Raw genomic sequence first — 57,143 nt, 5'->3', positions numbered from 1 at the left:
CCACAGGTGCCTGGCGCGCGCCTTGCCCTTGTGGAAGAGGGTGAAGCCGTAGCGGTCGGCGGTGCGGCGAAGGACCAGGGCGGGCCACTTCTCGCCGGTGGTGAAGTTGTCGGCGGCCGCCGTCAGCAGCTCCTCGCCGGCGGCGAGGGTCGCGCGTCTGCCGGGGGAGGGGTCGGGGACCAGCTCGACGTAACTCATCGAAGACCGTGCGGGCGCGATACGGAGCGAGACACCGCACATCAGCGCGGCCTCGGCGACCTCATGGGGCGGCGCGGCGGCTATCGCGAGCGAGCGCGGCGCGGGGACGGAGCCGGGAGCGGCCGCCGGAGCCGCGGGCTGCGGCGGGCGTCCGAAGAACGGCGTCTGGGACGCGACCTGCATCCGTACGCCCAGCCGGAACTCCAGGAACTCCTTGCGGCTCTCGCCGACGTACGCCCAGGGGAACCGGCGCGCGTGCACGCCGATCGCCCGGAAGACGTCGAGTGCCTCGGTCCAGCGCTCGGCGAGGATCAGCATCAGCGCCAGGTGATTGCGGAAGCCGGCGGCCTCGGGGTCGCCCGGCGCGTACCAGCCCGAGAGCTCCAGCGCGCGGGCGGCGGCCGCATCGATCCGGTCGCGGCCGATCGGACCGTCCGCGGTGGAGTCGTCGGACACCACCTCGTACTCGATGGCGGCGAGCAGCGGCAGCGCGTGCAGTTTCGACCCTGGCAGCGCGTTCTCGGCGGCCCGCTCGGCGAAGTCGAACATCTCCTCGTGCGAGCCGTACCACTTGGCGCACAGATACTGCAGCGCGGTCGCATGGCAGCCGTAGTGGTGCGGGGCGCGGGCGACGGCCTCCGCCCAGTACGCGTCGAACACATCGCGCGGGGCCTGACTGCCCAGCGCGTGGGTCAGCGCGACGCGCCACGGGACCGGATCGGCCGGGTTGAGATCAGCGGCGCGGCTGATCACCGGAGCGGCGTCGTCGAGCAGCGTGAAGAAGGCCTGGAACTGGTCCTGCGACACATCCTTGGCGCGGGCCCCGGTACGGATCTCCCACGCCCGGTCGATGCAGAGGTCCGCCTTGACCAGTACGGCGTCGGGGTCCTCGGGCGACTCGGCGAGCCAGGCGTCCAGCCAGCCCGGGTTGCGCAGGGCGGCGCCGGCCAGCTCGGCGACGTACTCGCTGCGGCGTTCCCACTCCGCGCCGAGCCGGGTCGCCGCGAGCAGCTCACGGGCCGGCCGGTGGTCGCCCGCGGCGGCCGCGGCGAGAGCGGCACGCATCGGTTCGGTGGGTGCGTCGACGCTCACGGCCTCGTCCGGCGGCAGATCCGTGCCCACGGACGAGCCGTGGCGGAGCATACGAGGCAGGGTGATCAGGGAACGAAAGGACACGAGCGCTCATTGAACAGCGAGGAGCCCCCTCGTACCAGGGGCTGACGCCAGGGGTTCACATGACCTGACGCCAGGCGTTCATGAGAGTGCGGACCCCGGTTTGACCCCTTGCGCGGGCCCCCGTAACCTTGACCCTCGGTGTGTTTCCATGCACGCCCACCCCTGAGCAACTCCCTCCCGATGGTTTCTGCCGGTCGGGAGAGGCCGCTCATCCTTCCGGATCGTCGCAGGCTTCGGCCTGTGCGAGCGGCTGGCTTCAGGGGATCCGTTCCGAGCGAGAGTGAGATCCGCGTGTACGCCATCGTGCGCAGCGGTGGTCGTCAGCACAAGGTTGCTGTTGACGACATCGTTGAGGTTGACAAGATTCCCACTGCCAAGGTTGGCGACACGGTCGAGCTCTCGACCCTGCTCGTTGTCGACGGCGACGCTGTGACCAGCGACCCGTGGGTGCTGGCCGGTATCAAGGTCACGGCCGAGGTCGTGGACCACCACAAGGGCGCGAAGATCGACATCCTTCGCTACAAGAACAAGACCGGCTACCGCCGTCGCCAGGGTCACCGCCAGCAGTACACGGCGATCAAGGTCACCGGTATCCCCGCGGCTGCGAAGTAAGGGACTGAGGAGACATGGCACACAAGAAGGGCGCATCGTCCACTCGGAACGGGCGCGATTCCAATGCTCAGCGGCTCGGCGTGAAGCGCTTCGGCGGTCAGGTCGTTCTCGCCGGTGAAATCCTGGTCCGCCAGCGCGGCACCCACTTCCACCCGGGTACGGGCGTCGGTCGCGGTGGCGACGACACCCTGTTCGCGCTGAACCCCGGTGCGGTGCAGTTCGGCACCCACCGTGGCCGCAAGGTCGTGAACATCGTTCCGGTCGCCGAGTAATTTCGGTCACTGCAGAACGGTCTTCTTTGCGAGGGCGGACCTCGCTTCCCGTATCGGGAAGCGGGTCCGCCTTTCGCTTGTTACTAGATAGACATTCCGTACATAACTGGAGGCACACCCATGACCACCTTCGTGGACCGCGTCGAGCTGCATGCCGCCGCGGGTAACGGAGGCCACGGCTGCGCCTCCGTTCACCGGGAGAAGTTCAAGCCGCTGGGCGGCCCCGACGGCGGCAACGGCGGCCGTGGCGGTGACGTCATCCTGGTCGTCGACCAGTCGGTGACCACGCTGCTCGAATACCACCACAGCCCGCACCGCAAGGCCACCAACGGCCAGCCCGGCGCCGGCGACAACCGCTCCGGCAAGGACGGCCAGGACCTGGTCCTGCCCGTACCCGACGGCACCGTCGTCCTCGACAAGGAGGGCAACGTCCTCGCCGACCTCGTCGGTCAGGGCACCACCTTCATCGCCGGCCAGGGCGGCCGCGGCGGCCTGGGCAACGCGGCGCTGGCCTCCGCCCGCCGCAAGGCACCCGGCTTCGCGCTCCTCGGCGAGCCGGGCGAGTCCCGTGACGTCGTCATGGAGCTCAAGACCGTCGCCGATGTGGCGCTGGTCGGCTACCCGAGCGCGGGCAAGTCGTCGCTGATCTCGGTACTCAGTGCGGCCAAGCCGAAGATCGCGGACTACCCGTTCACGACGCTCGTACCGAACCTGGGTGTCGTCACGGCGGGCTCGACCGTGTACACCATCGCCGACGTCCCCGGCCTGATCCCGGGCGCCAGCCAGGGCAAGGGGCTGGGCCTGGAGTTCCTGCGCCATGTCGAGCGCTGCTCGGTGCTCGTGCATGTGCTGGACACCGCGACGCTCGAGTCCGACCGGGACCCGGTCTCCGACCTCGATGTGATCGAGGCGGAGCTGCGGCAGTACGGCGGTCTCGACGACCGGCCGCGCCTCGTCGTCCTCAACAAGATCGACATCCCGGACGGCCAGGACCTGGCCGAGATGATCCGCCCGGAGCTCGAGGACCGTGGCTACCAGGTCTTCGAGGTGTCGGCGATCGCTCGTACGGGCCTGAAGGAGCTGTCCTTCGCCCTCGCCGGCATCATCGCGGAGGCGCGTGCGGCCAAGCCCACGGAGGAGGCGACGAGGATCGTCATCCGCCCGAAGGCCGTCGACGACGCGGGCTTCACGGTCAACCAGGAGGAGGACGGCATCTTCCGCGTGCGCGGCGAGAAGCCGGAGCGCTGGGTGCGCCAGACCGACTTCAACAACGACGAGGCCGTCGGCTACCTCGCGGACCGTCTCAGCCGCCTCGGTGTCGAGGACCAGCTGATGAAGGCCGGTGCCAGGGCCGGCGACGGCGTGGCCATCGGTCCCGAGGAGAACGCGGTCGTCTTCGACTGGGAGCCGACGATGATGGCGGGCGCGGAGATGCTCGGCCGCCGTGGCGAGGATCACCGTCTCGAGGCCCCGCGTCCGGCGGCTCAGCGCCGGCGGGACCGCGACGCGGAGCGGGACGACGTGCAGAAGGAGTACGACGAGTTCGACCCGTTCTAGGCCGTGTCCGACCCTGTCCGCGCGGGGTCGTCCTCAACCGCCGGACGGGCGTGAAAAACAAGCTCGTCCGGCGGCTGACGACACCCTGAGGCGTCCGATTCGTTCTTGTACCTGAGGCGACACAACCCCATACCCGCAATGACCGTCTTGTACGCGGGGGTGGGGCTGTCGCCCCGGCACACTGAACGGAGCGTCGATGAAGATTTCCTTCCTCATCCACACGATTTACGGCATCGGCGGGACCATCCGCACCACGCTGAACCTTGCGGAAGAGCTCGCCGACCGGCATGAGGTGGAAATCGTCTCCGTCTTCCGGCACCGGGACATCCCGATCTTCGCCATCGACTCGCGCATCAACGTCGTACCTCTCGTGGACACCCGGCCGGCCTCCCCGGGCAACGAGAAGAAGCATCCGCTCCACCTGGAGCCCGCCGGGCTCTTCCCCCGGTCCGAGGCCCGCTACAAGGAGTACAGCAGGCTCACCGACGAGCGGGTGCGGGCCCACTACTCCCGCTCGGACGCGGATGTGGTCATCGGGACCCGGCCGGGACTGGTCGCGTACGCCGCGCAGTTCGGCCCGGAAGGCGCGGTGCTCATCGGGCAGGAGCACATGACGCACAACCACCACAAGCCCGAGCTGCGCGCCGAGATGTACGGCCACCTCACCAGGCTCGACGCCTTTGTGACGGTGTCCGAGGGGGACGCCGCCTCCTACCGCGAGCAGATGCCGCTGCCCGGCACCCGGGTGCTCGCCATTCCCAACAGCGTGCCCGAGCCGATGGTCGCGCCTTCCGACACCTCGGGCACGACCGTGGTGGCCGCGGGGCGGCTGGCTTCGGAGAAGCAGTACCAGGTGCTCATCGAGGCGTTCGGCAAGGTGGTTGCCGTCCGGCCGGAATGGACACTGCGGATCTGCGGCTGGGGCAATCAGAAGGACCGGCTCCGCAGACGCATCGACGAGCTGGGCCTGTACAACAGCGTCCATCTCATGGGCCCCCGCTCGCCCATCGAACCGGAGTGGGTCAAGGGCGCGATCGCCGTCTCTACCTCCCGGCACGAGTCGTTCGGCATGACGCTCGTCGAGGCCATGCGCTGCGGTCTGCCGGTGGTCAGCACCGACTGCGACTACGGGCCCCGGGAGATCATCGAGGACGGCGTGGACGGACTGCTGGTCCCCGTCGGCGATGCCGATGCCGTGGCCGACGCCCTGCTGAAGCTCATCGACGACGAGGAACTGCGCCGGCGGATGGGTGCGGCCGCGCAGCGCAACGCCCGTCGGTTCGCCCCGGGTCCGGTCGCCAAGCTGTACGAGGAGCTCTTCGCGGAGCTCGGTGCGGCCACGGCGTCGAGCGGGAGCGGCGAGCACCTCGCCCCGGCGGCGGGGGAGGGCGAGGAGTTCACGCCCGTGGCGGACTGCGCGGTCGCCGAGGACGGCGGGCTGACCGTCACCCTGATCCCCCGGGGCGGCCGGCGTCTCGGCAAGGGTGTCGAACTGCAACTCGTGTGCAACCACCCCGATGCCGCCGTCGAGGCGCGACGATTCGCGTTCGACGCGGAGGGGCGGGCGACCGTGCCCGTCGGCGCGGACCTCCCCGAAGGTGCCTGGACCTGCCAGGCCGAGCTGCCGGACGGCGAGCGGGTCGCGCTGGCGACCCGCGCCGTCGACCAGCGCGGATCGATGCACGTCGCGTCGCGTACGCCCGCGGACGGGCCGGTCCGCAACCTCGTCCCGTATACGAAGCAGGGAGTGCTGGCTCTGCGGTCCTGGGCCAGGCCGGTCCACGCCGAGGTCGGTGAGATCCGTCTCGCCCGGCAGAGGATCACGGTCTCGGGGCGGCTGTCCGCCCCGGGCACCCCGGCCGGCGACCCGGTCCTGCTGCTGCGCCGCCGCGGCAGTGCCCCCGCAGAACTGACGTTCCCGGGCGACCGCGAGGGAAGCGACGGCTTCCGGGTCACCGTCCCGTGCGCGGCTCCCGCGAACCGTCAGGCCGAGCCGCACGACGTCTGGGACCTGTGGCTGCGGTACGCGCCCGACGCCGAGCCGGTCAGGCTCGCCCGGGTGCTCGACGACGTCTGGGAGAAGGGCTCCCTCTTCCCCTATCCCGGCACTGACCTGCGCAAGAAGCGACCCTTGGCGAGGCTGCGCGCGGTGGCCCGCAGACTCGGCGGGAAGCCGCAGGAACGGGTCACGGTCAAGGTCTTCTACAGCGCCGCCAACGAACTCGTACTGAACGTTGTCGACAAGCCGATCAAGTAACTGTACGCGCCCTTGACAACTGTGGTTTCAGTCACTCGGCGGAGGGGCTGGGACACCGATGTATCCCATGCCTACGGGGTGAACGCCCGGCTTCGCGGAGGTGTGGGGTGGTTGAAGTCCGCCTTGCGAGACGGTCACGGAGAGTGCGACCATCAGCCCCGTCCCCCACTTGTCGCAAGGTAGGTCGCCTGTGTCTGTGCCGCACGAAGCCAAGCCCCGCACCACAGCAGTCGTGCTCGCCGGTGGTACCGGTCAGAGAGTGGGCCTGGCGATCCCGAAGCAGCTGCTGAAGATCGCCGGCAAGGCCGTCATCGAGCACACGCTGTCGATTTTCGAGCAGGCCGAGTCGGTCGACGACGTCATAGTGCTGATGGCGCCGGGGTTTGTGCCCGACGTGGAGAAGATTATCGCCAAGGCCGGGCTGACCAAGGTCAGCAAGGTGATCGAGGGCGGCGCAACCCGCAACGAGACCACCGAGCGCGCCATCGAGGCCCTCGGTGAGGGGCTCGCGGAGGGCGAGGACCGCAATGTCCTCTTCCATGACGCGGTCCGTCCGCTTCTGTCGCAGCGTGTGATCAAGGACTGTGTCGACGCCCTCGACCGCTACCAGGCCGTCGATGTCGCCATCCCCTCCGCCGACACGATCATCGTGACCCGCACCCACGGCGATGACGGCGAGTTCATCACCGACGTCCCGGACCGCTCCCGGCTGCGCCGCGGCCAGACCCCGCAGGCCTTCAAGCTCTCCACGATCCGCAGGGCGTACGAGATCGCGGCCGGCGACCCGAACTTCCAGGCCACCGACGACTGTTCGGTCGTCCTGAAGTACCTGCCCGACGTGCCGATCTATGTCGTCGCGGGCGACGAGTACAACATGAAGGTGACCCAGCCCGTCGACGTCTTCATCGCCGACAAGCTCTTCCAGCTGGCCTCCAGCGCTTCGCCGCAGCAGGCCGACGAGGCCGCCTACCGCGAGCTGCTGGCCGGCAGGACGCTGGTCGTCTTCGGTGGTTCGTACGGCATCGGCGCGGACATCGCCGCGCTGGCCGAGCAGTACGGCGCCCATGTGTACGCGCTGGGCCGCTCCACCACCGGCACCCACGTCGAGAATCCGGAGCATGTGGACGACGCGCTCTCCGCGGCGTACTCCGCGACCGGCCGCATCGACTACGTCATCAACACGGCGGGCGTGCTGCGCATCGGCAAGCTGGCCGAGACCGACAACACCACCATCCAGGAGGCGTTGAACGTCAATTACCTGGCGCCTGTACAGATTGCCCGTGCGTCGTACAAGTATCTGGCGGAGACCAAGGGGCAGCTGCTCCTCTACACGTCCTCCAGTTACACCCGTGGCCGCGCCGAATACAGCCTTTACTCGTCCACCAAGGCGGCCATGGTGAATCTCACCCAGGCCCTCTCGGACGAATGGGCGGGCGAGGGAATTCGAGTGAATTGCGTCAATCCGGAGCGCACGGCCACCCCGATGCGGACGAAGGCGTTCGGTGCGGAGCCGGAGGGTTCGCTGCTCTCCTCCGAGGCCGTGGCCAGGACCTCTCTGGATGTGCTGCTGTCCGATCTGACCGGTCATGTCATTGATGTGCGACAGCAGGATCCGACTCGCGAGGCGAGCGAGGCATCAGGCTTCGAGCAGGCGCTCGCCTCGGTTCTTGACGTCCAGGAAGATGTGTAATAATCCACCGTTAAAGTATTTTTCGGGCCCGAATTCGTGAAGCCCCACCTTCACAATTCCCGCCAAAACGTGAATCAACCGGCACCCCTTGGAGCAGGTTCTTCGTGATTTCGACCGCCATTCGTCTGGCACGCGTCGGCAGCCCCTCAGAGCTGACCGCGGCAGCCCTGATGGGACTCGGCTATCCGTGCGTCATGCTCGCCGCGCTGATCCCGAACATCTGGTTCTTCGCGGCTGCCGGTGCCGTGACCTACGTGGCGGACTGGTATCTGCACCAGAAGGGCAGCTACCTGATCAACCGCCTCAACAAGGTCCGGGTCGGCCTGCCGATCCGCTTCCTGCTGCGGCAGCTGCTGCTGGTCCTGCTGCTCGCCCGCGAGAACCTGGCGGAGACCCCGCTGTTCTACGCCGCGGTCGCCGGATTCCTGGTCTTCTACGGTCTCCAGGCGCCGCAGGGAGCCCTGGCGACCCTGATCCGGCTGCGCCGCACCATGCCGGTCGTCACACGCAACGTCGACCTCCACGCCGTACGCATCCCGGACGCCCCGCCGAACGTGCTGCTGCGCCGCTCCGGCGAGAAGATGCTCCACCTCGACATCCCGGCGATGGCCGGTGTGGTGATCGCCGCCGGGAGCGGCAAGGACGTCATCGGATACGCGGGCGTCGCCGCCACCCTCGCCCTCGGGCTGATCTACACGGCCGTCCTCGTGCCGTATCTGCGCCGCAAGCGCCGGGTGCCGGGTGCGCCCACCGTGCTCAAGGCCGTGAGCACCTGGCTGCGTGAGTACCGGCCGACCGTCGTCCTGTACTTCTCCGGCTCCGACGAGTCGGCGTACCAGGTCAACATGTGGCTCGAGACGATGGAGCAGGCCGAAGGCCGGCCGCTGATCATCATGCGTGAGCGCAGCCTGGTTCCGAAGCTCGCCGTGACCGACGTGCCGGTGATCTGTGTGCCCGGCGGCACGCATCTGATAAACCTCGACCTGTCCATGGTCCGGGTCACGCTGTACGCGGCCAACGTCGGCAAGAACGTCCACATGCTGCGCGTCCCGACCATGAAGCACGTCTTCATCGGCCACGGCGACAGCGACAAGCTCGCCAGCGTCAACCCCTTCTCCAAGGTGTACGACGAGGTATGGACCGCGGGCCGGGCCGGCCGGGACCGCTACGCGCTCGCCGACGTCGGCGTACGCGACGACGACATCGTCGAGGTCGGCCGCCCCCAGCTGGCCCCGATCAAGAGCTGGACCGGCGCTCCGAAGAATCCCATCCCGACCATCCTGTACGCCCCCACCTGGGAGGGCTGGGACGACAGTCCCGGCAACACCTCCCTGCTGCTGGCCGGCGAGAACATCGTCCGGCGGCTGCTGGAGGCCGAGAAGCCGGTCCGCGTCATCTACAAGCCGCACCCCTTCACCGGCATCCGCAACAAAAAGGCCAAGGCCGTCCACGAGCGGATCACCGCGATGGTGCGCGCCGCGGCCGCCGAGCGTGCCCTCGACCAGCGCTGGGCGAAGGAAGCCGCCGCCGAGCAGTCCGGACAGGCCGCCGCGCAGGCCGAGCTGACCCGTATCGAGGCCAGGCTGAACGTGCTGACCGCGCCGGGCCGCGCGGGCGGGGACGAGTCGGAGGAGTCACGGATCTCGCTCGCGGATCCGGAGCGCCTTGCCGAGATGAAGAAGCTGCGGGCCGAGTGGAACGACGCGTACTGGCGTTCCTTCGGCTGGTGGGAGCACAAGGTCGTGACGGGGGCCGAGCCGAAGCTGTACGACTGCTTCAACGAGGCCGACGGCATGGTCTCCGACATCTCCAGCGTGGTCTCGGACTTCATCGCGAGCGGCAAGCCGTATGCCGTCACCGACTCCGCCGAGCTGGGCGTCGAGGAGTTCAACCGGCAGAACACCGCCGTACGGGCCGCGGTCATCCTCTCCAACAGTGCGGAGGAGCTCGGCGAGCTGCTGGACGCGGTGGCCGATCCGGCCGCCGACCGGCTGGCGGATGCCCGGCGCGAGCTGAAGACGTATCTGCTCGGCCCCGACAAGCCCACCTCGATAGATCGGTTCAACTCGGCGGTACGAGCGCTCACGGCCAAGTCCGAGGCCCGCAACGCCGGTGTGGAGCAGCGCATCGGTGGGCAGTTCGTGGGCGAGCTCGACCGTGAGTCCGACTCCGGTGCCGAGTCCAATGGCGCAGAGGCGCCGGTGGCTCGCTGACGCGCTCGAGCAAACCTCCCACGGCCCGGACCGCCGCCCCTCGCGGGCGGGTGTCCGGGCCGTGTCGCATCCGACATGCGGGCGACACGCGCCGCCGTGTCGCATCCGACACGTGGGCGACACACGCGCCGGGCATCATGGCCCGACCTTCCGCCGTGTACGACTACCGAGGTGTCCATGTGCGATGTCAGCGTGATCATCGGGGCCTATGAGGCCCTGCCCTATCTGGTGCGCTGTCTGGAGTCGGTCGAGGCCCAGACGATCGGTGCGGACCGGATCGAGCTGATCGCCGTTGACGACGGTTCCTCCGACGGCACCGGCGAGTACCTGGAGGAGTTCGCGGTCCGCAGCAAGGTCCCGACGCGCGTGGTGCGGCAGACGAACTCCGGTGGTCCCGGCGGCCCGCGCAACGTGGGTCTCTCGCTGGCCCGCGGGCGCTATGTGTTCTTCCTCGACGCGGACGACTACCTCGGTGAGGAGGCGCTGGAGCGGCTGGTCTCGATGGCCGACCGAGCCGGCACGGATGTGGTGCTCGGCAGGATCGAAGGCGTCAACCGCAACGCCGCCAAGTCGATGTGGGAGCGCAGTGCCGAGCGCGCCGACATCTACGCGTCCAACGTCAAGTTCACGCTGAGCGCGCAGAAGCTCTTCCGCCGCGAGCTGCTCGTACGGCTGGGCATGCGCTTCGACGAGACCATGCGCACCGGCGAGGACGCTCTGTTCACCATGGAGGCGTATCTGCGGGGCAACGGCGTCTCCGTGGTCGCCGACTACACCTGCTACTACCTGGTCGGCCGGGACGACGGCAAACACGTGACCAAGAGCGGGAGTTACACGCTGCGCTTCCACTCCGCGCGGGTGCTGATGGAGCTGATCGCCACGTACGAACCGCCGGGGGCGCGGCGGGACCAGCTGATGGTCAGGCCGTTCGTGGTGACGCTGCTGCCGCAGTTCGGCCCCGTCGTGCTGCGGCAGAACGAGCAGATCCTGCTCCACAAGATGGAGCTGGCCGCCCCGTTGATGGAGGCGTACTGGACACCGGGAGTGGCGCGGCGGCTGGGCGAGAGGGACCGGCGGCGGCTCACGTGCGTCGCCTCGGCGCGGCCGGATCTGCTGAAGGAGGCGCTCCTCGCGCCCGAGACGCCGCGGAAGGTGTCCTTCGCCCGGCGAGTGGCGCGGCGGCTGCGCAGGGAGATGAGGAAGAGAGAGCCGTGGCAGGCTGTCCAGCGCGTGAAATGACCGAGCACGCACTGCACGCACTGACATAGATTCGACTGTGTGACAGAGGCAAGACAGCAGGTAACCCAGGCCCGCAGGATCGTCGTCAAGGTCGGCTCGTCCTCCCTGACCACGGCCGCCGGCGGACTCGACGCCGACCGCGTCGACGCACTCGTCGATGTGCTCGCCAAGGTCCGCAGCGGCGGCGAGAAGGAGATAGTGCTGGTCTCCTCCGGCGCCATCGCAGCCGGCCTCGCACCACTGGGCCTGGCCCGCCGCCCCAAGGACCTGGCCCGCCAGCAGGCCGCCGCCAGCGTCGGCCAGGGGCTGCTCGTCGCCCGCTACACCGCGTCGTTCGCGCGCTACGGCGTACGCGTCGGCCAGGTCCTCCTCACCACCGACGACACCAGCCGCCGCGCCCACTACCGCAACGCCTACCGGACCCTGGACCAGCTGCTCGACATGGGTGCCGTCCCGGTCGTCAACGAGAACGACACCGTGGCGACGGACGAGATCCGCTTCGGCGACAACGACCGTCTCGCCGCCCTCGTCGCCCATCTCGTACGGGCCGATCTGCTGGTCCTCCTCTCGGACGTCGACGGGCTCTACGACGGGGACCCGGCCAAGCCCGGCACCTCACGGATCGAGGAGGTACACGGCCCGGCCGACATCGCACACGTCCAGATCGGCAGCGCCGGCAAGGCCGGCGTCGGCACCGGCGGGATGGTCACCAAGGTCGAGGCCGCCAGGATCGCGGCGGCCGCGGGCGTCCCCGTCGTCCTCACCTCCGCCGTCCGCGCCGCCGACGCCCTCGCGGGCCGCGCCACCGGCACGTACTTCCACAGCACCGGCCGCCGCTCCGCCGACCGGCTGCTCTGGCTCGCCCATGCCTCGACGCCGCAGGGCGCGCTGACCCTGGACGACGGTGCGGTACGGGCCGTGGTGCACGGCAAGAAGTCGCTCCTGGCGGCCGGGATCGCCGCGGTCGAGGGCGAGTTCAGCGCGGGCGATCCGGTCGAACTGCGGGACACCGAGGGCCGGGCCGTGGCCCGCGGCCTGGTCAACTTCGACGCCAAGGAGATCCCGCAGCTGCTCGGCCGTTCCACCCGTGACCTGGCCCGGGAGCTCGGCCCGGCGTACGAGCGGGAAGTCGTACACAGAGACGATCTGGTGGTCCTGCGCTCCTGAAACGGCTGAAAGTCCAGTCTTCGGGCAGAGAGCTTCGGCAAAACCGCCCCACGTTCCGTCCGGGACTGGTCAACTTTGTTGCGGGGGGATGGCGGGGTACAGAAAGCCACCACATGCAACAGGAGGCCGCCGGTGAGACGAGCGCGCCCCGGGGATGTGCCCCGAGGGAGTGGGGGCATCGCCCACGCCCGTAGGGCCTTGGGCGAGGAACGAGCCCTGACCAGCGTCGGGGCGGGCCCCGACTTCGGCGACGCCGAAGGGAGCCAGGAGACCGGAGAGAGCGGCACACACGCCGAAGAACGTGTGCTGTCCAAGCTGTGGCACATCACCCTGAGCGTCTCCGGCGCCGAAGCCCCGCTGAGAGAGGTCCGGCGCGGTCTGGAACAGCTCGCGCACGACCATCCCTTCCTGCTCACCAGCCGGTACGCCAACGACCACGCGGAGATCCGCTACTGGGAAGAGGCGCGGGACCTGCACGACGCCGCGGCGGTGGCGCTGCGGCTGTGGGGCGAGCACCGCTCGAGCGCCAAGCTGCCGCCGTGGGAGATCGTGGGCCTGGAGGTCATCGACCGCCAGACGTACCACCAGCGCAGAGCGGAGGGCTACGGCCCGCTGCCTGCCGCACCGGCGGGCGTACACCCCTTCTGAGGCTTCCGTCTCGCAGTTCGGGATACGCGAGGACGCCCGCAGGGAGCCCCCTCAAAGCGCAGTACTCTGCGGGCATGACCTCGCTTTCGCCGTACGACAACCTCTCCCCGGTCGCCCAGGCCGCCTACCGGGCCCGTGCCGCCTCCGCCGACCTCGCGCCGCTGCCGCGCTCGGCCAAGGACGACGCCCTGCTGGCGATCGCGGACGCGCTCGAGGTCCGTACGAGCGAGATCGTCGCGGCCAACGCGCAGGACATCGCGCGCGCCCGGGAGGCCGGCACCAGCGAGTCGATCATCGACCGGCTCACCCTGACCCCGGAGCGGGTGCGCGCCATCGCCGCCGACGTACGGGACGTGGCCGCGCTGCCCGACCCCGTCGGCGAGGTCGTGCGCGGCTCCACCCTCCCCAACGGCATCGACCTGCGCCAGGTGCGCGTCCCCCTCGGCGTCGTCGGGATCATCTACGAGGCCCGCCCGAACGTCACCGTGGACGCCGCCGCGCTCTGCCTGAAGTCGGGCAACGCCGTGCTGCTGCGCGGCTCCTCCTCCGCGTACTCCTCCAACTCCGCGCTGGTGAAGGTCCTGCGGGACGCGGTCGGAGGCTCCGGACTGCCGGCCGACGCCGTGCAGCTGGTGCCCGGTGAAAGCCGGGAATCCGTACGGGAGTTGATGCGGGCGCGCGGCCTGGTGGACGTACTGATCCCGCGCGGCGGCGCCGCCCTGATCCGCACCGTCGTCGAGGAGTCCATCGTCCCGGTCATCGAGACCGGCACCGGCAACTGCCATGTGTACGTGGACGCCGAGACCGACCTCGACATGGCCGTCGACATCCTGATCAACTCCAAGGCGCAGAGGCCGAGCGTCTGCAACGCCGCCGAGACACTGCTCGTCCACCAGGACATCGCAGCCGCCTTCCTGCCGCGAGCCCTGGACGCGCTGGCCGAGGCCGGGGTGACCGTGCACGGCGACGAGCGGGTGCTCGAGTACGCCGAGGGGACCAAGGCGACCGTCGTGGCGGCCACGCCCGAGGACTGGGAGACGGAGTACCTCTCGTACGACATCGCCGCCGCCGTCGTCCACTCGCTGGACGCGGCCGTCGCCCACATCCGGCTCTGGTCCTCCGGGCACACCGAGGCGATCGTGACCACCTCGCAGGCCGCGGCCCGCCGCTTCACCCAGTTGGTCGACTCGACGACGGTCACCGTGAACGCGTCCACGCGTTTCACGGACGGTGGCCAGTTCGGATTCGGCGCCGAGATCGGAATTTCCACGCAGAAGCTGCACGCGCGGGGGCCGATGGGCCTGCCGGAGCTGACCTCGACGAAGTACATCGTGACAGGAGACGGTCACATTCGGTAGTCGCTGCCCCTGTGGTGCACGTGGGCCGGGGGCGTGGTGGGTTGCGGGGTTTCACGCGGGTGGAGGTCACCCGGGCGGGGATAGTTCGGACTCTCACTGCCCAAACCGATCGCCCAGGTCTACTCTGAAGGCGTGCCGGACGACGTGGGGGGCAGGCCGTTCCCGGACGGCTGGGAGCCCGACGACGACCGCGGGGGCGCGGACGAGGACTTCGCCTCCGTGGTGTTCGACGAGGACTTCGTACGAGCCGCCGAGATCCATGAACCGACCGCCGTCGAGCGGCTGCTGGCCGCCGCACAGGCACGCGCCGAGGCCGAGGCCACCCGCGCCAGATCCGGCGGCGGACCGGGCGACGACGAGCCCTACGACGACGGCTACGGCCCCGGCGGCTACGGCCGCGAGCGGGCGTACGACGACGACAACGAGGCCGCGCACCCCAACGACGCGTACACCGGACCGTACGGCCGGCACGGCGGCGCTCTGCGTCCCTACCGCGGCAGCGCCCGCTGGCACCGCCCGGTGGCCTGGATCCTGGCCCTGCTGATGGGCATCGGGATGGTCGCCCTCGCCTTCACGGCCGTGTACCGGGGAGCCGCGGGCAACCGCCAGGACCGGGTTCCGCCGCCGGCGACGACCGGCGTCGACTCGACGCCCACCAATGGCTCGGCCACGGACCGGGTCGGCGGGCCCTCGGCTTCGGCGGAGTACTCGGCGCCGCCCGTCTCCGCCGATCCGCGTATGCCCTGAGCAGCCACGCATTACTCCCTGTGCCCACTCTGAACGGCCGAGTGGGAACTCGGGGGAGTTTGTGGAGCGCCAGCGCGTTTACCTTCGCTCTGCCGGACCTACCCTGAAAGTATGGCTGGGCGCGGAGACCCGCCTGAGGGGACACCCGAGGGACTCCCCGGCGGTGGTGAGGACGAGTACCGGTCCGTCGTCTTCGACGAATCGTTCGTACGGGCTGCGCGGCTGCAGGAATTCTCCGCGCAGGAGCGGATGGGCGACCATGCGCGGGCTGTGCGCAGCCTCCCCGTCTGGGGTCGCAGAAGCGGCTCGAAGCAGGTTCTCCTCCTCGTCCTGCTGGTCGCGATGGCCTTCGGGATGGCGATCTATCTGGGCGTCCGGCACCCGTACCCGGCACCGCAGTTCAAGCAGGCGGAGCCGCTGCACATCACCATGATCCCGCTGGCGCCCCAGGGCCCGGTCCCGGGCGGCGCCCCCACCGAGCTCTACGCACACAGCCCCGCAGCGGAGTTCCGCATCGGGGCCTCGGGCATCACGCTGCCCGGCGCCCGGCGCACCGAGAACTTCTCCGAGGACCAGGTGATGACCGCGCTGACCACCGCCAAGGACTACCTCGTGGAGTCCTCGCTCGACCCCGATGTGCTCACAGGAGGCGCGGTGCGGCCGGTGCGGATGCTGCTCGACCCGGATCAGCTGGAGCAGTTCGACCGGAGCATCGCCTCTCCGGCCGGCGACGGCCGCCATGCCGCCACCGGCTGGCTGGTGCGCTTCGACCCGTCGAAGGTCGCGCTGGCCGACCCCAAGATCCGGGTGCAGGGCACCCTGCACGTCGCCGAGGCGGGGCCCGACGCCCTGGAGGTGACGTCGGACCACACCTTCGCCTACGCGCTGCGGCCCGTCGGTGTGAGCGGCCCGCAGGCGAGTGAGGCCTCGCTGTTCACCGTCCGCCGCGAGCTGCACTTCCGCTTCGACCGGGACGACCTGCGCCAGCACCGGGCCGAACTGCTGGTGAGCTATGTCCAGGCCGGCCCGCAGTCCTGCTCGGCGGACGCCTCGGGCGCCCTGCGCCCGCTGCTCGCCGGCCAGCGGGCGAGCGCGGACGGCCCGGCGGGCACTGACCCGTACGCGAGGGGTCGGGCCACCGCGGCGCTGTGCGGGGCGCTGGCGCCCGGCGCTCAGCCCTTGCCCTGACCGCTGTCGTCGTCACTCGCAGGGCCGCTGCCGTTCCCGTGGCCGTTGCTGCCGTTCGTGCCGCTGCCCCCGTCGGAACTCCCGCCGCTGCTGGAACTCCCGCCGCTTCCGCTGCCGGCTGCGCCCGTGAACTTGTCCCGCAGTTTGCCGCTCAGGTCACCCGCGCCGCCGGCTATGTCACCGACCAGCTTCATCAAGGGGTCCTTGCTGGTACGGACCGTGTCGGCATAGTGCGAGGCGGACTCGCGGAAGGAGTCGGACACCGAGGTGTCCTTGTCCTCCGTGCGCCGCGGGTAGTGCCCGTCCATGATCCGCTGGTAGTCGCGGGTCGCGGCCCACTTCTTCAGCTCGGCAGCGCGGACCGTGGTGAACGGGTGCGAGCGGGGGAGCACATTCAGAATCTTCAGCACGGAGTCGCGCAGATCGCCGCCGGCCTCGTACTCCTCGGCCTGCTTCAGGAACGCGTCGACGTTCATCTCGTGCAGGTGGTTGCCACCGGCGATCTTCATCAGACCGCGCATCGACGCCTGCAGGTCCTGGCCGACCAGCAGCCCCGCCCGGTCCGCCGAGAGCTCCGACTTGCGGAACCACTCGCGAAGCGCGGTGACGATCGCCATGATCGCGACGTTGCCGAGGGGGATCCAGGCGATCTTCAGCGCCAGGCTGGTGAGGAAGAGCAGGACCGTGCGGTAGACGGAGTGGCCGGAGAGAGCATGGCCCACTTCGTGCCCGACGACCGCCCGCATCTCCTCCTCATCGAGCAGCTCCACCAGCCCGGTCGTGAGCACGATGAGCGGCTCGTCCAGGCCGATACACATGGCGTTGGGCCGCGGGTCCTGCGTGACGTACATGGCCGGGACCTTCTCCAGGTCCAGGATGTAACAGGCGTCCCTCAGCATGGTGTTCAGATGCGCGAACTGGGCGTCGCTCACGCGCACCGAGTCGGAGAGGAAGAGCAGCCGCAGGCTGCGCTCGGGCAGCAGCCCGCTCAGTGCCTTGAAGACGGTGTCGAAGCCGCTGAGCTTGCGCAGGGCGACCAGCGCGGAGCGGTCCGCGGGATGTTCGTACGCCCGTGATGAGATGCCCGGGAAGCGCTTGCGCTGCCTGCTCGGAACGTTCTCGTGATTGCTTTCGGTCATCATGCCCCCTGTTGGCGCGAGTCCGTGCTCGTCCCCCTGACGGACCCCAGCGTAGGTGCTGGGGCTACGGTGCGGCGGGGGCTGTGGATAACTGAGGAGTAGACCCGACATGCCGGATTCCGCCGCACTGCTCGCCGCCGCATCCGAGCAACAGGACCGGGCAATACGCTGCGCATCCTGCTGATCGTCTCGATCGTCGGAGCGGCATTGCTCGCCTGGTTCCTGCTGCGCGGCTACCGCGAAAACGGCGGCGACGACAACCACAACGACTGAGTCGGCGTGAGCGTGCCCGGACGGCCCGCATACGATGTGCGCGAAGTCTCTTCGCTCCGATTCCCGAGCTCCGGTCCCGGACTCCCGATCGATAGGTCCCGCTGAAGATGAGCATCGCCAGCACCGCCGCCAACCTGGTCACTCTCGCCGAGGGCGCCGAGCACGGTGGCAACCACGAAAGCCTCAGCCCCTACCTCACGGGCGGCGGCGCCCTCTTCGCGCTGCTCCTGCTGCTGTGGATCACCACTCGATTCAACCGCGACCGCTGATTCGGGGCCGTGACATCGTGCCAGTAGGCTCTGCACGCATGGGAGAGCAGGAAGTGCCTACCGGTTCCGGTTCGGGCAAGCGCCGAATCGGCGTGATGGGCGGGACGTTCGACCCGATCCACCACGGACACCTGGTGGCCGCCAGCGAGGTGGCCGCCCTGTTCCACCTGGACGAGGTGGTGTTCGTACCGACCGGGCAGCCGTGGCAGAAGAGCCAGAAGGCGGTGTCTCCGGCCGAGGACCGCTATCTGATGACGGTCATCGCCACGGCGTCCAACCCGCAGTTCTCGGTGAGCCGCATCGACATCGACCGCGGCGGGGCGACTTACACGATCGATACGCTGCGGGACTTGCGCTCCCTCAACGACGACGCGGATCTTTTCTTCATCACGGGAGCCGACGCGCTCTCCCAGATCCTCGGCTGGCGGGACGCCGAAGAGCTGTTCGCGCTCGCCCACTTCATCGGTGTGACCCGGCCGGGTCACGACCTGACGGACGACGGGCTGCCAGAGGGCGGGGTCTCCCTGGTGGAGGTTCCGGCGCTGGCCATCTCGTCGACCGACTGCCGGGCCAGGGTCGCGAGCGGCGATCCGGTCTGGTACCTGGTGCCGGACGGTGTGGTGCGCTACATCGACAAGCGCCAGTTGTACCGCGGCGAGTGAGCCACGGAGAGGGGCACCGGTGAACGACCAGCAGAATCCGTACGACCCGTACTACCAGCAGCCGCAGATCATCGGCTACGACGAGTACGGGCAGCCGGTGTATCAGCAGCCCCAGCAGTACGACCCTTACGCGCAGCAGCAGCCCCAGTACCCTCAGCAATCGCAGTCTCCCGAGCAGGGGCAGAGCCAGGGACAGGGATACGGGTACGACCCGTACGCGCAGCAGCAGCAGCCGCAGTCCGAGCAGCCTCAGCAGTACGACCCGTACGGCCGGCAGACGCAGTCCCAGGGGTACGGCAACGGCGGCTACGGCTACGACACGGGCCAGCAGCCCGCGGCCGTGGACACCACCCAGCAGTGGAACATCCCGCAGCAGCAGGCCCCCGCCGAGCCGCAGACGCAGCCCCGGCCACAGGTGCGGCCGCAGGCACAGGCGCCCGAGCCTGGCGTGCCCGAGCAGCGCCGGCCCGCGCCCGACCGCGACTACCGGACCGAGCAGTTCACCTTCATCGAGGAGCCCGACGAGGATTCCGAAGACGTCATCGACTGGCTGAAGTTCACCGAGAGCCGCTCCGAGCGGCGCGAGGGGGCCAGGCGGCGTGGCCGCAACCGCCTCGTCGCGCTCGTCGTCGTGCTGGCGCTGGCCGTCGTGGGCGGCGTCGGCTACCTCTGGTACGCGGGCAAGCTGCCCGGCCTCGCGGACACGGACAAGAAGAACACCACGGCGACCGGACCGCAGAAGCGGGACGTGATCGTGGTGCATCTGCACAACACCAAGAAAAAGGGCACCTCCACGGCGCTCCTCGTCAACAACGTCACCACCAAGCAGGGCACTACCGTCCTGCTCCCCAACTCGCTCTCCGTCGCCAACGACGACGGCACCGCCACCACCCTCGCCAAGTCCGTCGAGGACGACGGCTCGACGGGCACCCGGGAGGCCGTCGGCAGCCTCCTCGGTGCCAAGATCACCGGCACCTGGCGGCTCGACACCCCGTATCTGGAGAACCTGGTCGAGCTGGTCGGCAATATCGACCTGACCACCGACACCGACGTGCCCGGCGCGAAGAAGGGCGAGGCGCCGCTGGTGAAGAAGGGTGAGAACCAGACGCTGAACGGGCGGGCTGCTGTCGCGTACGCCACCTACCTCGGGCCGGGCGAGGCCGAGGCGAAGCAGCTGCAGCGCTTCGGCCAGGTCATGCAGGGTGTGCTGCGCAAGCTGCCGGACGACCCGAAGGCGGCGACCGTCACCATCGAGACGCTGGCGCAGATCCTCGACCCGTCGCTGCGCGAGAGCGACCTCGGCGCCACGCTGGCGAAGCTCGCCGCGCACGCCAAGGGCGGCGACTACAAGACGGCGGTGCTGCCCGTCCAGCAGGACGGCACTCTCACCGAGCAGACCGCCAACAGCGTCGTCAAGGACGTCCTGGGCGGCACGGTCTCCGCACCGGAGAAGGACGCGGCCGTCCGTGTGGGCGTCAGGAACGCGTCCGGGAACACGGGCGCCACGGAGGCCGCCCGGATCGACCTGGTCAACGGCGGCTACACCGTCCTCGACGGCGGCAAGACCGCCGACACCACGTCGTCCTCGCAGGTCACCTACGGAAGCGAGACGCAGAAGGCGAAGGCGGTGGAGGTCGCCAAGACCCTGGGCCTGCCGGCGAGCGCGGTCAAGCAGGGCAAGGCGGTCACCAACGCCGATGTGTCGGTCGTCCTCGGCAAGGACTACAAGGCCGAGTGAAGGCCGAGTGATCGTCGGCGGCAGGATCGACTGCCGCAGGATCGACGACGAGGATCGGACGACGAGGATCGGACGACGAGGAACGGCAACCAGGATCGGCACCGGATTCGGCGATCAGGGCCGGCCGTAGGGGGCCGAAATAATCGCGGCAAGGGCTGTCGGCGGTCCGTGAGACCCTTGAAGGGTTCTTGACCGCCGACGAAAGCCTGCTTGTGACCGCCACGGATCGCTCCATCGAGCTCGTCAACGCCGCCGCTCAGGCGGCCGCCGACCGGCTCGCGCACGACATCATCGCGTACGACGTCAGTGATGTGCTGTCGATCACCGACGCATTCCTGCTCGCCTCCGCGCCCAACGACCGCCAGGTCAAGTCGATCGTCGACGAGATCGAGGAGCGGCTCAACAAGGAGCTCGGCGCCAAGCCGGTGCGCCGCGAGGGCGACCGCGACGCCCGCTGGATCCTGCTCGACTACATCGACATCGTCGTGCACGTCCAGCACAGCGAGGAGCGTGTCTTCTACGCCCTGGAGCGGCTGTGGAAGGACTGCCCCGAGCTGCCTCTCCCCGAGGACGCACTGAAGACCCGCGGCAAGGCCGAGGAGCACGCGCAGCTCACCGGCGACCCGGAAGGTGAGCTGAGCTGAACGGCAGCGACACCAGCAAGCGCAGCAGGGGCCGCCGCGTCGTCCTGTGGCGGCACGGCCAGACCGCCTGGAACCTGGAGCGCCGCTTCCAGGGCTCCACGGACATTGCCCTGACCGAGGCCGGCGTCGCCCAGGCGCGCCGCGCCGCCCGGCTGCTCGCCTCGCTGAAGCCCGACGCGATCGTCGCCTCGGACCTCAAGCGGGCAGCGGCCACGGCCGGCGAGCTGGCCGGGATCACCGGGCTCGACATCTCCTACGACGCCGCCCTGCGCGAGACGTACGCCGGTGCCTGGCAGGGGCTGACCCACGAGGAGATCGTCGGGCAGTACGGCGAGCAGTACGCCGCCTGGAAGCGCGGCGAACCCGTGCGCCGCGGCGGCGGCGAGCTGGAGACCGAGGTCGCCGACCGGGCCGCTCCTGTGGTGCTCCACCACGCCGAGAAGCTGCCCGACGACGGCACGCTCGTCGTCGTCAGCCACGGCGGCACGATCCGCACCACCATCGGCCGACTGCTCGGTCTGGAGGCCCACCACTGGGAGGGGCTCGGCGGTCTCACGAACTGCTGCTGGTCGGTGCTCGGCGAGGGCGCTCGCGGCTGGCGGCTCCTTGAGCACAACGCCGGCACGCTGCCGGAACCGGTCCTCGGCGACGACGACTGAGCGACTCCTCGGCCAGGCCGGGCCGGTGTCCGGCCCCGCACCCCCGGATTTCACTTTCCGGCAGGTCGCAGGCTAAAGTTCTTCTTGTTCGCAGCGCGGAGCGCGAAGAACACGCGGGGCTATAGCTCAGTTGGTAGAGCGCCTGCATGGCATGCAGGAGGTCAGGAGTTCAATTCTCCTTAGCTCCACAATCCGGATCCCGTCCTCACTAGAGGGCGGGATTTCGCCTTTCCCGGCCTCGCTCGCCAGACCTCGCCGACCCGCGCGGACCCTCAGGCGCGCAAGTTCGCGGGAGGCGGGGTTGGTCGTCAGGACGGCGCGACCGTGCGGCAGGAGGACGCGGCCGATGCCGGCGGTCTGCTGGTGACCGTCACTCAGCTCGGCCTGGTGATCGGCGTCGCCGCATTCGGCACACTCTTCCTGAATCGGCTGACAGCTCCCGGGAGCCAGAGGTCCGCGGATGCGCAGTGGGTGAGCGCCCTCGCGCCGGCAGCCGCGTCGATCTTGGGCGCGGTGGCAGGTCTGGTACGGAATCGCCGCTGACCCTCTTGCGTGGCCATGGCAGAATCGGACGGCCGGAGGGGACACCGGCCAGGACGGGAGGGAGAGCACGATGTCCGCCAGCAGTAGCGAGGAGGCCGATGACCTGCTTGCCACGGCGGAGGTACGTGCTCGTCTCAGTTGCCCGTCCTGCGGATCGGCGCATGTCGCCCAAGTCCTCGGCGACAACGGCGGGGTTTCCTACGTGTGCACGGCCTGCGGCCACAGCTGGAGCTGAGTGATGGGTGCACACAGGCGGAAATGCGACTGGTGCGGCAGTGGTACGCCGATCGTCCGGGACATGGACCCGGTCAATCCCGAGTACCAGTACTGGTGCGAGGAGTGCGCGCGGGCGCTGATCATAAAGGGCGACCCCATCGAGACCTACCGGGAACTCGAGGGGGAGCCGATCTACGGCCGTCTCCTCGACGAGCACTGCACTCTCAAGCGGTTCTACTCGTTCGCCACAGCATGATGGCAGCGAGAAAAGGGACGTTACCGGCCTTGTCCGTACAGACCGGAAACGATTTGGTGATGGACCAGGCGGAGCGTTAATGTTGTCGACGTCGCCGCGGGGGAAACCCCGGATCTGGGTGGCGCACTCAAGGGGCTATAGCTCAGTTGGTAGAGCGCCTGCATGGCATGCAGGAGGTCAGGAGTTCAATTCTCCTTAGCTCCACAGAAGCGGTAGAAACAAGGAAGCGGGCCATCCGGATCGGATGGCCCGCTTCCTTGTGTGTCCGTCAACCGCGGCCGCTGCCAAGGGCCTTGCGGTTGCTGCTGGGCAGAGCTGGGCGGCTGGTGGGCGCGGGGGCCCGCTCGGCCGGTGCCTGCTCGATACGGAGCGCCAGCGCGGGACAGCGGCGTACAGCCCGCTGTGAGCGCCCCCGCAGATGCATCGGAACGGTCGCGTCGGCCACCGCCGGGTAGCCGTCGGGGCCGAGCCGGATCAGCTCGGGGACGATGTCCGCGCAGAGCCCGTGGCCCTGGCAGAGCGTCCAGTCGACGGCGAGCTTCTCACCGCTCGGAATCGACTCCTCCGCCTCTTCGTAGCCGGGATTGGGAAGCGGCAGCACGCCGACCGTCTCGCGTCCGCAGCCGCCGTCGAGCACATGGGCGGCGAGGTCGTCGGTGAAGGCGGACAGGGTCGAGGCGAAGAACCGCGCGGAGCCGTCGGGGTGCTTGCACGCGCCCCGGCCCTTCACGGCCTGGGTGACCTCGCGCAGCGCCTCCAGGGCGGCAGGGCCGCCACCGTTCATCACGTCGGACAGGCCACCGGCCGCGGCGGGCAGGCCGAGCTTGCAGGGGCCGCACTGGCCGGCGGTCTCGGCGGCGAGCCAGTTGGCCACCCGCAGCGCCTCGCCCAGCGGGCAGGTCTCGGGGCCGATCGGCAGGATCGCGCCGGCGCCCAGCGAGCCGCCCACGGAGGCCAGGGACTCGCGTGAGACGAGCGCCTCGTGGACGGCGATCGAGTCGATCCAGTTGCCGTGGTAGCCGCCCGTCAGCACGCCCTGGGGGAGCGGCGGGGCACCCGCCAGCTGCAGTACGTACCGCAGGGGTACACCCGTGGGGACCTCGACGACCATCGGGCGCGCCACCGCCCCGGAGATCGTCAGCATCACGGTGCCCGGCTCGGTGTCGAGGCCGGTGTGGCTGTAGCGGTGGGCGCCGATGCGGGCGCCGATGGCGAGCTGCGCGAACGTCTCCGCGTTGGACAGCAGGGTGGGGGCACCGCCGACTCCGGTGTCGGAGGCGCGCTCACGACGGCCGGGCGGCAGGGCGGGGCCGCCGTTCACCGCGCGGATGACGGAGGAGGCCTCGCCGGAGACCATGCGCTCGGGAGTGCGGACCACTCGCGCGCGCAGCTGCTGCCCGCGCCGGTCGGAGAGTCCGCGCTCGGCGAGGGCGGCGCGCATGGAGATCTCCGTGGAGTTACGGGTGACCGCGACGACCAGGGTGCGCGCGCCGAGCGCCTCTGCGGCGATCAGGGCGCCGTCCAGGATCAGATGGGGGGCGCGGTTGAGCAGAACGGTGTCCTTGCGGCAGGCGGGCTCGCCCTCACTGCCGTTGATCACGACGACGGGCCGCACCCCGCGCCGGATGGCGGACTTCGCCACGGCGCGGAGCTTCTGCCCGAAAGGGAAGCCGGCACCACCACGGCCGCGCAGGGTTATGTCGTCGGCGAGCTGCGCGAGCCGCTCGCCGCTCATGGGTTCAAGAGGGCCGTGCACCTTGAGATGCATGGGGAGGTCGAGGCGCTCGACAAGGTCGAAACCCTGCGTCAGCTGGGGAAGGCCGACGACGCGGACCTCGGGGACATCGGGGAGAGGGGTGTTCACGGTCGGTCTCCTGCGGGTGCGTGCCAGGGTTCCCCGGCCGGGGGCGGGAAGAGCGGTCCGGGCATCGGCGCTGTGTCCTCGTACGTGGCGGCGCTGCCGGTTTCGTACGGGGAGGTCGGGGCGGTCGGGGATCGTGCGGGGACAAGGGGTCGTAAGGGGGAGGTGTGTCGTACGTGGGAGAGGTGTTGAAGGAGGGAGGGGCGTCGTACGAGGAAGGGGTGTCGTACGAGGAAGGAGCGTCGTACGAAGGTGTGGGCTCGTAAGCGGGAGGGGGCTCGTAGGCCGGGGGCACGGCGGGCACGGCGGGCGCGGAAGGGACGGCCTGCGCGGGCGGCGGCGGCGAAGGAGTCGGCCACAGGCCGCCCGGTGCGGGCCCCGACTCCGACACGACGGGTATCTCCTCGGTCATCGGTACGCGCTCGGCGAGCGGGGCCGTCTCGGCGGCGAGGGAGACCGCGCGATAGGCGGCGGATATTCCGGGGCCCGGACCGGTGCCGCTGCTCATCGTCGGCTCGGGGGCCGGCGGCATCGGCACCTCGTACAGCTGCGGCGAGGGGGCCGCGAGCCGTCGGGGCTGGGCGCGCGCCTGGCCGAGGGACGACGGGCGCTGGAACTCCTGCTCGTACGCGCGCTGCTGCGGAATGCCGTTCATGCCGCTGCGGCCGTTCATGTCGTTCAGGCCGGCCGGCGCGGTCACACCCGTGGCACCCGGGAGGGGGGAGGTTCCGAGGTCGCGACGCAGCTGCTCGTCCGTCGCGGGACCGTCGCCGCTGCGGCCGAGGAGGTACATGATCTTGTTGGCGATGCGGCGCTGCACCGGACGCGGCATCAGCCGTACGCACACGGCGGCGGCGACCCCGGTGAGCGCGAGGCAGTACATCACCATCACCCAGGTCGCGGCGGGCCGGCCGGTGTACAGACCGTGCACCAGCGCCGAGCACCAGGCCGGGTAGGCCAGCATGTGCAGCGGCCGCCAGCGGCCCGCAATGCGGATGTTGCCGGCCAGGGCGCTGCGCAGTGCGCCGGTCGTGGCTGCTACAACCATGAGGAGGCCGGCCAGCGAACCGAAGCCGATGAGTCCGGACGTACCGCTGACGCCGAGTCCGAACGGGACCAGGGCACCCAGGAGTTCTACGTGTCCCAGTGAGACCTTCACGGTGCCGTGCAGCAGAAGGAAGCCGAGCGAGGCGATCGCGGTGGACCGGTGGATGCCCTGGGCGAGCAGCCGGTGGCGTGTGGACAGCAGCAACCTGTCGGTGGCGATCAGGCCCCACGCGACGGAAGCGGTCAATGACACCAGGGACAGAACCCCGGTGGTGAAGTCGAGCGCAGAGCGAAAGCTGTCACTCCCGCCGATGGCGAGCAGGGGTAGGAGCACCAACGCTGCGACGGAAAGGCCGCCTTGGACGGGGCGGCTCAGACCGGGGCTGGGCGCGGGCGACGAACGGCTCTTGCGATGAGGCTTCATGGGGCGACTCCGAATGGTGCGGGAAAGGCGGTCCCGTTGACGCATGCTAGGTCCACCCATACCGGACAGTACGAGGTTTGCTCGTTTAGAGAGCGGAACCACAGTCAACTGACTCTGGGGTTGCCCCGGATAAGGTCGATACGCGGAGTAACTTGGTCGGCTCGGTGCATGAGTCGGTGCTCAGTGTGACCGTTTCGGAACGTCTGCCGACGACTGCCGGAACGCGATGGGGAGTGCGTGGGTGATCCGCGCGGAACCCTTCGGATCGTGCGTCGGTGATCATTGCGGAACCCCTCGGGACGTAAGCGGGTGATCCTTGCGGAACCTCTCGGAGCGTGCGCCGGTGATCCCTGCGGAACCTTTCGGGGCAGGCATCCATGCTCGCCGGGGGCCTTCGGGGCATGTGACCGGAATCCGCCGACGGCCGCTCGCGCGATGGGTCCGGAACCCGCTGGCGGCCGCTCCGGGTGTCCTGACCGGAACCCGCTCCGAGCCCACCTGAGGGCGCGAGCGGAACGTGCTCCGAGCCCGCCCGAGGGCGCGAGCGGAACCCGCTGCGGGTCCCCTCCGCGCTGCCGGCGGCAGCCATGCCCTGTCGGGATTACTCCTACGCACCCGGTTCACTCGCTGCGGTACCCTGACGCCATGCGTGCCGTACGCCTTCTGCTTAGCGAGCCGCGCTGATCAGTCCCGACGGATCAAAGATCCGGTTGGAATCGGCGCGGCGTCCCCTCCTGTGCGAGGGGCTTTTTCATTTCGGTGGATGTCACAGCGCAGGCAGAGACGATCGATGGAGCTTTAGGGATCATGAGCGAGACGAATTCCGCTGCCACAGAGGTGGCCGCAGCGCACCGCTATACGGCTGCCATGGCCGCCGGCATCGAGGCACGCTGGCAGGACGTCTGGGACGCCGAGGGCACGTACGAGGCGCCCAACCCGAGTGGTGATCTGGCGGGCGACCCGGAGCTGGTCGCCAAGCCCAAGAAGTTCATCATGGACATGTTCCCGTACCCCTCGGGCACCGGCCTGCACGTCGGCCACCCGCTGGGCTACATCGCCACCGACGTCTACGCCCGCCACCAGCGCATGACGGGGCACAACGTCCTGCACACACTCGGCTTCGACGCCTTCGGCCTGCCCGCCGAGCAGCACGCGGTGGCCACCGGCACGCACCCCCGGGTGTCCACCGAGGCGGCCATGGACAACATGAAGGTCCAGCTGCGCCGGCTGGGCCTGGGCCACGACAAGCGGCGGTCCGTCGCGACGATCGACCCCGAGTACTACAAGTGGACCCAGTGGATCTTCCTGCAGATCTTCAACTCCTGGTACGACGAGGACGCCGACAGGGCCCGTCCGATCGACGAGCTGGTCGCCCAGTTCGAGAGCGGTGAGCGCTCGGCGCCGGGCACGCGCGCGTGGAGCGAGCTGAGCGCCGTCGAGCGCGCCGAGGTGCTGGGTGGCTACCGGCTGGCGTACGCCTCCGACGCGCCCGTCAACTGGTGCCCGGGGCTGGGCACCGTACTGGCCAACGAAGAGGTCACTGCGGACGGTCGTTCCGAGCGCGGCAACTTCCCGGTCTTCAAGGCGAAGCTGCGCCAGTGGAACATGCGCATCACCGCCTACGCCGACCGGCTGCTGAATGACCTGGACGCGCTGGACTGGCCCGAGGCCATCAAGCTGCAGCAGCGCAACTGGATCGGCCGCAGCGAGGGCGCGCGCGTCGACTTCCCCGTCGGCGAGGACGCGATCACCGTCTTCACCACCCGCCAGGACACGCTGTTCGGCGCGACATACATGGTGCTGGCGCCCGAGCACGAGCTGGTCGAGAAGATCACCCCGGCCGTCTGGCCCGAGGGCACGCACGACGTGTGGACCGGCGGGCACGCCACTCCGGTCGACGCCGTCGCGGCGTACCGCAAGCAGGCCGCTTCGAAGTCCGATGTCGAGCGGCAGGCCGAGGCCAAGGACAAGACCGGCGTCTTCACCGGCACGTACGCGACCAACCCGGTCAGCGGCGAGAAGGTCCCGGTCTTCATCGCGGACTACGTGCTGATGGGTTACGGCACCGGCGCGATCATGGCCGTCCCGGCGCACGACAGCCGTGACTTCGCCTTCGCGCGCGCCTTCGAGCTGCCGATGCGCTGTGTGGTCGAGCCGAGCGACGGCCGCGGCACGGACCCGTCGACCTGGGACGACGCCTTCGTCTCGTACGAAGCGAAGATCGTCAACTCCGCGAGCGCCGAGATCTCGCTGGACGGCCTGGGTGTCGTCGGCGCCAAGGCGAAGATCACCGATTGGCTGGACGCCCGAGGCATCGGCGAGGGAACGGTCAACTTCCGGCTGCGTGACTGGCTGTTCAGCCGCCAGCGCTACTGGGGCGAGCCCTTCCCGATCGTCTACGACGAGGACGGCGTCGCGCACGGGCTGCCCGATTCGATGCTGCCGCTGGAGCTGCCGGAGGTCGACGACTACTCGCCTCGTACGTTTGATCCTGACGACGCGGACACCCGGCCCGAGACGCCGCTGTCGCGCAACGAGGACTGGGTCAATGTGGAGCTGGACCTGGGCGACGGCGTCAAGCGCTACCGCCGGGAGACCAACACCATGCCCAACTGGGCGGGTTCGTGCTGGTACGAGCTGCGCTATCTGGACCCGCACAACAGCGAGAAGCTGGTCGACCCGGCGATCGAGCAGTACTGGATGGGTCCGCGCGAAGGGCAGCCGCACGGCGGCGTCGACCTGTACGTGGGCGGTGCGGAGCACGCCGTGCTGCACCTGCTGTACGCGCGCTTCTGGTCCAAGGTGCTGTTCGACCTGGGGCACGTCTCCTCGGTCGAGCCGTTCCACAAGCTGTACAACCAGGGCATGATCCAGGCGTACGTCTACCGGGACAGCCGCGGCTTCCCGGTGACGGCCGCCGAGGTCGAGGAGCGGGACGGCAAGTTCTACTTCGAGGGCGAGCCCGTCAAGCGCGAGCTGGGCAAGATGGGCAAGTCCCTGAAGAACGCCGTCACTCCGGACGAGATCTGCGCCGAGTACGGTGCGGACACCCTGCGCCTGTACGAGATGGCGATGGGGCCCCTGGATGTTTCCCGGCCGTGGGACACCCGGGCCGTCGTCGGCCAGTACCGGCTGCTGCAGCGACTGTGGCGCAATGTCGTCGACGAGACCACCGGTGAGATCACGGTCGTCGACACCGAGGCCGACGAGGCGGCCCTGCGCGCCCTGCACAAGGCGATCGACGGTGCGGGAGGGGACCTGGCGGGGCTGCGCTTCAACACCGCCATCGCCAAGATCACCGAGCTGAACAACTATCTGACCAAGGTGGGCGGCCCGCTGTCGCGGAGCGTGGCGGAGCAGCTGGTGCTGCTGATCGCCCCGCTGGCCCCGCACATCGCCGAGGAGCTGTGGCACCGGCTGGGGCACAGCGACTCGGTCGTGCACCAGGACTTCCCGGTCGCCGACCCGGCGTATGTCGTGGACGAGTCCGTGACGTGCGTGGTGCAGATCAAGGGCAAGGTCAGGGCGCGGCTGGAGGTCCCCCCGTCGATCTCGGAGGCGGACCTGGAGGCGTTGGCGCTGGGTGACGAGGCCGTGGTCGCGGCGCTGGGCGGCGCGGGCATTCGCAAGGTGATCGTGCGGGCGCCGAAGCTGGTCAACATCGTGCCCGCGTAGTCTCCGGGCCGTTCCGGCGAGGCTCCCGCGCGGGCCCGGCCGGGGTGACAGGGGTTTCCCCTACGGGCAGGTTGGGGGTTCCCCTGGAACCCTTGGCCTGCCCTTTCCGTTTACGGTGGGAGGACAACATCCGACGCCGGAGGGGCGCCCATGGAAGCCGCGATACTGATTCTGGCGCTGCTTTTCGTCGCCCTTGTGGCGTTGGGGGTGTATGTGACCGTGAAGGTGGTCGGAGCGGCCAAGCGCGGTGTGGAGCGCACGGTCACCCAGGCCCGCCGCACCGTCGAGGAGACCACGCTGCGGGCGAAGAGCTATGGGCAGGGCGGTGTGGTCGGCGAGCTGGCGCAGCTGCGGCTGGCGCTGCGTACGTCGATGAGGGCCACGCAGGACGCGCTGCACGCGGGCGTGGCGGAGGACGCCTCGCTGTCCGAGTCGCTCGCGCTGTTCCGTCGGCTGAGCGGGCACGGTCGAGAGCTCGACGATGAACTCAAGCGACTGGAGCGCGAGCCGGACCGGGCGACGGTGGCCTCGCTGCTGCCCGGACTGCGCGAGCGTACGGAGCGGATCACACATTCGGCCGAGTCGCTGCGATGGGCGGCGCGGGACCGGGCGCGGAAGTTCGCGGACGATGATCTGGACGCGCTGAGCGATCAGATCGACGTGGAGGCCGGGGCGTTGCGGCACTGGTCGGCCGCGGATGTGCCGGACGGGGAGCCGGCATCCTGGCCGGAGGCCGGGCGGACGGCCGGGGGCGCTGGGGCCTCCGAGGTGCCGGCGGAGCAGACCTGGCCCGAGCCGGGGGCCGCTTCTGAGGCGGAGCCGCAGGCGATCACGGCCCGCGACCCGAGGCAGCAGACCACCTACCCCTGGCAGAAGAGCGCCCGCCCGGAGACCACCAACTGATCCTCCGGCCGGGCGGTCCGGAAGTGAGCTGATCCTCCTGGCCGGGCAGTGCGGAAATCGAACCGTTCCTCCGGCCGGGCTGCCAGGAGACCGCGAACCGGTCCCTCGGCGGGGCAGTTCGCACGCCACGCACTGGTCCTTCGGCGGGGGCGACGCGATCTTTGCCACGGGGCCGGGCTGCCGCCCGGCGGCCCCTGCGGGTAACCTCCCGCTCATGTCCCGCCATGTCGCGATCGTCACCGATTCCACGGCCTACCTGCCGCCGCCGACGATGGAGCGGCACGCCATCGTCGCGGTGCCGCTGACCGTGGTACTCGGTGATCAGGCGTTTGAGGAGGGCACCGAGATCTCGGCCCGCTCGCTGGCGCTGGCGTTGCAGAAGCGACGCCCCGTGACCACCTCCCGGCCGAGCCCCGAGGTGTTCTCCGAGGCGTACCGGCGGTGCGCGGAGGCCGGCGCGACCGGGATCGTATCGCTGCATCTGTCGGCGGAGTTCTCGGGGACGTACGACGCCGCCGTGCTGGCCGCCAAGGACGCTCCGGTGCCGGTGCGGGTGGTGGACACCGGGATGGTCGCGATGGCCCTGGGATTCTGCGCGCTCGCGGCCGCGGAGGCGGCCGAGGCGGGCGGCACGCTGGACGACGCGGTGGCGGCCGCGGAGAAGCGGGCCGCGGGCACGTCCGCGTACTTCTACGTCGACACGCTGGACTACCTGCGCCGCGGCGGCCGGATCGGGGCCGCGCAGGCGCTGCTGGGCTCCGCGCTCGCGGTGAAACCGCTGCTCCAGCTGGACGGCGGCCGGATCGAGCTGCTAGAGAAGGTGCGCACGGCGTCGAAGGCGATCGCCCGGCTGGAGGAGATCGTCGTCGACCGGGCCGGTACGAGCCGGGTGGACATCGCGGTACATCATCTGGCCGCGCCGGAGCGGGCTGCGTCGCTGGCGGGGCGGCTGCGCGAGCGGGTTCCCGGTCTGGCCGATCTGCATGTGAGTGAGGTGGGCGCGGTGATCGGGGCGCATACGGGGCCGGGGCTGCTCGGGGCTGTGGTTTCGCCGCGCTGAGTGGCGTTGCTGCTGAGCGGCGCGGCTGATGGGCGGTGTGGCTGCTGAGCGGCGCGCCAATCACCTTTGAGGGTGAGCGAGTTGTCCACATCGGGGCGGCTGTCCACGGAAATGTGGCCTGCTCAGCGAGGTCGGACGGATGTGCCTACCGTCCTGTGACATGGCTCTTCGATCACGCTCCGCAACCAGTGGCCCGGGCCGCGCCCCGGCCTCGGACAGCCGCGCCCGTCATGGTCGCGGCTCAGGATCAAGCCGCGGCCCGGGCCGTGGATCCGGCCGTGGACCGGGCCGTCCGGCGCGGCTCCGCGGGAGGCGGGTGTCCGCCGCGGCGACCACAGCACTGCGCCGCCGGGCGGACGCGCTCTTCGAGGCTCCACCGCGCAGTGCGGGCACGGGGCTTGACGCGGCTGTCGCGCGCTCCCGACTGGATGAGGGCGTTCGTACCGAGACAGACGCGGGGACGGACGCCCGACGGCGGGCGGGCCTTGCACTGCGGGAGCGGCTGCCCTTGTGGGTGCAGCTCAGGTGCGGGCTCGAGCCCCGGACTCTCGCCGCGCTCGCCGTCGTTCTCGTGGTCGCCGGAGTCTTTGCGGCCCAGTACTTCTGGGTGGGGCGGCCCCAGTCCGTACGCGCCCCGGAGCTGGTCCAGCAGAGTGCGGCCACACCGGAGCCGCAGCCGCAGCCTTCGCCGGGGGTGCCGCCGGCGCCTTCGGGCGCCGGGGCCGGAGGGCCTGGCGGGCGGATCGTCGTCGACGTGAGCGGCAAGGTGCGCCGGCCGGGGGTGCTCCAGCTGCCGGCCGGATCCCGGGTCGCCGACGCACTGCGGGCGGCCGGAGGTGTCAGAGCCGGTACGGATCTGACCGGGCTCAACCGAGCCCGGGTGCTCGTGGACGGCGAGCAGGTGGTGGTGGGCGGGCCCGCGCCGCCGGGCCCGGTCGCGAGCGGATCGGGGGCCGGCGGATCGGGTACGGGCGGCGGCGCGCAGGCCGCGGGGCCCGTGAGCCTCAACGCCGCCACTGTCGAGCAGCTCGACACGTTGCCCGGCGTCGGTCCCGTACTGGCCCAGCACATCATCGACTACCGCACTCAGCACGGCGGTTTCCGGTCCGTCGGCGAACTCCGCGAAGTAAACGGAATTGGTGACGCGATGTGTCGATGGTAACCTATGAACATGACTCCTTCAAGGGCCGTGATTCTCGTCCGGATCAGCGATGACAAAGCCGGAGATGCCCAGGGTGTAGGCCGGCAGGAAGAGGACTGCCGAAGCCTTGCCCAGCGTCTCGGATGGACAGTCGCGCAAGTCGTCACCGAGAACGACACCAGCGCGTACAAGCGCAAGCGCATCAAGCTGCCGGACGGAACATCCGTCCTGCGCACGGTCCGGCCGCGATTCCGGTACGTCCTGGACGGTCTTGCGTCGGGCGAATTTGACGGACTCATCGCCTACGACCTTGACCGCGTTGCGCGCGATATGAGGGACCTGGAAGACCTCGTGGACGTGGTGCAGTCCGGCTACCCGCACCTCCCCGTGGAGAGCGTCTCGGGGTCGCTGCGCCTGGCGAACTCGAGCGACATTGCCATGGCGCGGGTGATGACGGTCATGGCCAACAAGTCCAGTAGCGACACGGGACGCCGCGTCGCCCGTAAGCATGAGGAGCTCGCAGCAGCAGGCAAGCCCGGCGGGGGAGGGTTTCGCGGGTACGGCTATGACGTAAGGAACCTGGAGATCGTCCCCGAAGAGGCGGAGATCGTCCGGGAGATAGCCGGCCGCATCCTGGACGACGAGTCCCTGAACGCCATTGCGGCTGACTTGCAGGCCAGGGAGGTACCTACCGTCACCGGGGCCCCGTGGAACTCCCGAAGCGTGAAGTCGATCGTCACCAAGCCCCGGGTGGCCGGCCTGCGCGCGCACCGCGGGGACGTCGTAGGGGACGCCGTGTGGCCTCCTATCCTGGACAGGGGCCAATGGGAGGACGTATGCGCCCGGTTGGCAGGGCGAGTGAGGAATGTTGACTTGACGCTGCAGCGGTGGCTTACCGGGGTCCTGGTCTGCTCGAAGTGCGGGCGGACCATGCCCGGCGCGCAGGGCAACAACGGCGTGCGCTACTGGTGCGCCACTCCCCGGGGCGGCTGCGGGAAGATCGCGATCAAGGCTGAGCCGGTAGAGGCAGAGATCGAACGGCGTGTTCTCGAGGGCCTATCGGGACCGCAAGTCCTTGAACAGCTCCGGCACGCGGCCACGACTGAGGCGACCGACGACGCACGGCGCTCCCTGGCGGAGGACGAGCAGCAGCTGAAAGAGCTTGCGGGTATGTGGGCCCGCAAGCAGGTCAGTCTCGCGGAGTACCGCGAGGCCAGGTCACTGATCGAGGCGCGCGTGAAGGACTCCCGGGCGTTCGTCACCTCCCGTGCCCCGCGGGTGCTGCGCAGGCTGCTCGCGGGGGACATCCACGAGGGGTGGCATGCGCTCACTCCTGCCGACAAGCGGGAAGTCGTCATTGCGTTGGGTGGCATGTGGCGGGTGATGCCGCACGACCGGTCCAAGGGCAACAAGTTCAACCCTGCGCGTCTCGTGCCCATCGAGGCGGGGGAGCAGCCCCCTGCGTCCGCCTGAGACTCCGGAGCAGTAGAGAGCCCCCGTCGCTCACGTCGATGGGGGCTCTCGTGTGCCGGGATGTCAGAACAGGTAGCCGGCTGCAAGGGCCGACCGCCAACCCGCCTCCCACTCCCTTAGCTGCTCGATCCGGGTGTCCAGCCGCGCGAACGACTTCTCTGCATCCCGCCACCGCTCCCGAGCCTGCTTCACAGCAGCCGCACGGGCCGCGAAGGCAGCAGGATCAGCCTTGGTACGCGTGACGATGCTCGGGAGTCCCCTCACGGGGTTCATCGAGTACGTCACTGTCTCGCCCCGTCCGGGCTGCATCTGCTTCGACGGCTGCACAGCCGTCCGGGCCCGCTGCACTGCAGGGTCAGCCTTGGTACGCCGTACCGGAGTCAGAGTCTCGGTAGCCCACTTGCACGCCTGATTCGTGGACATGCCGCGGCTCTCAGCGTCGAGCACCAGGCGTCCCCATGCCTTGAGGTCGGTCGCCATCAGATGCCTCCCACGATCGCGTTGAAGACGACCTTGGTGTCTGCCGCCCGGTATACCGCTCGCCGCGCCTCACGCAGCTTGTGGCGCTCTTCCTGGAACAGCTTCTCCTGCGCCCGGGCGGCCGCGCGGTACTCCCTGGCGATGCGGGTGCGCTCGGCATCCTTATCGGCCTGCTCAGCCTGCTCCCTGGCCTGGCGGACCTGATCCTTGAGCGCAGCCTCGATCGCGATCTCTTCGGCGCACAGTCGCGCAGCGAGCTCCTCAGCCGTAGGCGGCTCCGGGGGCACCTCTACGGGCCCCAGGCGAGCGGCGCCAAGCTCCGGGTCCCAGACCCGGCGCAGCTCCGTCTCCCGGGGTGCGAGCAGCGTGCGGTGGTCGACCGCGGGGAACGCGCCGAAGCCCGCTGCGCTCCTGCGGGTGGCCTTGATGCCCGCCTCGCGCCACTGAGCGAGGTCCCCGAGGTGCGACCACGGCGTGCCGTCACCGGCGCCGGGTGCGTCCTGAGCGAGGACCAGCCGGAGCCCGTAGCGGCCGGCCAGGGCCGCGAAGCTGGCCGTAGGCGCATCCATGCCGACAGCCAGGCAGGCGAGACGATCGATCGCCTGGCTGCGGTTGAGGGCCCTGGTGGTCTGGGTGCCCCACCCAGGGACGCATGCCTTGACGCAGGCGGTGCAGATCCAGGCAGAAGTCCCGAAGATCTCTGCGGGGACCAGGCGACGCTGGACAGCATCAGCGTCCCCGCAAGCCCGGCACGGCGTGTCCGGGTTGGCCCTGGTATGGGCTGCGATCTCGCGCTCCCGCTCGATGCGGTGACGGTCCGCCACCATGGCCCACGCGTCCCGGGGGGCCTGGTCCTTCTCCATACGGTCGAGCCGTTCGCGCAGGGCGTCCAGCTCCCCGGAGGTGTCCGGGGGCAGGTTCGTGGCTGCGGCCGGCGGGTTGTCCGTACGTCGGTTCTTGCGGTCCTTACGAGACATCACGGGGAGTTCCTCTCAGAGTTGCAGGTGACGCAGATGCCATCGGGACCCGTGGTCTCGTGTCCGGCGCCGACATGGATGAACCAGACCGTGAACCGGTATTCCGTTGCCCAGGCCGGTCCCCCGGTGGTCATCGGTGGCAGCGGCTCACCAGTGCGCTGGTGCAGCAGTATTTCGGCGAGGGTTTCTCCGGCATCAAGGCGTGGCATCAACAGATCCACCACGCGGGCCGCACCTTCCATGCGGGCGGCCTCGTCGGCGTCGGCCGGCGGAGCGAGCTGCTGCTCCAGGCGCCGTAGGCGTGCGTCAAGCGACGCGGACGACATGAGCACCCCCGGGGGTCTGGGTGGCTTCCAGAGCCGCTACGCGGGCTTCCAGCTCCGCGTGCGAGGCGAGCAGCGGGAGGGCCCTGACGATCTCGGAGGCTGCGCGCAGACGGATGCTGGGTGACTTGTCCTTGAGAGCGGCGTGCAGGGTGTCGACCGCGTCGCGCACAGCCGCGGTGAGAGCGGCCACCGACTCGGCAAGGACTGCTCGGCGCGCAGCCTCCACGTCGGCACGGAACTCAGGTTCCTCGCTCCAGCGGCGGACCTGCCGGCCGCTCATGCCGACTTGTGCGCCGGCCGCGTCGGTGGACACCCCTCTGGCAAGCAGCACGACTGCTTGGGCCTTGGCATCCAGGTCGGGAATGGTCATGGTCGGAACTCCTCTCAGGGGGTGGTGCAGACAGAGAGCCGGGTGCAGAAGGGATCGGCCAGGAGGTACTGGCGAGCCTGCGCGAGAGCCGCACTCTGCGTGGGGGCGAAGAACCAGCGCGAGTTGCTTTCGTGCCGGGCAAGCACGGTGAACGGGCTCTCGACTGGCGTACCTGAGGCCGCCCCTCTGGATCCGTGCGCGTGGGTGAACAGCACGTGAGGGAGCATCTCGGACCTGTCGGGCTCCGTGGACTCCCATCCCACAACGAGGCCGCTACGGACCAGGATCACGTCACCGGTCTCGTAGTTGAGGGACACCGACGCCACGTAAAGCGGGTGGGACTGCTTGAAGTTGGGGCAGGGGTAGTCAGGCATCTCGGTTCCTCTCGGGGTGGACGGCCGTCAGCGGGGACGGCCGTCCGGTGGTGGTCAGCGAGTACAGGTGGACCAGCAGCGGGTGCGGGCGCCAGTGGACCAGCAGACAGAGCACGGGTGATCGGGGTCTGGGAGCGGGGGGTGTGCCGGGTGTGCCGACTCTTTTGAAACCTCCTCAGTTCCTACGTATAGAGGGACTTTGGTTTTAGTCGGCACACCCGGCACACCCCCCTCGTTCTTCTCCGCATCGTCCTCGTTTGTCCGGAATCGCACCCCGCCCCATCGGGGGTACGCCACCGGTAGCGGCTTAGCATTGAAGTCCCCGAGCACTCGCTCATGCCGAGATGCGCCTTCCTTGTCTCGGGACTTGGCTGCCTTTTCCACCCGGTGGCTCTGCGTCTGCGAGTGATCGCCGAACCGCTGCAAGAACACCCGTTCCGCGAGGGGGTTGTTCCCTCGCTCCTGAGCCCATTCGTTGAATGCCTGGCGCATGTCCAGCGTCGCGACATGACTGCCTCCGTCAGGGATCAGTTGCTCGCCCCAGAAGGCGAGGACCAGGTCTGTCTCTTCCCGCCAGGCCCTGGTGGCTTTCCGGATCTGCTCCGGCTCATCCGAGAGAACCATCCCTGCCGTGAACCACTTATGGGCTCCGTCGACCAGCCACCGCAGCGCAGCCGCAATGATCTCTGGATCGCCGTTCTCCGCCCTGGTGACCAGCGTTGGGTCCCCCTGCCGCTCATGCGGCTCTTTGGGGTCGGAGACGAACGTGTACGGGAAGGGGATCAGAGAGAGCCTGCGCCAGGTTCCCTCATCCGTCTCCGAGACGATCGGCCGGTAGTTGGTGGTCACCACCAGGCTGTGCGTCGTGTCCCATGTCGTCTCCGACTGGTACAGGTGGTGTCCGCTCATCTGCGGTGACGTGGCTTTCTTGAGCTGCACCGCGTTGAGGTGCGCCCCCTCCGGGAGCTCCTCTATCAGGGCGAGCCTGGCCCCGCGAAGGACCATCGTTTCGTCCCGCTGGGCGCTTCCGACCAGAACCGCGTCGGGCACCAGTACCGCGTAGTCCCCGATGGCCTTGGACGTGGCAGCCATGATGGTCGACTTGCCGTTCTTGCCGCCCGCGCTCAGGAGGGGTGCCTGATCCCGTGGGTTCCTGTATCCGGTGATGGCCTGCCCGAGAACCTCTTGCAGGTACGGGCGAGTCTCGTCGGGCAGAGCCGTGAGGATCTGGTCCCAGCCGGCAGAGGTGGCACGTGGGTTGTAGTCCGCGCCGGTGATCCGAGTCATGTACCGCTCGGGGTCGTGTGGCAGTAGATCCAGCGTGCGCATGTCGACGATGCCGCTGGGGGTGTTGAGCAGGTGGCGGTCGGCGTCAAGCGCTTCGTCGTCGACCTTGACGATGCCTTTGGCGAGCTTGGTCACCGCGCTGATGCGGGACGACGACAGGAGGCTTCTCCAGCCGTCTATGGCGTTAGCGTTGGTCGGCTGTCCCGTGGTTGCCCGCAGGCCCTCCACGACGTCCGCAAACCGGTTCTTGACGTACTTGCGGACCGCTTCGACTGCATCCGAGTCGTCCTTGCAGCGCAGCCACACACGGCCGTCCCAGCGCAGCCATCCGGCGCCGGAGGTGTAGCAGAACCTTCCGTCGAAGACCTCATCGGCGATGGTCTCTGCCATGAATGCGTCGGAGTACGTACCGTCCGACGTGGACGTGTCTGGCTGCCTCGCACTGGACGCGGCCTGCAATCCGTCCATCGTCCCGCCGGCCGCGAAGTAGTCATCGACTCCCTTGACGGTCGTCCCGTTCACCTCGGGCGGGACGATCAGATAGTGCGGGGTGGCACCCTTGGACTTGAGCCACGCGCCCAGCCGATTCATAGCCCGCAGGACATTCATGTTCTTCGCCGCGTCGGCGTCGAAGCAGACAACGATCGTGCGGTCCTTGAGCGGGATGTCCTCCCAATCCCCGAGCGTCCCGAGCTTGCTGCGCCAGTTGTAGACCCCGGTGATGCCGACTGCCGCGCGCCCCTTAGACACGAGAGCATCGACCTTTTTGATGCCCTCGGTGATCCACAGGGATACCGAGGTGTTCCTGATGTGCTGCTGGGTGAACGGAGGGACGTCGACGTGCACGGGGGACCCTGCCGGATTCTCGTACTTGAGCTCCCGGACCTTCCCGTTCGGGCTCTGGGACTGCCGGGGGACGCTGGGCTTGATCTGCGCGGCGATCTGCTCGCCAGTCGCCCGGTAGAGAGGGATGTACAGCGCCGGGTAGGCGTCCTCACGCTCCGTCTGTCGACGGCTGAAGCCCTGTTCGGCGAGCATCGCTCGATCGTCAGGGACCCCGAGCAGCGTCCGGTAGCCGCGATCGGCTGCGACACCACGGTCCACTGAGGACCCTTGCAGGATCTCTGCCTCGTGCTCCGGACTGAGAGCGGACGCCGGCGCGCTGTCGGCCGCCGGCGTCGGCGCAGCCTCCTCGAGGCTGGTCTGGCCATCGACGTGAGCGACGGGGGCTGTGCGGCTGTCACCGCGCAGGTCTCGCCTGGTCAGGCCGATCGCTTCGAGTACGGCGTCAGCGCCCCTGTTGCTGTGGTGGCCATCGCAGCTCGCAACGAAGCAGGTCGGGTGGGCGGACGTCAGCTTCCCCAGCTTCCTGGGGCCGCCGCACACAGGGCAGTCCCATTCCGTGCCACGCATGGCTACGGTCTGCGCGAGAGCGTCCTCAACGATCTGACGTGCATCGACGGCAGTAGTCACGCCGCACCGCCGACCGGGGCCAGGCGGTAGGCGCAGGCAGGGATGAACTGCCCGCAGCAGGGGGCCGACCGGACTGTGTAGAAGGGCCGTCGCTCCAGCCCTCCGGGGTGGACATGCTGCCCCCGGCAGAGGGGGCAGCTCTCGACCACGAGGCTGATCTCATGCCCTGCGGGGAAGTCGTTGAGACGTGGCCGGCAGTACGCCACGGGGGCCGCCTTGACCGTGTCGACCCCGATGTCTAGTGTTGCCATTGTCGATTTCTTCTTTCTGATGAGCCCCCAAACTGCTTGCTACGGCGGAGGGGGCTCTTCGGTTTTCTGGGGTGTCGGCACAGGCCCTCAGCTGGATTCCCGTCCACCTGAGGGCCGTTTTATGACGCGGCCAGGTCGGGCCCCTGTCGGTCTCGTCTGGCGGTGAGCCCGAGGAGTGCGACGACGCGGCGCACCTGTGCGTCGCTCAGCGGCCCCCCGTGCCAGAAGTCCGGGGGGCGCTCTTGCTCGCGTGTCGGCTGCGTGCTCACTTGGTGCCCGGCTTCCGCACCTGGCTTGCTTCGAAGCGGGCCAGGTCGTTTTCGGCGTAGAGAGCCCGGCGGCCGACCTTCACGAACTTGGGGCCGTAGCCATTGAGGCGCCAGCAGCGAACGGTGCTCGGCGCAGCGTGATACCGGGCTGCGACTTGTTCCGTGGTCAGGTACCTGACCGTGTCCGGGGCGGGGTTGGTCTTCACGACGTCGCCTCTTGTCCGAATGAGAATGACTGTCACCTCAATCATCCCAGCGCACTAGGCCACTTGTCAACGCAAACCCACCATGTCATGCTGAGCGCGACACCGACATGCGAGGGACGACTCATGAGACTTGAAGAGGCCATCGGCCGGAACGTCGCACGCCTACGGGAGACTGCCGGCCTGTCTCAGGCGCAGCTCGGGACAGCACTGGCGGCCTATCTGGGCAAGCCCTGGAGCCGCCAGGCGGTATCCGCCGCAGAGAAAGGGCGCAGGGCCTTCACGGCTGCGGAGCTGGTATCCCTGGCACTGGCGTTGAAGACGTCCCTGGACCTACTCCTCCTGCCAGGCGCACTCGGCTCTCACGGGGCGCTGCTCCCAGGGGAAGCGGAGTTCACGGACCGGGAGTACGAGCGGGCGATTGTCGGCGAGAGCCCGAAAGGGGACGCGAACCCCCAGTCCCTGGACCGCGCACGCGGTGCGTTGATTGCAGCACTCCGAGACCAGTACGGCGCTTACAAGCTTGTGGCCAAGAGCCTTGAGAGCCAAGCCGTCTTCCTCGATCACGCATCGTTCGCGCTCGGATTCACGGACGAATTGATCTATGACGAGATCGCGCCCCGGAATGACTGACGTCCGCCAGCCCGGACACCCAGAAGCCCCCGTCGACAGTCGACGGGGGCTTCCGACTGTCTGCCTACATGGCTTCCGCCGGGGTGGCCAGGGCGTACCGTCCACGGTCCGCCCGCCGGACCTGGCCTGCGTCCAGCAGTCCGATCAGCAGCCGGTTCACCGTGGCCCGCGACAGTCCGGTCCGTTCGACCAGCGTCGGGACCTGGCCCGCACCGTCCGCGATGGCCGCGAGGACCTTCCCCTCGGAGTCCTGCGCCGGCGCAGGCGCCTTGGCCATGCTGACGGACTGCTTCCTGTCGCTCGGGTCCATGGCGCGGGACCAAATGGGCTGCGCGGGCAGTGCGATCACAACCGCCTTGTCCATGTACCGCACGCGGACCGGGTCGGGCCCGCGCTTGCCATCCCGGATCAGCGCCACCCCGGGCGCCGGGAGCTCATCAGCGTTCCAGCCCTTGGCCTGAGCATCCTCCCCGAGCACAACCCTGGCCTCCGTCGGCGTGCGGACCGCGAGGCAGATCGACGTACTGATCTGCGGGCTGATCTGCTTCGGTACCCCGTCCCCGATGGTCGGCTTCTGGGTCATCCACCACAGGTCGATGCATGCGGCCCTGCCCATTCGGGCGAGCGACTCGAGCCCCTCGAGCGCGTCTTTCGCTGCGGTCACCACCTCCGCCCCCTCGTCGACAACGACCGTGATCCGGGGGCGGTCAGCGGTCGGTGTCCACGTGTCCTGGCCCTTGGGCAGGACATTGAGCCTGTCGTGCATTTCCGCCTCGAGCTCATCGACCAGCGTGACCACCTCATCCGGGGTGGATGCGACGCGGGCGCGGTGGTCCCACAACCGGCCTTCGACGCGCTTGAGGTCGATGATGGCGAGCGCGTTGCTCCCCCCCTCCGATGCGTCGTACAGCAGCGGTCGGGATGCCACTGACTTGCCTGCTCCGGAGCGTCCGGCGATGAGTAGCCGCTCCCCGAGCGGTACGGTCACCTGCTCCCCGGTCACGGTGTCGACGCCGAGCGAGCGACGCTCGGGAGTCCAGAGCAGATCGTCTCCATCCGCAGCCGAACGGGTCCGAATGGTGAGCTCCGCCCATCCGCCCTTCTTCCCTGCCTTGGTCTCGATGCGAAGGTCAGTCCTGGCGCCGAGCAGCGCGCGCACGTGGTCGCCCGAGCTGCTCAGCTTGGCCGCGGTCCACGTGCCATCGAGGCGGACCGCGCAGACGATGCCCGATTCGGTGAGCTTGGGCTTTCCTGTGAGGGTTCCCGCCAGGCCCCGCTTCTCGCAGTGCTCGCGCCAGTGCTCGGGCTGCAGCCTGGCGAGCAGCGCTCGCTCCTCCTTGCTGGGCTCAAGCCCTCGGGGTGCACGCTTGCTGCGCACGATGGCAATCACAGCAGCGCCGGCCGCCATGGTGCCAGCACCGCTGCCACCCCAAGCCCAGACTTCTTCCGGGATGGCGGGCAGACCGACGTACGCCGCTGTGCCGAGACCAGCCGCTGACTTGAGCGCGAACACGGGCAGCGAGTCCGGTACCCGGCGCTGTGCGGTCTTGAGTCCACGCTCTGCGGTGTGGACCGCGCTGGTGATGCCGGACGGATCCAGTGCCTTGGCAGCGGCGACCGCGTGGCGGGCATCGCGGACCAACGGCTTGCGCTCCGCGCGCAGTTCCCTGCGGCGCAGCGCTTCGGATCGGTAGCGCTTGGCGGTCCAACGGGCTGTGCGGCGTATCTTGTTGCTGCTCACGGTGATCCTCCATAGATCCTGTGGGCGGGGCGGCGGTCCCTGCATGGGCCGCCGCCCGTTACGTTGTGTTACGAATCTGACTTGTCTCACGGGCTCACGGGGCCCCCCTACGTGCGCGCGCGTGAGGGCTGAGACAACCGTGACGGAGCGTGGTGGCCCCTCTCGCGGCCTTTCAGGCCCCGGTTGACCCTCGGAGACCCCGTGGAGTCCCTCGGGCCGCGAGAGGGGTATCAGCCGGCGGTGAGCTTCGGTTCGTCGGCGTAGGGCATCAGCCGGCCTTCTTCTCGTCTTCGCATCCGCCGTCGAGATACGGCTGCTCGGTGATGCGGCCGTCGAGGTCGACGTGGATTTGCGTGTCCTCGGAGAGCCAGCAGGTCCACACGCTGCTGGTGTTGGTGTACGGCCGGTGGCGCATGGTGGTGCCACAGCAGATGGGCGGTGCGGCATGGGTGACTGCGTCCCCGGTCGAGAGGTCACTGATGGCTGTTCCGGTCATGGCGTTCTCCTTCGGTGTCCGGGGCCGGACTGTCCCAGCTCCCCTCACCGCCCGTGCGAGACGGGCGGATCGGGCAGCCGTCAGCGGCGGCGCTTGTGCTCGGCCTGAATGTCGGCCTCGTTCTGCTGCGCGGCCTTGAGCTCGCGGGCCGCCTTGACCGGGTCGTGCTGGTTGCGGCGGGCACTGGCCCGAAGTGCTGCCGCACCGTCACGCAGGTCACGGAGCTCGCTGTCGGAGCGGGGGCGGGTGTTCGGGGTGTAGCTGAACAGGCCCATGACGGGTCTCCTTCGTTACGGGGCTGGGGCTGTCCCAGTCCCACCGCACCCCCACGGACGAGCCGTGGAGGACGGAAGGACTGTCAGCGACCCTTCTGGTAGTCGCGCCACATCGAGCGCAGAACGAGGACGCAGATGGTCAGCGAGACTGCGGAGATCGCCACGGCTACGGCGGACACGGCAACGGTGAGCAGGAAGATGGAGCCTCCGACACCGATGCCGACCCACTTGGCTGCGCCACCGGACGACTGCTGTACGGGCGCGTGCTGGCATGCCGGCGGCTGCGCCTGCTGGGTGACCTGCTGTGCCTGCAACAGGGCTGCGACGAGGCGAAGGTTCTCGCTGTTCGCCGCAGCCTCCACGGCATCCCTGGCAGCCTTCTCGATGTCACTCACGACGCCACCTCCGCCGGAACGAGCGTCATCTGTCCGGGCATGGGCTGTGGTCCGCGAGCCTCATCGAGCCTGCCGAACACCTTCTTGACGTACGAGGCGGACCGGGTGGACACCCGTGCCGTTTCGGTCGGCGAGGTGCCCCTAACCCAGCACTTTTCGATGACCGCAAGGGCTGCGTCAGCGGGCAGCCTTTCGGTCACCTCACCGGACACCCCATCGGACACCTCGTCATCGGTGTCCCGAGGGGTGACCACCAGGGGCCACACCCTGCGGTCACCGCAGATGACCAGCGGCTTCACGGGTGGCGCCGGAGCGAGAGCCGGACGCGCCTGAGCCTCGGTAAGGGTCACCTCATCGGACACCTCAGCGGACACCTCAGGGCCGCCCAGGGGCCGGGTGACCAAAGGTGCGGTCACCGACGCCGGGGTGTCCTCTGCGGTGCTCTCAGCGTGCTCCTCGCGGGCCAGTGCGTGAGTCCTCCAGATCGCGATGGGCACCAGGAGTGACACCACGACAACCACCGGGATGTTGACGACCATCACCCTGGCGTCCAGGAGGTGCGCAGCGATCTGTGCCGCACCCATCAGGGTCAGCGACAGTGCGATATCGAACCCCTTGAACCACCGCAGGGCAGCCATCACGTAGGCGTCGACTGCCACGGGGAGCATGGCCGCGATCGCGGGGTCCGCTCCGAGAGAGCGGGCCAGGTCGTACTCGGCGTGCGCGGTGAACGCGATGCCGGCCGCGAGGGACAGCCGCGTCAGCCACTTGCGGGCAGTGTCGTTGGTGCTCATGCCCCATCCCCCGCCGCGTCCGCCTTGAGAAGCGCATCGAGCTCGTCATGCGCGTTGAGCAGGTCCCGGAGTACGAACTCCAGGGCGGTGGCGGCTCGGAGCACTTCGGTGTGGTCGTGGATGTTGGCGCACTGGTGCTTGGCCAGAGACTCGCGGGCACAGGTGATGGCGATGTCCAGCGGCGGGGTCCAGCCGATGCCGTCGACTGCGGGGTCGTACAGCGGGTCGTATGCGCTCATCGGGCACCACCTGTCCGCAGGCCACGGAGGTCCGCGTCGTCACGGTTCGATTGGGCCTGCCGCTGTGCCTGTGCCTCGGCGTAGTCAAGGGCATCCTGCGCCCGCTGGTCGTTGGCGCTCATACCGCCACCGCCTTGGTCTCCGCGAGCCGCGCACCGTGGTAGATGAGCACCGACTGAAGCGGCATCTCACCCGCGTTCGGTACCTGGACGGGCACGCCCATCAGTCCGGCGGAGTCAGCCTCGCGCCACAGGCCCCGGAGGACCTCCGTGTCGGTCGCCTCCCTGGCAGCGCGCATCGCGTTGTGGGCCGCCTCCACCAACTTGCCGGGGTCTGGCGCGAGCTCGGGCTGTGCGGAGGTCCGCTGTTGCCGCTCGGGCGCAGCCTGCGTGGCGGCCGGCGGCTCAGGGTGATCGCGATCACCGTCGTCGATGCTGCGCCCGTCCACGGGGATCATCAGTACCTGCAGCAGGAAGTACTTCAGCGCTGCGGACATGGCCTTGTTGGTGGCCTTGTCGGCGAAGTCGGACGCTTCCCCGGGCACGGTGGCTTCCAGGCAGTCACCGGCTGGCCCGTAGACGCGGTACCGCATGGTGATGCGGACGGTGGTCATCTTCTCGCCGTGCCGCTCGGCAGTCTTCTCGATGACCTCGGGGAGGATGAACACGCCGTGTGCGCGCATCGGTCCGGCGACGGCCGACATCAGGTCGTCGATGCCACGGAAGCTGTAGCGCTGCGAGGAGTTGACCCGGTCCTTGCTGACCGGGACGACGTCGCGCATGACGTTCGCCAGTGCGGTGTGGACACGGAGATCTGTGTTGCTCATGCCGCACCGCCCTGCGTGCGCTGGGTGGCACGACGGGCGCGCATGTGCTCGCGGTGGCAGCCGCGGCACCTCCGCCGGTTCCCGGGCGCGGCATAGGTGTTCGCATCGTCGTACTCGTGACCCTGCGGGCAGTGCGTCTTGACTGCCTGGTTCGTGCCCGCATCCCCGCGCCGGACGTTCTCCACGTGTGTGACAGGTTCCAGGTGATCCGGGGTGACGCAGGCCCGGTCGCGGCACAGGTGGTCCAGCTCCAGCCCCTCAGGGACCGGGCCGACCAGGGCTGCGTACGCGAAGCGATGGGCGACAACCTTGCGCCCGCAGTGATCGAAGGCTCCGTACCCGCGGCTCGTCTTTCCGGCAGTCCAGAGCAGACAGCCGTTCTCGTTGGGCAGTGCGACCTTCACCCAGAAGCGACGCGTGTCCGCCTCTGTGATGGGCGCAGTGATCGGGATAGCTTTCATTGAGCGGGTCTCCTGGTCTGTCAGGTGTCCGTTAGGCCCCGTATCGGCGTTGACGCGCCGGTATGGGGCCGCTTCTTTGCTTGCAAATCCGCTACCTCTTAGGTCTCCATGGACCCTTGGGGGACCGCCGGTTCGCGGAGCTCCAGACCCGGGTCCGGCCGTGACACGCGCGGTGGTTCATGCCGCGTCGGGCCATCGGCTGGGGGCCTCGGACCCGCGGCAGGAGGGACCGGCCGATCTGCGCCTGGTGCCGCCCGCCCTGGCGGCCTGGGCCGCGGCTGCTCTCGCGCTGGGTGCGCGGGGGTGGTGGACGGCGGCGGGTGTGGCGGCCTGTGTCGCCGTGGCGGCTCTGTTACTGGCTCCGGCGGCGCTGCGTACCGTACGCGCGCCTCTCGGACTTCCGGCTGCCCGCCGAGTACCGCCGGTCGGCGGACAGCAGCGCCTGTCCGAGCCCAGGCAACGGCAACGGCGTCGCCGTCGGCTCAACGGCACCGCCCTCGCCGCGCTGTTGCTGTGCGCCGCCGCGGGTGCGGCCTCGGCCGGACTGCATGGCGCGGATCTGCACCGCGGTCCGCTTCCCGCCCTGGCGGACCAATCCGCCTACGTCACCGCCGAGTTGACGGTCACCTCCGATCCGCGACCGATCCGGCCCCGGGTCCGCGGCGACCACATGGCGGCCGGGTCTGTCGTGCTGGACGCGGAGGCGACCCGGGTGACAGCGCCGGGCGGTGCGGTAACCGCGACCCGGACACCTGTCCTGGTGATCGTGCCGTCCGGTGGGCCAGGAGGCTCCGTCGAGCAGTGGCAGCGGCTGCTGCCCTCCACCCGGCTGCGGATGGCAGGGCGGCTCGCGCCCCCACTGAGCGCGGACGACCGGTTCGCCGCCGTACTGCGGGTTCAAGGGGACGGCCCACCGCCGATCACCGGCCCGCCAACCTCCCTCCAGCGCACGGCCGGAGACCTGCGGACCGGACTGCGCGAGGCGACGGAAGGGCTCGCCCCGGACGCCCGCGCCCTGTTGCCCGGGCTGGTCGTCGGGGACACCTCCCGGATCCCGCCCGAGCTGCACGACGCCTTCGAGGCGACCGACCTCACGCACTTGCTCGCCGTCTCCGGAAGCAACCTGACCCTTGTGCTCGTCCTGCTGATCGGGCCGCCGGGCACCGCCCTGCTGGCCGAACGACGCGGCCTCGCACCACGGTTGGGCATCACGCTGCGTGGGACCGCACTCATCGGAGGGGGGCTCACGCTCGCCTTCGTGGTCGTGTGCCGTCCCGATCCCAGCGTGCTGCGGGCCGCCGCGTGCGGGTTGATCACGCTGCTCGCCATCGCCACCGGGCGCCGCCGGTCACTGATCCCCGCGCTGGCCGCCGCCGTACTGCTGCTCGTCCTGTACGACCCCTGGCTGGCGCGCAGTTACGGCTTTCTGCTCTCCGTGCTGGCAACCGGCGCCCTGCTCACCATCGGCCCGGGGTGGAGCGCGGCGCTGCAACGCAGAGGGGTGCCGCCCAGGCTCGCCGAGGCGCTGGCCGCGTCAGCCGCGGCACAGGCCGTGTGCGCACCCGTGGTGGCGGTGTTCGCGGCCAGGGTCAGCCTGGTGGCGATCCCCTGCAACCTCGCCGCCGAACTCGCGGTCGGCCCGGCCACGATCCTCGGCTTCGCCGCTCTCGCCGCGGCACCGCTCGCCATACCGGTCGCAGAGGTACTGGCCCGGTGTGCGGGGTGGCCCGCCGGGTGGATCGCCTCCGTCGCCCGTGCCGGGGCGGCGCTGCCCGGGGCGGAGGTGGGCTGGCCGGACGGCTGGCCCGGCGGGCTGCTGCTCGCCGCCCTCACGGCCCTGATCGTGCTCGTCGCGCGCCGGCTGCCGCGCCGCCCCTGGGTGGCCGTCGTCTGCGCGCTGCTGCTCCTGCTCGCCGTGCTGCGCCCGGCCCGGCTCACCAGGGTCGTCACCGGCTGGCCGCCGCCGGGCTGGACGTTCGCGATGTGCGATGTCGGGCAGGGGGACACGACGGTGCTCGCGGCGGGAGACGGCGCGGCTGTGGTCGTCGACGCGGGGCCCGACCCGGAGCTCGCCGACCGTTGTCTGCGCGATCTGGGCGTCACCCGGGTTCCGCTGGTCCTGCTGACGCATTTTCACGCCGACCATGTCCGGGGGCTGCCCGGGGTGCTGAGGGGGCGGGCGGTGGGCGCGGTCCAGACGACGACATTCGACGAGCCGCGGGGCCAGAGCGCGTTCGTACGGAGAACGACCGTCGCCGCGGGGGTGCCGGTCATCCGCGCGGGACCGGGGGAGCAGCGCCGGGTCGGGCGGCTCGCCTGGCAGGTCCTGTGGCCGCCGTCGGCACGGGGTCCTGGCCGAACCGCCGCACCGGACGGGCCCAATGACGCGAGCGTCACGCTGTTCGTACGGATCGACGGCGGCCCCACCCTCCTGCTCCTCGGCGACCTCGAACCACCGGCCCAGCGGGGGCTGTTGCGGGCCTTTCCGGTACTCCCGCCGGTCGATGTCCTCAAGGTCGCCCATCACGGATCGGCCCACCAGGACCCGGGGCTGCTGCGGAGCGTGCGACCGCGCCTGGCGTTGATCTCCTGTGGCCGGGACAACCCTTACGGGCACCCCTCGCCCCGTACCGTCGGCGCGCTCCGGTCCGGGGGAGCGGTGGTGCTGCGCACCGACACGGAGGGGGCGATCGCGGTGGCGGGACACGGCCGCGAGCTGCGGGCGAGCCTTGAAAAGATATCCTTGCAAAGAAAGGCGCCTACTACGCGCTCACCCACGCCTTCCGGCCGGTAGGCGCCTTCCTCGGCGGGCTGCTCGGCAGCACCGTCGGCCTGTGCCCGGCCCTGTGGATCGGCACCGCCGGAGCGGTCCTCTCGGTCGTGTGGCTGCTGCTCTCACCCGTACCGCGCCTGCGTGAACTCCCCGACCTGGACCCCGGCCCGACGCCGCTTCTGCCCCGGACGCCGCTCCCGAGCTGGACCAGGACCCCGACCCCGAGCGCGAACCCGCAGCACCCGGCCCCCTCGGGCGACAGCCCTAGGACCAGTGGTCCATGGCGGGCGGGACGAGGGCGCGTCAGACTTCTCCCATGGATGCCAACCTCCTCGATGCCTATCTCCGCCGTATCGGAGCCACCCGTCCAGAGCGCGCAGACGCCGCCGCCCTGCGTGATCTGCAGTTGCGGCACTTGTGGACGGTTCCGTTCGAGAACCTCTCCATCCACCTCGGTGAGGACATCGTGCTCGAGGAGAAGCCGCTCCTCGCCAAGATCGTGGACGCCCGGCGCGGCGGCTTCTGCTACGAACTCAACGGCGCATTCGCCGCGTTGCTGCGCGGCCTCGGCTTCACGGTCACCCTCCTCCAGGGACGCGTCTTCGGCGACGCGGGGCGGCTCGGCATCCCGTACGACCATCTCGCCCTGCGCGTCGAGACGGCGGACTCCTCCGGGCCCTGGCTGGCCGACGTCGGCTTCGGGGACCATGCCCACCACCCCCTCGTCCTCGACGAGCGCGGGGATCAGCGGGACCCGGCCGGTACGTTCAGGATCGCGGAGGCGCCTGAGTACGGCGACCTCGACGTCTACCGCGACGGCAAACCGCAGTTCCGCCTCGATACGCGGCCCCGTGTCCTCGCCGACTTCGAGGCCGGAGCCTGGTGGCACCGCACCTCGCCCGGCTCCCACTTCCCCCGGTCCGTGGTCTGCTCCCGGCTCACCCCCGAGGGCAGGATCACGCTCAGCGGCCGCAAGCTGGTCACCACCGTGGGCGGCGAGCGCCATGAGCAGCCGCTGGCCGACGACGCGGCGCTACTGGCGGCCTACCGTGACCACTTCGGGCTGGTGCTCGACCGGCTGCCGCCCGCCCCGGGCAACGCGAACGGCTGACGCGAGCGGCTCACACGAAGGGTTGACGGGAACGGCTAAGGAGACTCCAGCCACCCCTCGTACTCGGCGGCGAACTCGTCCAGCGCCATGGGGTCGAGCCGGGCCTGCGGGTCCTCCACCACGACCAGCCACTGGGCGTCCTCGGCGTCGTCCTCGCCGGCCAGCGCATCGCGTACGAGGTGGGGCTCCTCGGCCACGCCGAAGCGGCCGGCCAGCTCCAGCGCCACCTCCTCGGCGGCGTCGCGGTCGGGCAGCACCAGTACATGTCTCGCGTCACTCACCGCTCCATTCTCGGGTACGCGAACACCCGGTCCGCACGGGAGTGTCAGTGCCCCGTGGGATGCTGGACCGCGATGGCCACCAGGAAGAATTCGACCGACGACACTCTCGCCCCCGTCACGCTCGCCGTGGGCCAGGAGGACCTGCTCCTCGACCGTGCCGTGCAGCAGGTGGTGGCGGCCGCGCGGGCCGCCGACGCCGATACGGACGTACGCGACCTCACCTCCGACCAGCTCCAGCCCGGCACCCTCGCGGAGCTGACCAGCCCCTCGCTCTTCGCCGAGCGCAAGGTCGTCGTCGTGCGCAACGCACAGGATCTGTCCGCCGACACGATCAAGGACGTCAAGAGCTATCTCGACGCGCCTGCCGAGGAGATCACCCTCGTCCTGCTGCACGCCGGCGGCGCCAAGGGCAAGGGGCTGCTGGACGCGGCGCGCAAGGCCGGGGCGCGTGAGGTCGCCTGCCCCAAGACCACGAAGCCCGCGGAGCGGCTCACGTTCGTACGCTCCGAGTTCCGCGCGCTGGGGCGGTCGGCGACGCCCGAGGCGTGCCAGGCGCTGGTCGACTCCATCGGCAGCGATCTGCGGGAGCTGGCGAGCGCGGTCTCGCAGCTGGCCTCGGACGTCGCGGGCACGATCGACGAGGCGGTCGTCGGGCGGTACTACAAGGGCCGGGCCGAGGCCTCCAGCTTCACGGTTGCCGACCGTGCGGTGGAGGGGCGTGCGGCGGAGGCGCTGGAGGCGTTGCGCTGGTCGCTGTCGACGGGGGTCGCGCCGGTGCTGATCACGAGCGCGCTGGCACAGGGGGTGCGGGCGATCGGCAAGCTGTCCTCGGCGCGGGGCGGGCGGCCCGCGGATCTCGCACGTGAGCTGGGGATGCCGCCGTGGAAGATCGACCGGGTACGGCAGCAGATGCGCGGCTGGACGCCGGACGGGGTGGCGATGGCGCTGCGCGCGGTGGCGGATGCGGATGCCGGGGTCAAGGGCGGCGGAGACGATCCGGAGTACGCGCTGGAGAAGGCCGTGGTAGCGGTCGCCCGGGCGGCGCGGTCGAGGCGGTAGCCCGCGGGCCTTCCCTCCCGCCCTTCCCGAACCGGGGCAAGCCCCGGACCCCGGGAGGGGTGCGGGGTACGGCGTACCCGCGGACCCCAGAGCACCGGCTTCGCGGCGCGGACCGACCCGCCCTGGGCCCAGAGCGCCGGCTGCGCGGCGTGGAGGGACCCCGCGGTAGCCCCACCGCCTTCGCGGCCCAGCCCCGACCCCACCCACGCCAAAGGCCCCGGTCGTCGTCCTGGGGAAGGGCGGCGGTCGGGGCCTTACAGTTCACGCTTTGTGCGCCGCACCCGCGTGGCGAACGCGTTCGGTGTGCGGCGCGGGGTGCCGGGAAGGAGCGGGAGAGAGGGCCCGCTTGGTCCCTACCGGCGATCAGTCAAGAGCTCAGCCCTGGAGGGAGCCAACCTTGGTGGCCAGCGCCGACTTCTTGTTGGCGGCGGCGTTCTTGTGGATGACACCCTTGGAGACGGCCTTGTCGAGCTTCTGCGACGCCTCACGGACGGCCACAGTGGCCTTCTCGACGTCGCCCGAGGCGACAGCCTCACGGGCCTTGCGGACCGCGGTCTTGAGCGACGACTTGACGGCCTTGTTACGCAGGCGCGCCTTCTCGTTCGTCTTGTTCCGCTTGATCTGGGACTTGATGTTCGCCACGAAAGAGCCTTTGCAGGTTCGATGATCTTGATCTCTGAGGTTGTGTCCCGCACTGAGAGCGCACGAGACACAGCTGCCCAGACTACCAGCCGCCCATCCACCGGCCCAAACCGGGCGCAGTCCCGTTCCCGTGGGACGATGGAGCCTACGTATCGATCCGACATCGCCCGAGACGAGACGCCCCGCGTCTCAAGAATCAGGACCCTGCGTGCCCGCGACTCCTACCAACGTGCCCGAGCCGAGCCGTACCGACCCGGCGCTGATCCGCAATTTCTGCATCATCGCGCACATCGACCACGGCAAGTCGACCCTCGCCGACCGGATGCTCCAGCTGACCGGTGTGGTCGACCAGCGGCAGATGCGTGCTCAGTACCTCGACCGCATGGACATCGAGCGCGAGCGCGGCATCACGATCAAGTCCCAGGCGGTCCGGCTGCCCTGGGCTCCGAACGAGGGGCCCGACCAGGCCAGGACTCACATCCTGAACATGATCGACACCCCCGGGCACGTCGACTTCACCTACGAGGTGTCGCGGTCGCTCGCGGCCTGCGAGGGCACGGTCCTCCTGGTCGACGCCGCGCAGGGCATCGAGGCGCAGACCCTCGCCAACCTCTACCTGGCGATGGAGAACGACCTCACGATCGTCCCGGTTCTCAACAAGATCGACCTGCCGGCCGCGCAGCCGGAGAAGTTCTCCGAGGAGCTCGCCAACCTCATCGGCTGTCAGCCGGAGGACGTGCTCAAGGTCTCGGCCAAGACCGGTGTCGGCGTGGAGGCCCTGCTGGACCGCGTGGTCCGCGATGTCCCCGCCCCGGTCGGTGTCGCCGACGCGCCCGCTCGCGCGATGATCTTCGACTCCGTCTATGACTCGTACCGCGGTGTCGTGACGTACGTACGAGTCGTCGACGGGCAGCTCAACAAGCGCGAGCGCATCAGGATGATGTCCACCGGCGCCACTCACGAGCTGCTGGAGATCGGTGTCTCGTCCCCGGAGATGACCCCGGCCGACGGCATCGGCGTCGGCGAGGTCGGCTACATCATCACGGGTGTGAAGGACGTACGGCAGTCCAAGGTCGGTGACACGATCACCTCCTTCGCCAAGGGCGCGACCGAGGCGCTGGGCGGCTACAAGGACCCCAAGCCCATGGTGTTCTCCGGCCTCTATCCGCTGGACGGCTCGGAGTACCCGGACCTCCGCGAGGCCCTCGACAAGCTGCAGCTCAACGACGCCGCGCTGGTCTACGAGCCGGAGACCTCCGCGGCCCTCGGCTTCGGCTTCCGCGTGGGCTTCCTCGGGCTGCTGCACCTGGACGTGATCCGCGAGCGCCTGGAGCGTGAGTTCGGGCTCGACCTGATCGCCACCGCCCCCAACGTCGTCTACCGCGTGGTCATGGAGGACGGGACCGAGCACACCGTCACCAACCCGAGCGAGTTCCCCGAGGGCAAGATCTCCGAGGTGCACGAGCCGGTCGTACGGGCCACGATCCTCGCCCCCAGCGAGTTCATCGGATCGATCATGGAGCTCTGCCAGACCCGCCGCGGCACCCTGCTCGGCATGGACTACCTCTCCTCGGACCGGGTCGAGATCCGCTACACCCTCCCCCTCGCCGAGATCGTCTTCGACTTCTTCGACCAGCTGAAGTCCAAGACGCGCGGTTACGCCTCCCTCGACTACGAGCCCACCGGCGAGCAGGCCGCCAGCCTGGTCAAGGTCGACATCCTGCTGCACGGCGACAAGGTCGACGCCTTCTCCGCCGTCACTCACAAGGACGCGGCGTACGCGTACGGAGTACGGCTCGTCGCCAAACTTCGGGAGCTCATCCCGCGGCAGGCCTTCGAGGTGCCCATCCAGGCGGCCATCGGCTCGCGTGTCATCGCCCGCGAGACCATTCGCGCCATCCGCAAGGACGTCCTCGCCAAGTGCTACGGCGGTGACATCTCCCGTAAGCGGAAGCTGCTGGAGAAGCAGAAGGAAGGTAAGAAGCGGATGAAGATGGTCGGCAGCGTGGAGGTCCCGCAGGACGCCTTCATCGCCGTGCTGTCCAGCGACGAAGGCGGCAAGGCGAAGAAGTAGCCCACACGCCGAGACCACAAGCGAAAGCGCCCGACCGGGGTCCGGACGGGCGCTTTTCGCGTGTCTGCGGACGCATCACCCGATAGGTGAGGGATAGGTAAGGGATAGGTGATGGTTACATCGACCGATGGTTCGGGCCGGTGGTCCCGGGTCACGTTCGTTATCAAGCGGCAGCCCGCGGCCTCTTACGCGCAGGTCCCGTGCGCTCTACCCTGATCACGGCTCGATGGTTACTCGCCAGTTAAACAACCAGCCAGTCGTGCAGTACTGCCGCAGGCCCGGAGGACGTCGTGAGCGACACAATGACCCTGATCGAGAACCGACCGCCCTCGGTGGCGACTCTCTTCGCCGAGCGCGTGACGGCTACGCCGGACGCCGAGGCCTACCGCTATCCGGTGGCTCCAGCCGCCGGCCAGGGACCCGACGACTGGAAGTCGCTGACCTGGGGACAGGCCGCCGAGCGGGTCTACGCCGTCGCGGCCGGCCTGATCGATCTCGGGGTACGCCCCGAGGAGCGCGTCGCGCTCGCCTCCTCCACCCGCGTCGAGTGGATCCTCGTCGACCTCGGCGTGATGTGCGCGGGTGGTGCGACGACGACGATCTACCCCTCCACCAACGCCGAGGAGTCGGCGTACATCCTCTCCGACTCCGAGAGCCGGGTGCTGATCGCCGAGGACGCCGTCCAGCTGGCGAAGGCGCGTGAGCGGCGGGGCGAGCTGTCCGAGCTGAAGCACGTCATCGTGATCGACGCGGCGGGCGTGGAAGCCGACGAGAACGAGCCCGAGGGGTGGGTGCTCTCGCTCGCCGACCTCGAGGCGCGCGGCGCGCAGTACCTCGAAAAGCACCCCGAAGCGGTTAAGGAGCGGGTCGCGGCGATCACCGCCGACCAGCTGGCGACCCTCATCTACACCTCCGGCACCACCGGCCGGCCCAAGGGTGTGCGGCTGCCGCACGACAACTGGTCGTACATGGCCAAGGCCATGGCCGCCACCGGGCTGATCGGCCCGGAGGACGTCCAGTACCTCTGGCTGCCGCTCGCGCACGTCTTCGGCAAGGTGCTGACCTCGGGGCAGATCGAGGTCGGGCACGTCACCGCCGTCGACGGCCGGGTCGACAAGATCATCGAGAATCTGCCGGTCGTGAAGCCGACGTACATGGCGGCCGTGCCGCGGATCTTCGAGAAGGTCTACAACGGAGTCGCGGCGAAGGCGCGGGCCGGCGGCGGTGCCAAGTACAAGATCTTCCAGTGGGCGGCGGGCGTCTCGCGCGAGTACGCCAAGGCCTCGCAGGAATCCTTCCGCCGTACGGGCTCGGCGTCCGTGCCCTTCGGCCTCGGTGCGAAGCACAAGGTGGCCGACGCGCTCGTCTACTCCAAGCTGCGCGACGCCTTCGGCGGGCACCTGCGCGCCGCGGTCTCCGGCTCCGCCGCGCTCGCGCCCGACATCGGCTACTTCTTCGCGGGCGCCGGGATCCACATCCTCGAGGGCTACGGCCTCACGGAGTCCAGCGCTGCGTCCTTCGTCAACCCGGGCGAGGCGTACCGCACGGGCACGGTCGGCAAGCCGCTCCCCGGCACCGAGGTGCGGATCGCGGACGACGGCGAGATCCTGCTGCGCGGGCCCGGCATCATGGAGGGCTACCACCGGCTGCCCGAGAAGACCGCGGAAGTCCTGGAGTCCGACGGCTGGTTCCACACCGGGGACATCGGAGAGCTGTCCGCGGACGGCTACTTGAGGATCACGGACCGCAAGAAGGACCTGATCAAGACCTCCGGTGGCAAGTACATCGCGCCGGCCGAGGTCGAGGGGCTGTTCAAGGCGGTGTGCCCGTTCGTCTCCAACATCCTGGTGCACGGCGCGGACCGTAACTTCTGCACGGCGCTGATCGCGCTGGACGAGCCCACGATTCTCGGCTGGGCCAAGGAGAACGGGCTGGACGGGAAGCCGTACGCGGAGGTGGTGGCCTCCAAGCAGGTGGAGCAGCTCATCGAGGGCTATGTCGCGCGGCTCAACGAGGGGTTGCAGCGGTGGCAGACGGTCAAGAAGTTCCGGCTGCTGCCGCGGGACCTGGACATTGAGCACGGTGAGCTGACGCCGAGCCTGAAGCTGAAGCGGCCGGTGGTGGAGCGGGAGTACAAGGACCTGATCGAGGACATGTACGCGGGGTCGCGGGAGGCGTAGGCAGCGACCGGGGCCCCGCGCCTCATTCGCGGGCGGGGCTCCTGTTGGGGCTCCGCCCCGGACCCCGCGCCTCAAACGCCGGCGGGGCTGGGTTCTTACTGGCTCCGGCCGCGGCGGAGGTCCCTCAGGATCTCCTCCACCCGGGTCAACTGCGCCCGCACCTCCGGCACATCGGCCGGGCCGCTTCGTTCCAGCTCCGTCTCGATCGCGCTCAGCCGCTTCGCCATCTCGCCCAGCTGCTCCTGCTCCTGCGCCAGCATCCGCTCCAGCTGGCGGTTCTTGCGGTGCAGATCGAGGAACACATTCACCTTGGCACGCAGCACCCACGGGTCGAAGGGCTTCGTCAGGAAGTCCGCCGCCCCCGTGGCGTACCCCCGGAAGGCATAGCCGCTGTCGGCCTCCGTCCCGGTCAGGAAGATGATCGGGACGTCCTTCGTCTGGTCGAGCCGTTTGATGTTGGACGCCGTCTCGAACCCGTCCATGCCGGGCATCCGCACATCCAGCAGGACCACCGCGAACTTCTGTCGCAGCAGTGCCTTCATCGCCTCCTCTCCCGAACGGGCCCGCACCAGCGGTTCGTTGAGGGACCCCAGAACTGCCTCGAGGGCGACGAGATTGTCCTCCATGTCGTCCACCAGGAGGATGCTCGCGCGGTCGGGGGTGGGTGCCTCTGTGCTCATCGTGTCTGCCTCACGTGATCGTCGGCGGGACAGCCGGCTCCCCATCGCCGCTGGGCTGTCCCGGTACTGCGGGTATGTCGGCGGCGGTCGGCGTGCCGCCCTGCTCGACCGTTCCGCCCTCCGGATCCAGGAGGGAACAGACGACGGTCAGCAGACGGTCCACGTCAA

54 protein-coding genes, 2 tRNA genes and 1 pseudogene (2 of these 57 running past the window's edge) are annotated in these 57,143 nt (G+C 69.5%); 34 read left to right on the top strand and 23 right to left on the bottom strand.

The genetic code is table 11. The features are described 5' to 3' along the window. Positions 1-1,341: the 5' portion of a hypothetical protein gene (locus tag SLUN_RS13185; RefSeq protein WP_175313084.1), read on the bottom strand. It extends 477 nt beyond the left edge of the window; only the first 1,341 of its 1,818 coding nucleotides appear in the window; the start codon lies at positions 1,339-1,341; its stop codon lies off the left edge, out of view. A gap of 324 nt (positions 1,342-1,665) precedes the next feature. On the opposite strand from SLUN_RS13185, the gene rplU reads away from it, so the two are divergent. From rplU to SLUN_RS13125, 12 genes are all read left to right on the top strand, one after another. After that, positions 1,666-1,986, top strand: a complete 321-nt coding sequence (rplU, locus tag SLUN_RS13180; RefSeq protein WP_108148675.1) for a 50S ribosomal protein L21 — start codon at positions 1,666-1,668, stop codon at positions 1,984-1,986. A 14-nt stretch (positions 1,987-2,000) separates the two neighbouring features. Next, positions 2,001-2,258, top strand: coding sequence for a 50S ribosomal protein L27 (gene rpmA / locus SLUN_RS13175; protein ID WP_108148674.1), 258 nt, complete (start codon positions 2,001-2,003; stop codon positions 2,256-2,258). 120 nt (positions 2,259-2,378) lie between these two features. Further along, the gene (gene obgE / locus SLUN_RS13170) at positions 2,379-3,815 is read left to right on the top strand and encodes a GTPase ObgE (protein WP_108148673.1); all 1,437 of its coding nucleotides are present in this window, start codon (positions 2,379-2,381) and stop codon (positions 3,813-3,815) included. A 196-nt stretch (positions 3,816-4,011) separates the two neighbouring features. Continuing rightward, on the top strand, positions 4,012-6,072 hold the full coding sequence (locus tag SLUN_RS13165) for a glycosyltransferase family 4 protein (RefSeq protein WP_108148672.1): 2,061 nt from the start codon (positions 4,012-4,014) through the stop codon (positions 6,070-6,072). A 190-nt stretch (positions 6,073-6,262) separates the two neighbouring features. Further along, the gene (locus SLUN_RS13160) at positions 6,263-7,762 is read left to right on the top strand and encodes a bifunctional cytidylyltransferase/SDR family oxidoreductase (protein WP_108148671.1); all 1,500 of its coding nucleotides are present in this window, start codon (positions 6,263-6,265) and stop codon (positions 7,760-7,762) included. Between the two features lie 104 nt (positions 7,763-7,866). Then, a complete protein-coding gene (locus SLUN_RS13155; protein ID WP_108148670.1) occupies positions 7,867-9,975 on the top strand; it encodes a hypothetical protein in 2,109 nt (702 codons plus the stop codon). A gap of 177 nt (positions 9,976-10,152) precedes the next feature. Next, a complete protein-coding gene (locus SLUN_RS13150; RefSeq protein WP_108148669.1) occupies positions 10,153-11,214 on the top strand; it encodes a glycosyltransferase family 2 protein in 1,062 nt (353 codons plus the stop codon). A gap of 39 nt (positions 11,215-11,253) precedes the next feature. Then, complete coding sequence (gene proB / locus SLUN_RS13145; RefSeq protein ID WP_108148668.1) at positions 11,254-12,381, top strand: glutamate 5-kinase; 1,128 nt, start codon at positions 11,254-11,256, stop codon at positions 12,379-12,381. A 132-nt stretch (positions 12,382-12,513) separates the two neighbouring features. Further along, a complete protein-coding gene (locus tag SLUN_RS13140; RefSeq protein ID WP_108148667.1) occupies positions 12,514-13,029 on the top strand; it encodes a DUF8830 family protein in 516 nt (171 codons plus the stop codon). A gap of 74 nt (positions 13,030-13,103) precedes the next feature. Next, entirely contained in the window at positions 13,104-14,387 is a 1,284-nt protein-coding gene (locus SLUN_RS13135; protein ID WP_108148666.1) for a glutamate-5-semialdehyde dehydrogenase, read from the top strand. Positions 14,388-14,519: 132 nt separating this feature from the next. Beyond that, on the top strand, positions 14,520-15,134 hold the full coding sequence (locus SLUN_RS13130; RefSeq protein ID WP_108148665.1) for an SCO2584 family spore wall biosynthesis protein: 615 nt from the start codon (positions 14,520-14,522) through the stop codon (positions 15,132-15,134). Positions 15,135-15,245: 111 nt separating this feature from the next. Next, positions 15,246-16,322, top strand: coding sequence for an SCO2583 family membrane protein (locus SLUN_RS13125; RefSeq protein ID WP_108148664.1), 1,077 nt, complete (start codon positions 15,246-15,248; stop codon positions 16,320-16,322). On the opposite strand, the gene SLUN_RS13120 is transcribed toward SLUN_RS13125, so the two are convergent. Beyond that, positions 16,307-17,461 (bottom strand): M48 family metallopeptidase, encoded by a 1,155-nt coding sequence (locus SLUN_RS13120; protein WP_108154708.1) that lies wholly within the window; start codon positions 17,459-17,461, stop codon positions 16,307-16,309. The two genes, SLUN_RS13125 and SLUN_RS13120, sit on opposite strands and share 16 nt — an antisense overlap. 380 nt (positions 17,462-17,841) lie before the next feature. Between SLUN_RS13120 and SLUN_RS39970 the strand changes: the two genes are divergently transcribed. The 10 genes and pseudogenes from SLUN_RS39970 to SLUN_RS13080 all read left to right on the top strand — a co-directional run bounded on the left by SLUN_RS39970 (position 17,842) and on the right by SLUN_RS13080 (position 22,925). Continuing rightward, on the top strand, positions 17,842-18,003 hold the full coding sequence (locus SLUN_RS39970) for a hypothetical protein (RefSeq protein ID WP_170146573.1): 162 nt from the start codon (positions 17,842-17,844) through the stop codon (positions 18,001-18,003). A gap of 38 nt (positions 18,004-18,041) precedes the next feature. After that, entirely contained in the window at positions 18,042-18,665 is a 624-nt protein-coding gene (nadD, locus tag SLUN_RS13115) for a nicotinate-nucleotide adenylyltransferase (RefSeq protein WP_108148663.1), read from the top strand. A gap of 19 nt (positions 18,666-18,684) precedes the next feature. Beyond that, the gene (locus SLUN_RS13110; RefSeq protein ID WP_108148662.1) at positions 18,685-20,403 is read left to right on the top strand and encodes an LCP family protein; all 1,719 of its coding nucleotides are present in this window, start codon (positions 18,685-18,687) and stop codon (positions 20,401-20,403) included. Between the two features lie 212 nt (positions 20,404-20,615). Continuing rightward, entirely contained in the window at positions 20,616-21,047 is a 432-nt protein-coding gene (gene rsfS, locus SLUN_RS13105; RefSeq protein WP_108154707.1) for a ribosome silencing factor, read from the top strand. Then, positions 21,044-21,706 (top strand): histidine phosphatase family protein, encoded by a 663-nt coding sequence (locus SLUN_RS13100; protein ID WP_108148661.1) that lies wholly within the window; start codon positions 21,044-21,046, stop codon positions 21,704-21,706. The genes rsfS and SLUN_RS13100 overlap by 4 nt, the downstream gene beginning before the upstream one ends. A gap of 115 nt (positions 21,707-21,821) precedes the next feature. Then, positions 21,822-21,894, top strand: a tRNA-Ala gene (locus tag SLUN_RS13095). Positions 21,895-22,024: 130 nt separating this feature from the next. After that, positions 22,025-22,249: pseudogene (locus SLUN_RS13090) on the top strand (MFS transporter); the annotation flags it as partial. Positions 22,250-22,319: 70 nt separating this feature from the next. After that, a complete protein-coding gene (locus tag SLUN_RS39965) occupies positions 22,320-22,484 on the top strand; it encodes a hypothetical protein (protein WP_170146572.1) in 165 nt (54 codons plus the stop codon). A 3-nt stretch (positions 22,485-22,487) separates the two neighbouring features. Beyond that, positions 22,488-22,721 (top strand): hypothetical protein, encoded by a 234-nt coding sequence (locus SLUN_RS13085; protein WP_026277450.1) that lies wholly within the window; start codon positions 22,488-22,490, stop codon positions 22,719-22,721. A 131-nt stretch (positions 22,722-22,852) separates the two neighbouring features. Next, positions 22,853-22,925, top strand: a tRNA-Ala gene (locus tag SLUN_RS13080). A 64-nt stretch (positions 22,926-22,989) separates the two neighbouring features. On the opposite strand, the gene SLUN_RS13075 is transcribed toward SLUN_RS13080, so the two are convergent. Both SLUN_RS13075 and SLUN_RS13070 read right to left on the bottom strand, forming a co-directional pair. Next, complete coding sequence (locus SLUN_RS13075; protein WP_254705158.1) at positions 22,990-24,531, bottom strand: NADH-quinone oxidoreductase subunit NuoF family protein; 1,542 nt, start codon at positions 24,529-24,531, stop codon at positions 22,990-22,992. Continuing rightward, positions 24,461-25,963: a ferric reductase-like transmembrane domain-containing protein gene (locus SLUN_RS13070; protein WP_257153916.1), complete on the bottom strand. Its 1,503-nt coding sequence runs from the start codon at positions 25,961-25,963 to the stop codon at positions 24,461-24,463. Before SLUN_RS13070 ends, SLUN_RS13075 begins: the two co-directional genes overlap by 71 nt. A gap of 897 nt (positions 25,964-26,860) precedes the next feature. Between SLUN_RS13070 and leuS the strand changes: the two genes are divergently transcribed. The 5 genes from leuS (at position 26,861) to SLUN_RS13045 (ending at position 34,305) form a co-directional block, all read left to right on the top strand. After that, complete coding sequence (gene leuS / locus SLUN_RS13065) at positions 26,861-29,728, top strand: leucine--tRNA ligase (RefSeq protein ID WP_108148658.1); 2,868 nt, start codon at positions 26,861-26,863, stop codon at positions 29,726-29,728. 150 nt (positions 29,729-29,878) lie between these two features. Further along, on the top strand, positions 29,879-30,631 hold the full coding sequence (locus tag SLUN_RS13060; RefSeq protein WP_108148657.1) for a hypothetical protein: 753 nt from the start codon (positions 29,879-29,881) through the stop codon (positions 30,629-30,631). A gap of 214 nt (positions 30,632-30,845) precedes the next feature. Continuing rightward, a complete protein-coding gene (locus tag SLUN_RS13055) occupies positions 30,846-31,691 on the top strand; it encodes a DegV family protein (protein WP_108148656.1) in 846 nt (281 codons plus the stop codon). A 160-nt stretch (positions 31,692-31,851) separates the two neighbouring features. Continuing rightward, a complete protein-coding gene (locus SLUN_RS13050; protein WP_108148655.1) occupies positions 31,852-32,853 on the top strand; it encodes a ComEA family DNA-binding protein in 1,002 nt (333 codons plus the stop codon). A gap of 9 nt (positions 32,854-32,862) precedes the next feature. Beyond that, a complete protein-coding gene (locus tag SLUN_RS13045; protein WP_159100244.1) occupies positions 32,863-34,305 on the top strand; it encodes a recombinase family protein in 1,443 nt (480 codons plus the stop codon). A 63-nt stretch (positions 34,306-34,368) separates the two neighbouring features. On the opposite strand, the gene SLUN_RS13040 is transcribed toward SLUN_RS13045, so the two are convergent. Both SLUN_RS13040 and SLUN_RS13035 read right to left on the bottom strand, forming a co-directional pair. Continuing rightward, positions 34,369-34,785: a hypothetical protein gene (locus SLUN_RS13040; protein ID WP_108148653.1), complete on the bottom strand. Its 417-nt coding sequence runs from the start codon at positions 34,783-34,785 to the stop codon at positions 34,369-34,371. Further along, positions 34,785-35,762: a hypothetical protein gene (locus SLUN_RS13035; protein WP_159100243.1), complete on the bottom strand. Its 978-nt coding sequence runs from the start codon at positions 35,760-35,762 to the stop codon at positions 34,785-34,787. The genes SLUN_RS13040 and SLUN_RS13035 overlap by 1 nt, the downstream gene beginning before the upstream one ends. Before the next feature lie 161 nt (positions 35,763-35,923). Between SLUN_RS13035 and SLUN_RS39435 the strand changes: the two genes are divergently transcribed. Further along, complete coding sequence (locus tag SLUN_RS39435) at positions 35,924-36,061, top strand: hypothetical protein (RefSeq protein ID WP_159100242.1); 138 nt, start codon at positions 35,924-35,926, stop codon at positions 36,059-36,061. Between the two features lie 7 nt (positions 36,062-36,068). Here SLUN_RS39435 and SLUN_RS40315 read toward each other — a convergent pair whose 3' ends face one another. The 5 genes from SLUN_RS40315 to SLUN_RS13015 form a co-directional block, all read right to left on the bottom strand. Beyond that, entirely contained in the window at positions 36,069-36,458 is a 390-nt protein-coding gene (locus SLUN_RS40315; protein WP_175313787.1) for a helix-turn-helix domain-containing protein, read from the bottom strand. 14 nt (positions 36,459-36,472) lie between these two features. Next, a complete protein-coding gene (locus tag SLUN_RS13025; protein WP_108148651.1) occupies positions 36,473-36,832 on the bottom strand; it encodes a hypothetical protein in 360 nt (119 codons plus the stop codon). 54 nt (positions 36,833-36,886) lie between these two features. Beyond that, entirely contained in the window at positions 36,887-39,592 is a 2,706-nt protein-coding gene (locus SLUN_RS13020) for a phage/plasmid primase, P4 family (RefSeq protein WP_159100241.1), read from the bottom strand. Further along, positions 39,589-39,843 carry a hypothetical protein gene (locus SLUN_RS39430; protein ID WP_159100240.1) on the bottom strand — a complete coding sequence of 85 codons (255 nt, stop codon included), beginning with the start codon at positions 39,841-39,843 and terminating at the stop codon, positions 39,589-39,591. The genes SLUN_RS13020 and SLUN_RS39430 overlap by 4 nt, the downstream gene beginning before the upstream one ends. Before the next feature lie 265 nt (positions 39,844-40,108). Further along, a complete protein-coding gene (locus tag SLUN_RS13015) occupies positions 40,109-40,318 on the bottom strand; it encodes a helix-turn-helix transcriptional regulator (protein WP_257153717.1) in 210 nt (69 codons plus the stop codon). 123 nt (positions 40,319-40,441) lie between these two features. Between SLUN_RS13015 and SLUN_RS13010 the strand changes: the two genes are divergently transcribed. Beyond that, entirely contained in the window at positions 40,442-40,948 is a 507-nt protein-coding gene (locus SLUN_RS13010) for a helix-turn-helix domain-containing protein (protein ID WP_159100239.1), read from the top strand. A gap of 64 nt (positions 40,949-41,012) precedes the next feature. Here SLUN_RS13010 and SLUN_RS13005 read toward each other — a convergent pair whose 3' ends face one another. From SLUN_RS13005 to SLUN_RS12970, 8 genes are all read right to left on the bottom strand, one after another. Then, positions 41,013-42,689 (bottom strand): helix-turn-helix transcriptional regulator, encoded by a 1,677-nt coding sequence (locus SLUN_RS13005; protein ID WP_257153716.1) that lies wholly within the window; start codon positions 42,687-42,689, stop codon positions 41,013-41,015. A 268-nt stretch (positions 42,690-42,957) separates the two neighbouring features. Next, the gene (locus SLUN_RS13000) at positions 42,958-43,185 is read right to left on the bottom strand and encodes a hypothetical protein (protein WP_108148647.1); all 228 of its coding nucleotides are present in this window, start codon (positions 43,183-43,185) and stop codon (positions 42,958-42,960) included. 80 nt (positions 43,186-43,265) lie between these two features. Beyond that, entirely contained in the window at positions 43,266-43,460 is a 195-nt protein-coding gene (locus tag SLUN_RS12995) for a hypothetical protein (RefSeq protein ID WP_108148646.1), read from the bottom strand. 83 nt (positions 43,461-43,543) lie between these two features. After that, complete coding sequence (locus SLUN_RS12990) at positions 43,544-43,855, bottom strand: hypothetical protein (protein WP_108148645.1); 312 nt, start codon at positions 43,853-43,855, stop codon at positions 43,544-43,546. Beyond that, a complete protein-coding gene (locus tag SLUN_RS12985; RefSeq protein WP_108148644.1) occupies positions 43,852-44,649 on the bottom strand; it encodes a hypothetical protein in 798 nt (265 codons plus the stop codon). Before SLUN_RS12985 ends, SLUN_RS12990 begins: the two co-directional genes overlap by 4 nt. After that, positions 44,646-44,888: a hypothetical protein gene (locus SLUN_RS12980; protein WP_108148643.1), complete on the bottom strand. Its 243-nt coding sequence runs from the start codon at positions 44,886-44,888 to the stop codon at positions 44,646-44,648. The genes SLUN_RS12985 and SLUN_RS12980 overlap by 4 nt, the downstream gene beginning before the upstream one ends. Positions 44,889-45,006: 118 nt before the next feature. Further along, complete coding sequence (locus tag SLUN_RS12975) at positions 45,007-45,714, bottom strand: ERF family protein (protein WP_108148642.1); 708 nt, start codon at positions 45,712-45,714, stop codon at positions 45,007-45,009. After that, positions 45,711-46,175: an HNH endonuclease signature motif containing protein gene (locus tag SLUN_RS12970; protein ID WP_108148641.1), complete on the bottom strand. Its 465-nt coding sequence runs from the start codon at positions 46,173-46,175 to the stop codon at positions 45,711-45,713. The genes SLUN_RS12975 and SLUN_RS12970 overlap by 4 nt, the downstream gene beginning before the upstream one ends. Before the next feature lie 160 nt (positions 46,176-46,335). Between SLUN_RS12970 and SLUN_RS12965 the strand changes: the two genes are divergently transcribed. Both SLUN_RS12965 and SLUN_RS12960 read left to right on the top strand, forming a co-directional pair. Continuing rightward, on the top strand, positions 46,336-48,969 hold the full coding sequence (locus SLUN_RS12965) for a ComEC/Rec2 family competence protein (RefSeq protein WP_257153715.1): 2,634 nt from the start codon (positions 46,336-46,338) through the stop codon (positions 48,967-48,969). A gap of 295 nt (positions 48,970-49,264) precedes the next feature. Continuing rightward, positions 49,265-50,059, top strand: a complete 795-nt coding sequence (locus tag SLUN_RS12960) for an arylamine N-acetyltransferase family protein (RefSeq protein ID WP_108148639.1) — start codon at positions 49,265-49,267, stop codon at positions 50,057-50,059. Positions 50,060-50,094: 35 nt separating this feature from the next. Here the strand turns inward: SLUN_RS12960 and SLUN_RS12955 are convergent, their stop codons facing one another. Continuing rightward, entirely contained in the window at positions 50,095-50,340 is a 246-nt protein-coding gene (locus SLUN_RS12955; RefSeq protein ID WP_108148638.1) for a hypothetical protein, read from the bottom strand. A 72-nt stretch (positions 50,341-50,412) separates the two neighbouring features. Here SLUN_RS12955 and holA point away from each other — a divergent pair, with 72 nt between their 5' ends. Then, a complete protein-coding gene (gene holA / locus SLUN_RS12950) occupies positions 50,413-51,399 on the top strand; it encodes a DNA polymerase III subunit delta (protein ID WP_108148637.1) in 987 nt (328 codons plus the stop codon). Positions 51,400-51,774: 375 nt separating this feature from the next. On the opposite strand, the gene rpsT is transcribed toward holA, so the two are convergent. Next, on the bottom strand, positions 51,775-52,041 hold the full coding sequence (gene rpsT, locus SLUN_RS12945) for a 30S ribosomal protein S20 (RefSeq protein WP_108148636.1): 267 nt from the start codon (positions 52,039-52,041) through the stop codon (positions 51,775-51,777). Positions 52,042-52,249: 208 nt separating this feature from the next. Here rpsT and lepA point away from each other — a divergent pair, with 208 nt between their 5' ends. Together lepA and SLUN_RS12935 are read left to right on the top strand one after the other, a co-directional pair. Next, positions 52,250-54,115, top strand: coding sequence for a translation elongation factor 4 (gene lepA / locus SLUN_RS12940; protein WP_108148635.1), 1,866 nt, complete (start codon positions 52,250-52,252; stop codon positions 54,113-54,115). A gap of 290 nt (positions 54,116-54,405) precedes the next feature. Beyond that, the gene (locus SLUN_RS12935) at positions 54,406-56,295 is read left to right on the top strand and encodes an AMP-dependent synthetase/ligase (protein WP_108148634.1); all 1,890 of its coding nucleotides are present in this window, start codon (positions 54,406-54,408) and stop codon (positions 56,293-56,295) included. 95 nt (positions 56,296-56,390) lie between these two features. Here the strand turns inward: SLUN_RS12935 and SLUN_RS12930 are convergent, their stop codons facing one another. Both SLUN_RS12930 and SLUN_RS12925 read right to left on the bottom strand, forming a co-directional pair. Then, on the bottom strand, positions 56,391-56,975 hold the full coding sequence (locus SLUN_RS12930) for a response regulator (RefSeq protein ID WP_108148633.1): 585 nt from the start codon (positions 56,973-56,975) through the stop codon (positions 56,391-56,393). A gap of 10 nt (positions 56,976-56,985) precedes the next feature. Then, positions 56,986-57,143, bottom strand: the 3' portion of a protein-coding gene (locus tag SLUN_RS12925) for a HAMP domain-containing hybrid sensor histidine kinase/response regulator (RefSeq protein ID WP_108154705.1). 3,967 nt of this gene lie beyond the right edge of the window; only the last 158 of its 4,125 coding nucleotides appear in the window; its start codon lies beyond the right edge, outside the window; the stop codon is at positions 56,986-56,988.

The organism is Streptomyces lunaelactis, assembly GCF_003054555.1.
Taxonomy (GTDB): Bacteria; Actinomycetota; Actinomycetes; order Streptomycetales; family Streptomycetaceae; genus Streptomyces; species Streptomyces lunaelactis.
Note: the sequence above shows the minus strand (reverse complement) of the source record. Positions and strands in the feature narration are given on the sequence as shown.

What these genes read in the sequence shown, in the direction of transcription:
- rpmA (WP_108148674.1), top strand. Translation starts at nt 2,001, where the DNA reads ATGGCACACAAGAAGGGCGCATCGTCCACTCGGAACGGGCGCGATTCC.
- obgE (WP_108148673.1), top strand. Translation starts at nt 2,379, where the DNA reads ATGACCACCTTCGTGGACCGCGTCGAGCTGCATGCCGCCGCGGGTAAC.
- SLUN_RS13165 (WP_108148672.1), top strand. Translation starts at nt 4,012, where the DNA reads ATGAAGATTTCCTTCCTCATCCACACGATTTACGGCATCGGCGGGACC.
- SLUN_RS13150 (WP_108148669.1), top strand. Translation starts at nt 10,153, where the DNA reads ATGTGCGATGTCAGCGTGATCATCGGGGCCTATGAGGCCCTGCCCTAT.
- SLUN_RS13135 (WP_108148666.1), top strand. Translation starts at nt 13,104, where the DNA reads ATGACCTCGCTTTCGCCGTACGACAACCTCTCCCCGGTCGCCCAGGCC.
- SLUN_RS13125 (WP_108148664.1), top strand. Translation starts at nt 15,246, where the DNA reads ATGGCTGGGCGCGGAGACCCGCCTGAGGGGACACCCGAGGGACTCCCC.
- SLUN_RS13120 (WP_108154708.1), bottom strand. Translation starts at nt 17,461, where the DNA reads ATGACCGAAAGCAATCACGAGAACGTTCCGAGCAGGCAGCGCAAGCGC.
- SLUN_RS39970 (WP_170146573.1), top strand. Translation starts at nt 17,842, where the DNA reads ATGAGCATCGCCAGCACCGCCGCCAACCTGGTCACTCTCGCCGAGGGC.
- nadD (WP_108148663.1), top strand. Translation starts at nt 18,042, where the DNA reads ATGGGAGAGCAGGAAGTGCCTACCGGTTCCGGTTCGGGCAAGCGCCGA.
- SLUN_RS39965 (WP_170146572.1), top strand. Translation starts at nt 22,320, where the DNA reads ATGTCCGCCAGCAGTAGCGAGGAGGCCGATGACCTGCTTGCCACGGCG.
- SLUN_RS13085 (WP_026277450.1), top strand. Translation starts at nt 22,488, where the DNA reads ATGGGTGCACACAGGCGGAAATGCGACTGGTGCGGCAGTGGTACGCCG.
- leuS (WP_108148658.1), top strand. Translation starts at nt 26,861, where the DNA reads ATGAGCGAGACGAATTCCGCTGCCACAGAGGTGGCCGCAGCGCACCGC.
- SLUN_RS13060 (WP_108148657.1), top strand. Translation starts at nt 29,879, where the DNA reads ATGGAAGCCGCGATACTGATTCTGGCGCTGCTTTTCGTCGCCCTTGTG.
- SLUN_RS13055 (WP_108148656.1), top strand. Translation starts at nt 30,846, where the DNA reads ATGTCCCGCCATGTCGCGATCGTCACCGATTCCACGGCCTACCTGCCG.
- SLUN_RS13050 (WP_108148655.1), top strand. Translation starts at nt 31,852, where the DNA reads ATGGCTCTTCGATCACGCTCCGCAACCAGTGGCCCGGGCCGCGCCCCG.
- SLUN_RS13045 (WP_159100244.1), top strand. Translation starts at nt 32,863, where the DNA reads ATGACTCCTTCAAGGGCCGTGATTCTCGTCCGGATCAGCGATGACAAA.
- SLUN_RS13040 (WP_108148653.1), bottom strand. Translation starts at nt 34,785, where the DNA reads ATGGCGACCGACCTCAAGGCATGGGGACGCCTGGTGCTCGACGCTGAG.
- SLUN_RS13035 (WP_159100243.1), bottom strand. Translation starts at nt 35,762, where the DNA reads ATGTCTCGTAAGGACCGCAAGAACCGACGTACGGACAACCCGCCGGCC.
- SLUN_RS40315 (WP_175313787.1), bottom strand. Translation starts at nt 36,458, where the DNA reads ATGACCATTCCCGACCTGGATGCCAAGGCCCAAGCAGTCGTGCTGCTT.
- SLUN_RS13025 (WP_108148651.1), bottom strand. Translation starts at nt 36,832, where the DNA reads ATGCCTGACTACCCCTGCCCCAACTTCAAGCAGTCCCACCCGCTTTAC.
- SLUN_RS39430 (WP_159100240.1), bottom strand. Translation starts at nt 39,843, where the DNA reads ATGGCAACACTAGACATCGGGGTCGACACGGTCAAGGCGGCCCCCGTG.
- SLUN_RS13010 (WP_159100239.1), top strand. Translation starts at nt 40,442, where the DNA reads ATGAGACTTGAAGAGGCCATCGGCCGGAACGTCGCACGCCTACGGGAG.
- SLUN_RS13000 (WP_108148647.1), bottom strand. Translation starts at nt 43,185, where the DNA reads ATGACCGGAACAGCCATCAGTGACCTCTCGACCGGGGACGCAGTCACC.
- SLUN_RS12995 (WP_108148646.1), bottom strand. Translation starts at nt 43,460, where the DNA reads ATGGGCCTGTTCAGCTACACCCCGAACACCCGCCCCCGCTCCGACAGC.
- SLUN_RS12985 (WP_108148644.1), bottom strand. Translation starts at nt 44,649, where the DNA reads ATGAGCACCAACGACACTGCCCGCAAGTGGCTGACGCGGCTGTCCCTC.
- SLUN_RS12980 (WP_108148643.1), bottom strand. Translation starts at nt 44,888, where the DNA reads ATGAGCGCATACGACCCGCTGTACGACCCCGCAGTCGACGGCATCGGC.
- SLUN_RS12975 (WP_108148642.1), bottom strand. Translation starts at nt 45,714, where the DNA reads ATGAGCAACACAGATCTCCGTGTCCACACCGCACTGGCGAACGTCATG.
- SLUN_RS12970 (WP_108148641.1), bottom strand. Translation starts at nt 46,175, where the DNA reads ATGAAAGCTATCCCGATCACTGCGCCCATCACAGAGGCGGACACGCGT.
- SLUN_RS12960 (WP_108148639.1), top strand. Translation starts at nt 49,265, where the DNA reads ATGGATGCCAACCTCCTCGATGCCTATCTCCGCCGTATCGGAGCCACC.
- holA (WP_108148637.1), top strand. Translation starts at nt 50,413, where the DNA reads ATGGCCACCAGGAAGAATTCGACCGACGACACTCTCGCCCCCGTCACG.
- SLUN_RS12930 (WP_108148633.1), bottom strand. Translation starts at nt 56,975, where the DNA reads ATGAGCACAGAGGCACCCACCCCCGACCGCGCGAGCATCCTCCTGGTG.